Source organism: Bradyrhizobium sp. B025 (assembly GCF_042257955.1).
Taxonomy (GTDB): Bacteria; Pseudomonadota; Alphaproteobacteria; order Rhizobiales; family Xanthobacteraceae; genus Bradyrhizobium; species Bradyrhizobium diazoefficiens.
In genome coordinates, this window is sequence record NZ_CP170150.1 from 2,862,512 (window position 1) to 2,920,182 (window position 57,671).

45 protein-coding genes and 3 riboswitches (2 of these 48 running past the window's edge) are annotated in these 57,671 nt (G+C 66.9%); of the genes, 28 read left to right on the forward strand and 17 right to left on the reverse strand.

Translation table 11 applies throughout. The annotated features are described in order from the left end of the window. Together ACE10W_RS13150 and ACE10W_RS13155 are read left to right on the forward strand one after the other, a co-directional pair. A protein-coding gene (locus ACE10W_RS13150) for a leukotoxin LktA family filamentous adhesin (protein WP_304552005.1) crosses the window boundary here: on the forward strand, positions 1 to 12,684 show its 3' portion. It extends 4,374 nt beyond the left edge of the window; the window shows 12,684 of its 17,058 coding nt (coding positions 4,375-17,058); the start codon falls outside the window, past its left edge; its stop codon occupies positions 12,682 to 12,684. Between the two features lie 4 nt (positions 12,685 to 12,688). Then, a complete protein-coding gene (locus tag ACE10W_RS13155) occupies positions 12,689 to 14,374 on the forward strand; it encodes a ShlB/FhaC/HecB family hemolysin secretion/activation protein (protein WP_304552008.1) in 1,686 nt (561 codons plus the stop codon). Between the two features lie 125 nt (positions 14,375 to 14,499). On the opposite strand, the gene bluB is transcribed toward ACE10W_RS13155, so the two are convergent. The 3 genes from bluB to cobU are packed head-to-tail and all read right to left on the reverse strand — an operon-like array spanning position 14,500 to position 16,419. Further along, positions 14,500 to 15,132, reverse strand: a complete 633-nt coding sequence (gene bluB / locus ACE10W_RS13160; protein WP_161535667.1) for a 5,6-dimethylbenzimidazole synthase — start codon at positions 15,130 to 15,132, stop codon at positions 14,500 to 14,502. 4 nt (positions 15,133 to 15,136) lie between these two features. Continuing rightward, positions 15,137 to 15,919, reverse strand: a complete 783-nt coding sequence (gene cobS / locus ACE10W_RS13165) for an adenosylcobinamide-GDP ribazoletransferase (protein ID WP_304552012.1) — start codon at positions 15,917 to 15,919, stop codon at positions 15,137 to 15,139. After that, positions 15,916 to 16,419 carry a bifunctional adenosylcobinamide kinase/adenosylcobinamide-phosphate guanylyltransferase gene (gene cobU, locus ACE10W_RS13170; protein ID WP_038966032.1) on the reverse strand — a complete coding sequence of 168 codons (504 nt, stop codon included), beginning with the start codon at positions 16,417 to 16,419 and terminating at the stop codon, positions 15,916 to 15,918. Before cobU ends, cobS begins: the two co-directional genes overlap by 4 nt. A gap of 127 nt (positions 16,420 to 16,546) precedes the next feature. Between cobU and cbiB the strand changes: the two genes are divergently transcribed. Beyond that, a complete protein-coding gene (cbiB, locus tag ACE10W_RS13175; protein ID WP_304552016.1) occupies positions 16,547 to 17,488 on the forward strand; it encodes an adenosylcobinamide-phosphate synthase CbiB in 942 nt (313 codons plus the stop codon). A gap of 11 nt (positions 17,489 to 17,499) precedes the next feature. Continuing rightward, complete coding sequence (cobD, locus tag ACE10W_RS13180) at positions 17,500 to 18,465, forward strand: threonine-phosphate decarboxylase CobD (RefSeq protein WP_304552018.1); 966 nt, start codon at positions 17,500 to 17,502, stop codon at positions 18,463 to 18,465. Here cobD and ACE10W_RS13185 read toward each other — a convergent pair. Beyond that, positions 18,454 to 19,902 (reverse strand): cobyric acid synthase, encoded by a 1,449-nt coding sequence (locus ACE10W_RS13185; RefSeq protein ID WP_304552020.1) that lies wholly within the window; start codon positions 19,900 to 19,902, stop codon positions 18,454 to 18,456. The genes cobD and ACE10W_RS13185 overlap by 12 nt on opposite strands. Before the next feature lie 11 nt (positions 19,903 to 19,913). Further along, on the reverse strand, positions 19,914 to 20,549 hold the full coding sequence (cobO, locus tag ACE10W_RS13190) for a cob(I)yrinic acid a,c-diamide adenosyltransferase (protein WP_028172130.1): 636 nt from the start codon (positions 20,547 to 20,549) through the stop codon (positions 19,914 to 19,916). A 40-nt stretch (positions 20,550 to 20,589) separates the two neighbouring features. Continuing rightward, positions 20,590 to 20,810: riboswitch (cobalamin riboswitch) on the forward strand. Between the two features lie 95 nt (positions 20,811 to 20,905). Between cobO and ACE10W_RS13195 the strand changes: the two genes are divergently transcribed. Genes ACE10W_RS13195 through cobJ form a run of 7 tightly spaced genes read left to right on the forward strand, consistent with a single transcriptional unit; the run spans position 20,906 to position 28,828 of the window. Further along, entirely contained in the window at positions 20,906 to 21,280 is a 375-nt protein-coding gene (locus tag ACE10W_RS13195) for a DUF1636 domain-containing protein (protein ID WP_060911287.1), read from the forward strand. After that, the gene (cobW, locus tag ACE10W_RS13200; RefSeq protein WP_011086046.1) at positions 21,277 to 22,326 is read left to right on the forward strand and encodes a cobalamin biosynthesis protein CobW; all 1,050 of its coding nucleotides are present in this window, start codon (positions 21,277 to 21,279) and stop codon (positions 22,324 to 22,326) included. Before ACE10W_RS13195 ends, cobW begins: the two co-directional genes overlap by 4 nt. After that, positions 22,326 to 25,574, forward strand: a complete 3,249-nt coding sequence (gene cobN, locus ACE10W_RS13205; RefSeq protein WP_304552025.1) for a cobaltochelatase subunit CobN — start codon at positions 22,326 to 22,328, stop codon at positions 25,572 to 25,574. Before cobW ends, cobN begins: the two co-directional genes overlap by 1 nt. Then, a complete protein-coding gene (gene cobG, locus ACE10W_RS13210; protein ID WP_304552027.1) occupies positions 25,571 to 26,734 on the forward strand; it encodes a precorrin-3B synthase in 1,164 nt (387 codons plus the stop codon). Before cobN ends, cobG begins: the two co-directional genes overlap by 4 nt. Next, positions 26,734 to 27,363 carry a precorrin-8X methylmutase gene (locus ACE10W_RS13215; RefSeq protein ID WP_060911291.1) on the forward strand — a complete coding sequence of 210 codons (630 nt, stop codon included), beginning with the start codon at positions 26,734 to 26,736 and terminating at the stop codon, positions 27,361 to 27,363. Before cobG ends, ACE10W_RS13215 begins: the two co-directional genes overlap by 1 nt. 2 nt (positions 27,364 to 27,365) lie before the next feature. After that, positions 27,366 to 28,097: a precorrin-2 C(20)-methyltransferase gene (locus tag ACE10W_RS13220; RefSeq protein ID WP_304552029.1), complete on the forward strand. Its 732-nt coding sequence runs from the start codon at positions 27,366 to 27,368 to the stop codon at positions 28,095 to 28,097. After that, positions 28,094 to 28,828 carry a precorrin-3B C(17)-methyltransferase gene (gene cobJ, locus ACE10W_RS13225; protein WP_011086051.1) on the forward strand — a complete coding sequence of 245 codons (735 nt, stop codon included), beginning with the start codon at positions 28,094 to 28,096 and terminating at the stop codon, positions 28,826 to 28,828. Before ACE10W_RS13220 ends, cobJ begins: the two co-directional genes overlap by 4 nt. On the opposite strand, the gene ACE10W_RS13230 is transcribed toward cobJ, so the two are convergent. Then, entirely contained in the window at positions 28,804 to 29,550 is a 747-nt protein-coding gene (locus ACE10W_RS13230; protein WP_011086052.1) for a cobalt-precorrin-6A reductase, read from the reverse strand. The two genes, cobJ and ACE10W_RS13230, sit on opposite strands and share 25 nt — an antisense overlap. Here ACE10W_RS13230 and cbiE point away from each other — a divergent pair. From cbiE to cobT, 8 genes are all read left to right on the forward strand, one after another. After that, a complete protein-coding gene (gene cbiE / locus ACE10W_RS13235; RefSeq protein ID WP_304552032.1) occupies positions 29,549 to 30,730 on the forward strand; it encodes a precorrin-6y C5,15-methyltransferase (decarboxylating) subunit CbiE in 1,182 nt (393 codons plus the stop codon). The genes ACE10W_RS13230 and cbiE overlap by 2 nt on opposite strands. Beyond that, positions 30,727 to 31,095, forward strand: a complete 369-nt coding sequence (locus ACE10W_RS13240) for a cobalamin biosynthesis protein (RefSeq protein ID WP_304552034.1) — start codon at positions 30,727 to 30,729, stop codon at positions 31,093 to 31,095. Before cbiE ends, ACE10W_RS13240 begins: the two co-directional genes overlap by 4 nt. Continuing rightward, positions 31,092 to 31,874, forward strand: coding sequence for a precorrin-4 C(11)-methyltransferase (cobM, locus tag ACE10W_RS13245; protein ID WP_161535653.1), 783 nt, complete (start codon positions 31,092 to 31,094; stop codon positions 31,872 to 31,874). The genes ACE10W_RS13240 and cobM overlap by 4 nt, the downstream gene beginning before the upstream one ends. Next, positions 31,874 to 33,184: a cobyrinate a,c-diamide synthase gene (locus ACE10W_RS13250; RefSeq protein ID WP_304552038.1), complete on the forward strand. Its 1,311-nt coding sequence runs from the start codon at positions 31,874 to 31,876 to the stop codon at positions 33,182 to 33,184. Before cobM ends, ACE10W_RS13250 begins: the two co-directional genes overlap by 1 nt. Then, positions 33,181 to 33,912, forward strand: a complete 732-nt coding sequence (cobA, locus tag ACE10W_RS13255; protein WP_011086057.1) for a uroporphyrinogen-III C-methyltransferase — start codon at positions 33,181 to 33,183, stop codon at positions 33,910 to 33,912. The genes ACE10W_RS13250 and cobA overlap by 4 nt, the downstream gene beginning before the upstream one ends. Before the next feature lie 54 nt (positions 33,913 to 33,966). Then, positions 33,967 to 34,178: riboswitch (cobalamin riboswitch) on the forward strand. A gap of 36 nt (positions 34,179 to 34,214) precedes the next feature. Next, on the forward strand, positions 34,215 to 34,892 hold the full coding sequence (locus tag ACE10W_RS13260) for an energy-coupling factor ABC transporter permease (RefSeq protein ID WP_304552042.1): 678 nt from the start codon (positions 34,215 to 34,217) through the stop codon (positions 34,890 to 34,892). A 46-nt stretch (positions 34,893 to 34,938) separates the two neighbouring features. After that, positions 34,939 to 35,688, forward strand: coding sequence for a precorrin-6A synthase (deacetylating) (gene cobF / locus ACE10W_RS13265; RefSeq protein WP_304552044.1), 750 nt, complete (start codon positions 34,939 to 34,941; stop codon positions 35,686 to 35,688). A 10-nt stretch (positions 35,689 to 35,698) separates the two neighbouring features. Beyond that, complete coding sequence (gene cobT, locus ACE10W_RS13270) at positions 35,699 to 36,751, forward strand: nicotinate-nucleotide--dimethylbenzimidazole phosphoribosyltransferase (protein ID WP_304552046.1); 1,053 nt, start codon at positions 35,699 to 35,701, stop codon at positions 36,749 to 36,751. A 6-nt stretch (positions 36,752 to 36,757) separates the two neighbouring features. On the opposite strand, the gene ACE10W_RS13275 is transcribed toward cobT, so the two are convergent. Then, entirely contained in the window at positions 36,758 to 37,330 is a 573-nt protein-coding gene (locus ACE10W_RS13275) for a histidine phosphatase family protein (protein WP_060911296.1), read from the reverse strand. Between the two features lie 72 nt (positions 37,331 to 37,402). Further along, a riboswitch (cobalamin riboswitch) is annotated at positions 37,403 to 37,605 on the forward strand. 112 nt (positions 37,606 to 37,717) lie between these two features. On the opposite strand from ACE10W_RS13275, the gene ACE10W_RS13280 reads away from it, so the two are divergent. Continuing rightward, a complete protein-coding gene (locus ACE10W_RS13280) occupies positions 37,718 to 40,066 on the forward strand; it encodes a TonB-dependent siderophore receptor (RefSeq protein WP_304552051.1) in 2,349 nt (782 codons plus the stop codon). A 12-nt stretch (positions 40,067 to 40,078) separates the two neighbouring features. Beyond that, complete coding sequence (locus ACE10W_RS13285) at positions 40,079 to 41,500, forward strand: PepSY domain-containing protein (RefSeq protein WP_304552053.1); 1,422 nt, start codon at positions 40,079 to 40,081, stop codon at positions 41,498 to 41,500. A gap of 155 nt (positions 41,501 to 41,655) precedes the next feature. Here ACE10W_RS13285 and ACE10W_RS13290 read toward each other — a convergent pair whose 3' ends face one another. Next, a complete protein-coding gene (locus ACE10W_RS13290) occupies positions 41,656 to 43,023 on the reverse strand; it encodes an amidase (RefSeq protein ID WP_304552055.1) in 1,368 nt (455 codons plus the stop codon). Further along, positions 43,004 to 44,188 (reverse strand): MFS transporter, encoded by a 1,185-nt coding sequence (locus ACE10W_RS13295; RefSeq protein ID WP_304552057.1) that lies wholly within the window; start codon positions 44,186 to 44,188, stop codon positions 43,004 to 43,006. Before ACE10W_RS13295 ends, ACE10W_RS13290 begins: the two co-directional genes overlap by 20 nt. Before the next feature lie 26 nt (positions 44,189 to 44,214). On the opposite strand from ACE10W_RS13295, the gene ACE10W_RS13300 reads away from it, so the two are divergent. After that, a complete protein-coding gene (locus ACE10W_RS13300; protein WP_304553749.1) occupies positions 44,215 to 44,550 on the forward strand; it encodes a hydroxyisourate hydrolase in 336 nt (111 codons plus the stop codon). Here ACE10W_RS13300 and ACE10W_RS13305 read toward each other — a convergent pair whose 3' ends face one another. Genes ACE10W_RS13305 through ACE10W_RS13320 form a run of 4 tightly spaced genes read right to left on the reverse strand, consistent with a single transcriptional unit; the run spans position 44,551 to position 48,419 of the window. Next, positions 44,551 to 45,366 (reverse strand): ABC transporter permease, encoded by an 816-nt coding sequence (locus ACE10W_RS13305; RefSeq protein WP_304552059.1) that lies wholly within the window; start codon positions 45,364 to 45,366, stop codon positions 44,551 to 44,553. After that, positions 45,366 to 46,229 carry an ABC transporter permease gene (locus ACE10W_RS13310; RefSeq protein ID WP_011086069.1) on the reverse strand — a complete coding sequence of 288 codons (864 nt, stop codon included), beginning with the start codon at positions 46,227 to 46,229 and terminating at the stop codon, positions 45,366 to 45,368. The genes ACE10W_RS13305 and ACE10W_RS13310 overlap by 1 nt, the downstream gene beginning before the upstream one ends. A gap of 19 nt (positions 46,230 to 46,248) precedes the next feature. Beyond that, positions 46,249 to 47,295 (reverse strand): ABC transporter substrate-binding protein, encoded by a 1,047-nt coding sequence (locus tag ACE10W_RS13315; protein WP_011086070.1) that lies wholly within the window; start codon positions 47,293 to 47,295, stop codon positions 46,249 to 46,251. A 29-nt stretch (positions 47,296 to 47,324) separates the two neighbouring features. Continuing rightward, positions 47,325 to 48,419, reverse strand: coding sequence for an ABC transporter ATP-binding protein (locus ACE10W_RS13320; RefSeq protein WP_011086071.1), 1,095 nt, complete (start codon positions 48,417 to 48,419; stop codon positions 47,325 to 47,327). An 88-nt stretch (positions 48,420 to 48,507) separates the two neighbouring features. Here ACE10W_RS13320 and ACE10W_RS13325 point away from each other — a divergent pair, with 88 nt between their 5' ends. Continuing rightward, positions 48,508 to 49,887: an amidase gene (locus ACE10W_RS13325; protein WP_011086072.1), complete on the forward strand. Its 1,380-nt coding sequence runs from the start codon at positions 48,508 to 48,510 to the stop codon at positions 49,885 to 49,887. Here ACE10W_RS13325 and ACE10W_RS13330 read toward each other — a convergent pair whose 3' ends face one another. Both ACE10W_RS13330 and ACE10W_RS13335 read right to left on the reverse strand, forming a co-directional pair. Further along, a complete protein-coding gene (locus ACE10W_RS13330; RefSeq protein ID WP_038966024.1) occupies positions 49,888 to 50,637 on the reverse strand; it encodes an aspartate/glutamate racemase family protein in 750 nt (249 codons plus the stop codon). A 2-nt stretch (positions 50,638 to 50,639) separates the two neighbouring features. Next, entirely contained in the window at positions 50,640 to 51,374 is a 735-nt protein-coding gene (locus ACE10W_RS13335; RefSeq protein ID WP_370163210.1) for a GntR family transcriptional regulator, read from the reverse strand. A 174-nt stretch (positions 51,375 to 51,548) separates the two neighbouring features. Between ACE10W_RS13335 and ACE10W_RS13340 the strand changes: the two genes are divergently transcribed. Genes ACE10W_RS13340 through hydA form a run of 5 tightly spaced genes read left to right on the forward strand, consistent with a single transcriptional unit; the run spans position 51,549 to position 56,326 of the window. Then, positions 51,549 to 52,553, forward strand: a complete 1,005-nt coding sequence (locus ACE10W_RS13340) for an ABC transporter substrate-binding protein (RefSeq protein ID WP_011086075.1) — start codon at positions 51,549 to 51,551, stop codon at positions 52,551 to 52,553. After that, a complete protein-coding gene (locus ACE10W_RS13345; RefSeq protein WP_011086076.1) occupies positions 52,537 to 53,388 on the forward strand; it encodes an ABC transporter permease in 852 nt (283 codons plus the stop codon). The genes ACE10W_RS13340 and ACE10W_RS13345 overlap by 17 nt, the downstream gene beginning before the upstream one ends. Next, on the forward strand, positions 53,388 to 54,164 hold the full coding sequence (locus ACE10W_RS13350; RefSeq protein WP_011086077.1) for an ABC transporter ATP-binding protein: 777 nt from the start codon (positions 53,388 to 53,390) through the stop codon (positions 54,162 to 54,164). Before ACE10W_RS13345 ends, ACE10W_RS13350 begins: the two co-directional genes overlap by 1 nt. A 3-nt stretch (positions 54,165 to 54,167) precedes the next feature. After that, complete coding sequence (locus ACE10W_RS13355) at positions 54,168 to 54,905, forward strand: aspartate/glutamate racemase family protein (protein WP_011086078.1); 738 nt, start codon at positions 54,168 to 54,170, stop codon at positions 54,903 to 54,905. Further along, positions 54,866 to 56,326 carry a dihydropyrimidinase gene (gene hydA, locus ACE10W_RS13360; RefSeq protein ID WP_011086079.1) on the forward strand — a complete coding sequence of 487 codons (1,461 nt, stop codon included), beginning with the start codon at positions 54,866 to 54,868 and terminating at the stop codon, positions 56,324 to 56,326. The genes ACE10W_RS13355 and hydA overlap by 40 nt, the downstream gene beginning before the upstream one ends. Before the next feature lie 45 nt (positions 56,327 to 56,371). Here hydA and ACE10W_RS13365 read toward each other — a convergent pair whose 3' ends face one another. Beyond that, the gene (locus tag ACE10W_RS13365) at positions 56,372 to 57,208 is read right to left on the reverse strand and encodes an ABC transporter substrate-binding protein (protein ID WP_028172104.1); all 837 of its coding nucleotides are present in this window, start codon (positions 57,206 to 57,208) and stop codon (positions 56,372 to 56,374) included. Between the two features lie 71 nt (positions 57,209 to 57,279). Further along, a protein-coding gene (locus ACE10W_RS13370; protein WP_110116035.1) for a MaoC/PaaZ C-terminal domain-containing protein crosses the window boundary here: on the reverse strand, positions 57,280 to 57,671 show its 3' portion. The gene runs 97 nt beyond the window's last position; 392 of the gene's 489 nt are visible here — the last part of the coding sequence; its start codon lies beyond the right edge, outside the window; it ends in the stop codon at positions 57,280 to 57,282.

Here is a 57,671-nt window from a genome sequence, read left to right on the forward strand (position 1 = left end):
ATCCGCAGCACCTCGATCTCGAACTACGACACGCTGCTGGTGCTGGCCGACAGCGCCAGCGTGATCGCCGCCGGTGCGGCCTCGGGCGGGGCAGGGTCCAACGGGCTTGCCGGCGCGATCGTCGTCAGCGAGATCTCGTCGACCACGACGGCCTATATCAGCAGCGGCGCCACGGTGAACATCGACGTTGGCCGCGTAACGGTGCTGGCGGACAGCGGCGCAGTGTCGGCGCTGGATACGGCGCTCGGAAACCTCGTCAAGAAATCGAACAACAATCATCTCGCCGAAGACACATGTACGGTCGCGGGCGGCACGGGCGGGCAGAACTGCATCGACTTCGGCGCGGCTGCGCTCAACGGCGGCACGGGTAACGGTCCGGGCGCCAGCATCGTCTCCGTTGCCGGCCTCGTCCAGGCCGGCAAGAACAATGTCGGCGCCTCGATCGTCTACGATACCATCGCAACGACGCATTCGGCCTATATCGCCAACGTCCTGTTGACGGCCGGCAGCAACGGCAATGTCAGCGTGAGCGCGGTCGATTCCTCGAAGATCCAGTCGGTCACGATTGGCTTCGGTCTTGCGACCGGACAATTTGCCGGCGTCGGTGGCACCACGATCAGCAGCATCTCCAACACCGTCTCCGCGGCCATCGGCAACAACCAGTCCAGCACGACGCAATCGTCCGTCACGGCCAAGAACATTTCCGTCAGCGCGACCGACAATTCCAGCATTACCGGAACCGCCGCCGTTGCGGGCGCCTCGACGCAAGGAAGCGCCGCGGGTCTGGCGCTTGTCTACAGCAGCATCGCCAACAATGTCAGCGCCGGCGTCACCGGCTCCAAGCTGACCGCCTCGGGCAATGTCGCGGTCGGTGCGAACTCGAACGCCAGCATCTCGACGGTCGCCGTCGGTATCGCGATGTCCTCGCAGGTCGGGCTGGCCGGCTCGGTCGCCACCAATCTGATGGGGACCAACGTCACCGCCAGTATCACGGCGGCAGGTACCAACGGTATCAATGGCGCCGACGTCATCGCCACCAACAACGTCGCCGTGATCGCCGGCAACAACGACAAGGTTGGCGTGTTCGGCGGCGCCGTGTCGATCAGCAAGGGGGCGGCGGGCGGCGCGGGCTCGCTGGTCACCAACCAGATCACGGGAACCACTGCGGCCTATATCAGCGGGGTGAACACCAAGGTCGACGCGCTGGGAACCAGCACCACCGATACGCTGTCGGTCAACAACGGCACCCCCGTCCATGCCTTCGATCTCGGCACGGCCCACGCGCCGACCGACACCACGCCCGACCTCACCGAGAACCAGGACGTCCTGCGCGGCCTCGCCGTGGTCGCGAGCTCGCACCAGGCTGTCGTGACCAACGTCGCGTCGGTCGCCGCGAGTGGCGGCATCTCGATCATGATCAACCCGATCACTAACGTGATGAGCGGGGCGACACGAGCCTATATCGACAGCGCGTCCATCGACACGCGCCTGACCTCGTCGACGCTCAAGCCGCAGATCGAGGTGGCCGCATCGAGCTTCTCCTATTCCGGCGCATTCGGCGCAGGCATCGCCTACGGCAGCAGCGGCGGCGGTGGCGCGACGATTGTCTCGACGACGATGTCGCGCGAGACCTTCGCCTATATCACCAATGCCACGGTCGGCGGCGTCCAGTCGTCGAGCGCGACGTTGGGCGCCGTGACCGTGAAGGCCAATGCGGAGCAGGATGCGTCCTCGATTGCGATCGGCTTCAACAGCGGCTCGGTCGGCCTGAACGTCTTCCAGGCGACCACGGAAGCCTATGTCGACGGCGGCGCGCTGACCGCTTCGTCGCTGACGGTCAACGCCAACAACAACACCGGCATCTTCTCCGCGAACGGCTCTGGTGCCTATGGCAGCCAGGCCGCGATCGGCGCGGCGTTCCTGGTCCAGGTCTCCTCGAACCGGACGCTGGCCTATGTCGGCGATGAGTTCCGCTATCAGGGCAATGGCGCCGCGCACACCACCGCGCTCAATTTGAGCGGTGCGCTCGACGTCGAAGCCAAGACCAAGAACCGCTTCGAGGCCTATGCAATCGGTGGCGCGCTCTCGACGGGCACCGCCGCGATCGCCGGCATGGCGAACATCGAGGTCGCCAACAACAACACCATCGCCGGCGTCTACGACACCACGCTGCAGGGGGTGACGGGCGGTGCGGCCGGCGCGGTCACGGTCAACGCCAACGAGGACGTCGCGATCAAGGAGATCGCGGGCGCGCTCGCGGTCGGCGCCAGCGGAGGAGGGGTCGGCGTCGGCGCTGCGGCCAACGTCATCGTGTTCAAGAGCCGGACCGTTGCCGAGAGCTGGAACAGCAATCTGAACTCGTCAGGCGCGATCAACGTCAACGCGCTCAGCACCAAGGAGGTGCTGTCCTACGCGGTGACCGCCGGCATCGGCGGCAGCGCCGGCATCGGCGCGACCGTCGGCGTCATCATCATCGGCACCAACACCGCGGACGCCGACACGCAGGGCCAGCAGACCGGCCAGCTCAACCAAGGTGGCAACGGCACCATCGCGTCCGTCAACAGCGGCACCAGCAACATGCATGGCAGTGGTGCCGTCGCGAGCGGCACGGCCGGCAATCCGAACAGTGCCAATGTCAGCTCGACCTACGACGTCAGCAATATCCTGAGCGGCGGCAATGACGCGGTCATCGCCCAGATCGCGGGCGGCAACGTCACGGGCACGCAAGTCAACGTCTCGGCCACCAGCGCCAACGCGGCCAAGATGTATCTGCTCGGCGCGGGCTTTGCCAAGAATCTCGGCATTGGCGCCGGCATCGGCTACACCAGCGTCAACAGCACCGTGGTCGCCAACCTCAGCGACTACGGACGCAACGGCGCCGGCGTGCTGGTGGCCGCGGATACGCCTTTGGCCGTCGCGGCGCCCGCCGTCAACGTCCTGGCGGTCGTCAAGGATGCGACCGACGGACCTTATGCCGGCAAGACCATCGATACCGAGGCGATCGCCGGCGGTGCGGCGCTTTACTTCGGCGCTCAGGCCTCGGTGGCGGTCGGCAATGTCAGCAACACCGTGGTGGCCTTGCTTGGCGGCCAGATCACCGGCACGGGGGGCAACGGCGTCGCCGTCCTGGCGCAGGATTCAACGAGCCAGGTCGTCTTCACCGGCGGCGCAAGTGCCGGCGCCGTGGCCGCCGGCGCTTCGGTCGCAACGGCAAGCCGAAACAGCTCCGTCACAGCGCGGGTCCTGGACGACGCTACCGTCAACACTTCGACATTGGGTGTCGGGGCCTCGGGCGCTGGCACCTTGACGACGACGGCAACGGCGCTCTCGGGCGGTATCGTCGCCGGCGCCGGCGCGGATGCAGAGGCCCACGAAAACTCGGGCGTGCTCGCCGAGATCGGATCCGGCGCAGTCATCACCACGTCTGCGACCGGCGACGGCACGCTGGTGGGAGCCGCGATCAAGCCGAATCTGTTGAGCGAGGCGATCGGCGTGTCGGTCGGCGGCGGCGCGGTCGGCGTCGCCATCGCCCAATCGACCGTCGGAGCCACGGTCACGGCCGATGTCGGTGACAACACCAGCTTCTCGGGTGGCAAGCTCGCCGTGACCGCCATGGCGCTCGTCCCCATCATCGGCACGCAAACGAACGGAACCACGACCACGCCGATCTATGGCACGACGACCTGGGCCAAGGCGCTCGCCGGCGGCGGCGGCTCGCTGATCGGCGCGCAGGGCAGTTTCGCAAGGGCCTCCGAAAACGCGACGGTCAAGGCCTATGGCGGGGCGGGAATCCGGCTCCCCAATGCCGACGTGTCCATCACGGCTGAAAACGACAGCTCGCAATATGCCGAGGGGACCGGTCTTTCGAGCGGCTTCCTGGCCCTCGGCGCCACCGTGGCCCAAACGTCGTCGGACGCGAAAACCTACGCCTATCTGGGCGCGCCCGCAGATATGGACGCCCTGAACCGCGCCGCCTACACCGGCAAGCTCACGATCCAGGCGGACGGCAGGGACACGAATTTCTCCAACGCGATAGTCGGCGCGGGCGGTACCTATGCCGGTGCGGCGGCGGTCGCCACCACCAGCTCGACCGCCGTAACCAATGCGCGGTTCGACGGCGGCTCGACGGACGACACGCTCTATCTCGGCGGCCTCACGATCAAGGCGACGCATACCACGAATTACGCCGCGAGCGGCGACGCCTATCAGGCGTCCACGGCGGGCGTGTCCGCCGGCAAGACCAGGAACGACGTCGACTCCACCACGACAGCCGAGATCGGGACGCATCTGATCATCAACTCGGCGGCCGGCGACATGGTCGTCATCGCCAACGACATCGTCAACCAAGCCGGCGGCGGCGCGCGATCGGGCTCGGGCGGCTCATTCTCGGGAGCGGCGGCGCTGAGCGAGTCCTTCGTGACCCAGCGCGTCAATACCAATATCGGCGCCGGCACGGTGCTGAGCCTCAACGACGATCCCAGGACCTCGACCGCGGTGATCAACATCGAGGCCTACAACACGCTGAGCACCAACGATACCGCGAGCCTCGCCACCGCCAGCTTCTTCGCCGGCGGCGGCGCCGAATCCAACATGACGGCGAATGCCACGCTCGCGGTCAACATCAACGCCCGCGAGCTGTTCAGCGCCGGCAAGATCTATGTCGGCACGGCCGCGAAGATGGCGGCGGCGAACAACGCCAATGCCAGCCTCTACGGCGCGATCGCGGGCGTCGGCGCCAGCACCAACAGTTGGGTCCATGCCAACCAGTCCGTCAATGTCGGCGACAACGCGAAGATCGTGGCCTGGCGTGACATCACCATGTATGCCGGCCTGTCCGGCGATGGCACCGTCTTCAGCAGCGTGCAGGCGACGGCGACGACGGTGGTCTACAACAACACCGCCATTCCGATCTCGGCGCTCTATCGCGGCACGGCCAATGCCGACGACACCACGAGCCTGACGCTCGCTCCGACCTCGAGCATTCTCGGCGCGCGCGACATCTATCTCGGCGCCACGCAGGGGCAGGTTACGGCCACCGGCAACGGCAGCAATTACAACCCGTATCTCGACATCTTCAGCGCCAAGAACAGCGACAACCACAGCCACACCAGTGGAACCGGCGACGTCGCGCTCAACGGCCGGGTGGTTGCTGGCGTCAACAACGATTTGACGATCACGATCAATCTGGGCGCATCCACGCCGACATTGAGCACGACCAGTCCGGACTCGACGCTGACCAACGGCTCCTCGTCGGTCCTCGAGTCCGTCTCCGACGTCAACCACTTCAGTCCGGTGATGAGCTGGAACCACCAGACGGTTCAGTACACTATCGTCGGCAACTTCAATCCTTACGATCTGGTCGTCAGCCAGCTGGCGACGCTGACCGGCCTGACCGCGACGCAGGTCCGCGCGCAGCTCGCGGCGGCGACTCCGACGGCGCCCGCCATCATGTCGCCGTCCGGCACCGATCCGACCGGCGACATCCAGCGGCAGATCGACACGCTGATCAAGCAGGCGCCGTTCACCTCCGACGCGCCCGGCAACGCCTTTGCGTTCGGCGACATCCTGGTGTCCGCCGGCAACGTCTCGATCCTGGCGCAGAAGCTCACCGGAAACAGCGGCACGAATCCTGCCGCGCCCGCGGTCATCGCGCGCAGCTCGCCATTGATCAAGATCGAGAACAAGGGCCTCGACTTCATGAGCCTGGGCAACCTCACGGTCACCGATGTGACCGGAGGTAACATCACCTATCGCCAGATCGACCATGTCGACCCGGATTCGCATTCCAATGTGACCTTCACCGCGATGCCGAGCGCGACGCCGGTCATCGACGTCTCCGCCACCTACAACCGCCTGGATCCCGACTCCGGTCAGGGCATTGACCAGAACGGCAACGTGCTGACCCGCACGCCCGACATCTATTTCAATGGCGCCGTCAACAACGCGAACGGCCTGCTCAAGATCATCAACAATCTCGGCAGCGTCGTCGCATCGCAGTCGCTCAGCGCCGCGACCGTCCAGATCGTGGTGCCCAAAGGCACCTTCACCTTCCTCGGCGGTATCGGGAGCTTCTACGACAGCGGCAGCGCGGTCACCTCGCAATGGGCCACCACTGAAAACAGGCCGGAAGACACGCTGACCGCGGTGATGACGGCGGCGACCTATCTCGGCGCCTACGGCGACTACTATACCGCTCCGCATATCGCTTCGGGAACCGATCACCCCTATTTCTATTACTGCTGCACCGACGGCAGCCACGGAGTGTATCAACCCGTCGGCAACGCCGACGCCAGCACGATCTTCACCGCGCGCATGCTGATGACGTATTACGACGGCACCTCGCTCTATTCATCGATCTTCCTGCCGGTGGGCAGGGGTACGCCTGGGAACACCAGCACTCCCGATGCCGGCAGCGTGCCTGACATCGCGACCCTCAAGATCATCGAGGGGCAGTCGCAGGACTCGGCCAATGTCGTGCTCGCGCAGTGGAAGAAAACGACTTATGACGGCCGCAACGTCTACACCGATAGCGGTCCGTACAAGACGCCGTTCAACTGTGCGTCAGCCTGCGACAGCTCGGGCTTCTTCCAGGTGATCAACATCCAGCCGGATGCGATCACGCCGAAGACCGCGGATTCGCCGGCCACCGCGACAGCCACCCGGACCATCAGCGGCCAGGCGGTCATCATCTCGGCGTCGGTGATCAACATCAACGGCATCATCCAGGCCGGCTCGAGCAGCAACTACTCGGTCAACATCGGCGCCGCTGCGTACGATGCCATCTATGGCAGCAACGGCCTCAAGAATCGCAACGGCGGCGCGGATTTTGCCGCGGCCCAGGCCAATGCGCGGAACGGCGTCTATTACGACATCTCGGGCTCCGTGACGGCGTCGGCCAGCGGCGACGCCAAGATCGGGGTCAGGTACAACGCTCTCACCGACCAGCTCATCCTGAATGGCGTGGCGCAGGGCGCCGGCGGCTACGTCTACCTCAACGGCAAGATCATCTCGACCTCGACCGACAACACCCAGACCCAGGGTAACATCGAGATCAAAGGCGGCGCCGGCACGGTCACCGTCAACAACACCAGCGGGCTCCAGCTCGTCACCAACACCATCAATACCAGCGTCACTGCCCAGAGCGTGGTCGAGATCGTCGACCAGCTCAAGGGGAAGACGACGTGGTGGGTTTACGATCCCAAGGCTGCAAGCAGCCAGCAGGTGTCGCGGTACGAGACCAACAGTGTCACTGCGGCCGCGATCGATCCGTCGATGCTTACGGCCAGGACCGGTACGGCGGGCGTCCAGTACGCGACGCAGGAGAACATGCTCTATCAATGGGTCGACACCGCGACGCTGGATCGTCTACCCACCAGCACGCAGTTCGACTATGGCTGGAGCTTCACGCCCAATCAGGTCACCGGCGAGAACTGGACCCGCTCGACCAACCTGGTTTCAGGCACGCAGAGCAGCAACTATCAGAAAGTCACCACCGCCACAGGCAGCTATCACTGGGCGGGAGGCGTGAATCCGGATGGGAGCCCCGTTGGACTCAACACCCATTCCAACGCGTGCTGCGGCGCGGACGCCCAGTACAACTGGTACCAGGCGATCTATGATCACCTGACGCTCACGCTGACCAACACGGTCAAGGCGTCGAACCCGATCAACATCAAGTTCATCGGCGGCAGTAGCAGCGACGTCGTGGTCAATTCGACCTCCGGCATCGTCATCAACGGGTCGATCAACAACCAGCAGGGCACGACGACGCTTGCCGCCACCGGCACCAACTCGTCGATCACCGTCGGCGCCAATGCCAACAACCCGGTGATCTCGGGGACGAGCGTGACGCTTCGGGGTGACGGCGGTATCGGCACGCTCGGCACCACCAAGGCGCCCGTCCAGGTGCAGCTCTATGGCGGCAGCCTGACCGCGAGCTCGATCGACCGCGACATCGCGATCTCGGCCATCGGGGCGCTGTCGATCAACCAGGTGAAGGTGAATGCCGCGGGCGCCACGCCGCAGGGCAACGTCTTCCTGTCGGCGACCGGCGACATCAACTCGGCTTCCGCCTACAACGTCGCCAACCCGGTCGTGATCGGCAAGAATATCGAGATCAACTCCACGTCCGGTGCGATCGGCGCGACGAGCGCCGTCGTCAACAACGCCTCCACCCTGACCAATATCAATCCGCTGGTGATCCAGGCGACGGGGACGGTTCAGGCGAGCGGCGCCGTCGATGGCGGCGTGCTCGACAGCTCTTCGGCCACGGGCACCTACATCATCCAGTCCAAGGGCGACCTTCGCCTCGGCACGATCCAGTCGACCGGCGGTCCGGTGTTCCTTGAGGCTGCCGGCTCCGACGGCAACCAGGCCAGCATCCTGAACGGCCGGGCGGCGGTCGGCCTCACCCAGGCGCAGAGCCAGCATCTGCAGGATGTCTGGGCCAGCCTCGACCTGCTCAGCGGCAACGCCGCCACCAACGCCGTCAACAGCTACCAGTCGATGGTGACGTCGGCCTATAACGACTACTTCCAGCTCAGGAACATCGCCTTCCCGAACGGCAGCACCTACAATCCGACCTCAGTGGGGCAGACGGTGCTGCGGGCGCAGGTGGCGGCCAAACTCGGCATCGACCCGGCCGACGTCACCACGACGCAGATGAAGACCGAGGCCACGACGCGGTTCCTGCGGGATCAGTTCCTGCTCGGCAAGATCACCACCGACGAGCTCAAGACCTCGCTGACCAGCCTGCTCGGCAGCGCTCCTTCGGATCCGCTCGGAACGCTGTTCGGCAGCTCGCTGTCGACGACCCTGTTCACCAAGTTGTTCGACGGCGTCTCGACGGCCAATCAGCGCATGCCGACCAATACGGCGCTGCAGACGGCGCTGAACGCCTATAATGCGACCTACAGCTACACGCTGGCCTCGACCGAGCGGGTCTACAGCATCATCACCGCGGGCTCGCAGTGGACGCAGAGCCAGCTCGCCTACACGGTGTCGTCGTCGGCCGTCGGCGCGGCACCGCCGCCGATCGACGAGAACGTTTTGGCCAATGTCAGCGCCAACCAGATCATGCTCTATGCGCCGCGCGGCTCGGTCGGCAATTCGGCCGCGCCCCAGACGTTCACCTTCACCAGCGTCGATTCCTCGTCGCTGACGCCGGAGCAGAGGGGATTGCTCGCCACCGCCGGTCCCGGCCAGCTCACCGTCGGCGCGGTCACGGACCCGACGACCCATGTGACGACCTATACGGTCAGCCTGTCGCAGCAGAACCTCGTCGTCGTCGACAACCCGATCGCGATCTCGGCCAAGGCGCTGACGAACATCTATCTCGGCAGCAAGAACAGCCTCGCGCTCGGCGGCGTCACCGCGAATTACGGCCCGATCGCGGCCGCGCAGGCTGGCGGCATCCAGGTGACCGGCCGCGGCGACGTCAAGCTCGACGCCGTGACCAGCATCTTCGCCAATGTGAGCGGGCCGGTCATATCAGGTGATATCGGCAACCTGACCCTGATCGCGGAGCGCGGCAATGTCGGTGCAGCCGGGGCCGCCGGAAGCAATCCCGCGACCAACACGAACGCGCTTCAGATCGCGTTCGCCGATCCGAGCAACGACCAGCTCGACCAGGTTTCGTCGGCGCAGGGCATCTACGTGAAGCAGACCACCGGCGATCTCGTCCTCGGCAATATCGCCGCCGGCAATGCGATCCAGCTCGCCGCGACGGGCAGCATCTACGCCGAATCCGACTTCACGGATCGCACGGCGATCCACATCCTGGGCGTCGACCTCGATCTGCGCGCCGGCGGCAATATTGGCTTCAACGGTTCGACCTTCCAGCCGCTGCAGGTGAACATCTCGGGCGCGGTGACCGGCTCGGCGGTCGGCGACCTCAGCATCCTCGCGGTCGCCGGCGATCTGATCGTCGGCACGAGCGGCGCCTATGGGGCGCTGACGGCCGGCGGCGCACTGACGCTGAACGTGCCGCGCGGCGCGCTCACCATCAATACCAGCATCACCAGCGACGGCCTGATGCAGCTGCTCGCCAACCGCGGCATGACCTTCGCGGCCGGCACCAGCGCGGCGCCGGTGGTTGCGACCAGCAGCTCGGGCGGCGTGACGCTGGTCGCCGCGACGCTGTCGATGGGCGCCTATTCGGCCATCAACGCGGCTGGTGTGATCTCGGTGACCACCACGGGCGATGCGACGATCGGCCAGCTGAATTCGTTGCTGTCTTACGCGGCGGCCTCGAACGCGCCCTCGATCATCGTTACCGCAGGCGGCGTCGCCTCGCTCGGAGCGATCATCGACAATGGCGACGGCCAGACCAAGTTTGTGGCATCCGGCGCGGGCGCCGGGGTGTCGCTGAACGCGTCGAACGGCATCGGCAACGCGACGAGTCGGTTCACGCTCAACGCGGTACGGCTGTCGGCGAGCGCGAGCGCCGGGGGCATCTACCTGAAGGCGCTGACCGACACCGAGGCGAGCCTGCTCTCCGCGGTGAAGGGCAACGTGGACATCATCGGCACCGGTGGGCTAACGCTCGACCAGGTGCTGGCGGGCACCGCGACCGGTGCGAGCGGCAGCTTCAGTGTCGTCGCCAACAACGGCAGCATCGTCATCGGCACCGCCGACAGCAGCGGCTCGCAGACGGTTCATGCCGGCCAGAACGTGACATTCAAGTCGCTCGCGACCACCGGCAACAGCGGTGACGTCGGCAACATCAATGTCACTGCCGACAACGGCTTCATCCTGGCCCAGACCGTGACATCAGGCGGCGTGACCACGCTGGGCTCGGTCTCGGCCAACGGCTCGGCGACGCTGCTTGCCGCCACGACCATCACCGGCAACACGCTCGCTACGACGGGCTCGGCGCTGCTGACGGCCGGCAGCGGCCCGATCAACTGGAATACGCTCAACGTCGGCACGACGCTGGGCGCGATGGCAAGCCAGGGCAGCATCACCTTCCGGACCGCGCAGAGCGGCGGCACGCAGACCATCCGCGCCCGCGACAACGTGACCTTCAACGCCCTGACCGCCACGGGCATCACCGGCGATGCCGGCAGCATCAATGTCACCGCTGACAACGGCTTCATCCTGGCGCAGACGGTGACGTCGGGCGGCGTGACGAGCCAGGGCTCGGTCTCGGCCCATGACTCGGCGAGCTTGGTTGCCGCCACGACCATCACCGGCAACACGTTCGCCGCCACGACCGGCTCGGGGCTGCTGACGGCCGGCGGCGGCCCGATCAACTGGAACGTCCTCAATGTCGGCACAACGCTGGGCATGACCGCAGGCCAGGGCAGCATTGCGCTCCAGACCGCGCAGAGCGGCGGCACGCAAACTATCCGCGCCCACGACAGCGTGACGTTTAACGCGCTGACGGCGACGGGCATCAACGGCGATGCCGGCAGCATCAACGTTACCGCCGACAACGGCTTCATCCTGGCGCAGACGGTGATGGCCGGTGGCATGCCGACGCTGGGCTCGGTCACGGCCAACGGCTCGGCGCGGCTGATCGCGGCGGGCACCAACACCGGTCATAACCTCACAGGCTCGACCGGCAACGCGGTCCTGGGCGGAACGGTCGTTCATTGGGATAATCTCAACGTGGGCGGCACGCTCGGCATCACCGCGACCGCCGGAGGGATCACTGTTGGTACCGCCACCAGCGGCGGCACGCAGACCGTGCACGCCGTGAACGACATTGTCTTCAGCCAGCTTACCACGACGGGTATCCCGGGCGATGCCGGTGACCTCGACGTCAAGTCCGACACGGGCTCGCTCCGCGGCGGATCAATCTCAGCGCACGGCGATACACATTTCGAGGTGGCCGGATCGGTCTCGTTCGACCGGATCAGCGGCGACACCGTCAAGATGACCTCGTCGGGTGACCTGACGATCGGCTGGGTCAGCGTCGTCAGGGAGCTCGATCTTGCGGCAGACACGATCAACGTCAGGGGCGAGCAGATCCGCTCGAACCCAGCGGTCCCGCTGATCATGAACATCACCGGCTACAACGGCGGCGTTGCGAAGTCCGCCAACATCTCGATCGACCCGGACAGCATCATCGTCAACCAGTTCAAGGTGGTGGACGCGAACTTCTTCACCGATGCGCACGCCGTGACGATCCTGAACGGCTATGTCCCGGGCCAGCTCCTGCTCACCACCGCCACGCAGCAGGTGTTGCTCAACAACCGCACGCTGGCGCCGTCCAACGGGCCGACGATCCAGCTGTACCAGCCGGACGGCGTGTTCACGATGAGCCAGGTCGGCAACGCCAATGTCAGCAATGCCTATGTGGTGTTCTACACCGGCGACATCTCGGCAACCGTCACCAATTACGGTCCTAACCACATCTGCTGCAGCAACTTCACCGGCGCCAGCATGGTGCGCAATATTTCCGTCGACGGCGAGGGTAGCGAGAGCATCGAAACCTGGATTGCGAAGAAGGACGGCGGGACGTTCTACCTGCTCGGCCTCTCCGGCCAGGCGCGTCTCGATGCGCTGCTGACGCCGCGACCGGTCGAAACCATCGGTTCCGGTCCCGCCGTCAATATCGAGGGGCTGAGCGACATGCGCAAGCTGCGCCGCCAGGGGCAGCGTACGGGACGTCAGGGCTGGAAGGACGCCGCGATTGAAACAGCGAAGCCGGCCATTGGTCGGCTCGCGGAAGCATGGTAGCGGGATGCGGATTCTGGGGGCAGCATTGGGGGTCGGGCTGGCAGCTTGCTGCATTGTCTCCGCGCGCTCCCAGTCGATCAATCCCGGCGTGATCCAGAACGACGTCGACCGGCAGCGCCGGCAGCTCGAACAGCAGAGCGCGCCGCCCAAGCTCAACGGGCCGGCGGTGATCGGCGGCGAGCGGGAGAAGTCCCAGCTGTTGAAACCGGGCGGGCCGAAATTCCGCCTGCGCAAGGTGGAGTTTGACGCGTCGAAGTTCATCACGCCCGCGGAGCTCGACGAGATCGCGAAGAAGTATGTCGGCAAGGATGTCGACATCGCCTCGCTGTTGCAACTCGTCGCCGACATCAATGCTGTCTACACCGCGCGCGGCATCGTCACCGGCATCGCGACGCTGCCCGATCAGGATGCCAAGGGCGGGGTGGTCAAGATCAAGCTGACCGAAGGCCGGCTGCAAAAGACGACCATCGAAGGCAACAAGCAGACTCGCACCGACTACATCCTTCAGCGCGTCAAGGAGCCGGAAGGCGAGGTCCTCGACGTTCCAAAGCTCAATCGCGACGTGATCTGGTTCAACCGCACCAACGATGTGCAGATCAAGGCGCTGCTCCAGCCCGGCACGAGTTTTGGTCTGACCGACCTCCAGTTCGCGGTGATCGAGCCGCCGATCGACACCTTGCAGCTCTTCGTCGACAACCAGGGCGTCGAGAACACCGGGCGCTGGGAGGGCGGGGCGTTCTACAAGCGCCACGGCCTGTTCGGCGTCGACGACCGCCTGACCTTCTACGGCGTCCGCTCCGACGGCAATCTCAACGGCAACGCCGCCTACAGCATTCCGGTCAATCCCTGGGGCGGCCGCGTCGGCGTCAGCTACACCGAAGGCAAGATCAAGATCATCCAGGGACCGTTCGTCGCGCTCGACGTCACCGGACGCTCCAGCCAGGCCGCGATCAATTTCAGCCAGCCGATCTGGGTGACACAGAACTGGCTGGTGCTGTTCAACGCCGCCGAGACCGAGGGCAAGACGGTCAGCCGCTTCGCCACAGTCGCCGTCACCGACGATCATTACGACAAGGCTACGGCCGGATTTTCGGTGACCAATTCCGGCAACAGCTATTCGATCACGGTCTCGCCGGCGGTGAACTACATCGCGTGGCAGGACCACGTGCTCGGCAACAACCGCGCGTTCAACACCTATACCGGCTCGTTGATCGCGACCAGCGCGGCGGGTCCGGCGAATTTCAGCGCCAACGTGCTTGCGAGCTGGCAGTACACGCAGGAGAAGCTGCTGCCGGGCGACCAGATCTTCTCGATCGGCGGTCCGACCACCGTGCGTGGTTATCCCTCCAACTCGGCGTCCGGCGACAGCGGCTATTATTTCAACGCCGAGCTGCACTACAATTGGTCGTCATGGCTCAAGGGCTTTGACACCTACATCTTCACCGACTGGGGTGCAGTATATTCGACATTCCCCGGCGTCACCGAACTGGGCTCGGTCGGCGTCGGCTTCTCCTGGACCTACGCGCCGTTCATGACCTTTGAGGCAAACTACGCGACGCCGCTGAAGATGGCGGTCTCGACCCAGAACCACTACGAAGCCTATGGCCGCATCATCTTCCGGCCGCTGTTGATGTTCCAGAAACAGGAAAGCGCCGCGCCCGTGGCGGCGGTTGCCGGCAGCAAGTCGTAGCGGCAGGTTGCCTCTCTCTCAGTCGTCATTGCGAGGAGCTCTTGCGACGAAGCAATCCAGACTACCTCGGCGGCAAGATTCTGGATTGCTTCGCTACGCTCGCAATGACGGAGGAGGGCGCGGCCCTAGCGCCGCAGCGTGAATTCGTCCGTGCTGCGCCGGTGCTCCCATTTCGCCTGCTCCAGCTCGGGCTGGTCGCATTCGACTTCCGGATAGCCGATGCAGAGATAGGCGATGAATTTCCAGGTATCAGGCACGTCGAGAATGGTGTGGATGCGATCGGGATGCAGGATCGACACCCAGCCGAGGCCAATGCCTTCCGCACGTGCGGCGAGCCACATTGCGGTGATCGCCGCGACGACTGAATACTCGGTCGTCTCCGGCATGGTCGCGCGGCCGAGGCCGTGCCCGGTGTCGCTGGCCTTGTCCGCGAACACGGCGAGGTGGCCGGGGGCCTGTTCGAGGCCCGACAGCTTTAGGGTGGCATAGCGCGCGGCGCGTTCACCGGCATACGCATTCAGCGCGTCGCCGTTGCAAGTCCTGAAATCGTCGATCACGGCAGTGCGCCGTGCGGCATCGTCGACGATGACGAAGCGCCAGGGTTGGCTGAGGCCGACCGACGGGGAAAGACAGGCCGTCTCAATCAGGCGTTCCACCGCGCCGTCCGGCAAGGGATCGGTGCGAAAGCGGCGCACGTCACGGCGCCATACGAACAGCTCGCGCAAGTGTTGGCGGAAGGTGTCGTCGAACTCGACCATGAGGTCATCGTCCCATCTGGAAGGCCGCGGCAACGAGCAGGATCACGATTTCGCCGGTCTGCTCGAAGGCGCCGAGAATGTCGCCGGTCTGCCCGCCGATCTGGCGGATGGCAAGCCGTGCCAGGATCAGGCCTGCGAGCGACAGCAGGATCAGGCCGACCAGTGCCTTGCCCGGTCCAAGTGCGAGGGTGAGAGCGAGAGTTCCAACGGCAAAGGCGATGGCGACGCTGCGGCCCGGCGGCGCTCCGGCGCTTGCCGACAGGCCGTCAGGCCGCGCCGGCGGGACCAGCGACATGAACGCCGGCACGCCCGCGCGGGCTGCGCAATGCGCAGCGCACAGCGCCAGCGTCACCAGCCACGGATTGGCGATCGCCGCGAGCGCGCTCCAGCGCAGGCCGAACGACAGGATCAGTGCGCAGACGCCATAGGTCCCGATGCGGCTGTCGCGCATGATCTCGAGCTTGCGCTCGCGCGTCCGGCCGCCGCCGAGCCCGTCGGCGGTATCGGCAAGCCCGTCCTCGTGCAGCGCGCCGGTGATGAGGGCGGTCGTGGCCAGTGCGAGCAGGGCGGCGAGGTTCGGCGTCAGTCCGAGCCGGCTGGCGATCTTGTGGACCAAGGCGCCGGCAAGTCCGACCAGCAGTCCCGCGACCGGCAGCGCCCAGGTCGCGCGCGCGATGACGCCGTCGGCCGCAGGCTTTGACGATCCGACCGGCAGGAGCGTGACGAACGACGCCGCGATCCTGAGATCGGCGATGACATTCCGGATCGTCTCGGTGCCCGGTATCATTTCAGCTTCATCGGCAGTCCGGCGACCACGAATTCGACCTCGTCGGCAACGCCGGCGAACGTCTGGTTCATGATTCCGGCGGCATCGCGATAGGTGCGCGCCAGCGCATTGTCGGGCACGATCCCGAGGCCGACCTCGTTGGTGACCATGATGACGGGACTGCGCAAGCGAGGGAGAACCTCAGCGAGATGCGTCACCTCGCGCGACCAGTCGCGCTCGGAATGCAGCAGGTTGGACAGCCAGAGCGTCAGGCAATCGACCAGTCTCGCGCCGCCGCCCTCGGTCTCGACCAGGGCCTGCACCAGGTCGAGCGGCACCTCGCGCTCGATCCAGTCGGCTCCGCGTCGCGCGCGGTGCTTTGCGATGCGGTCCTCCATTTCGGCGTCGAGCGCCTCGGCTGTGGCAATGTATACGGGCCGCCCGGGAAAGGCCTGCGTGCGCGTCTCCGCACGTCGGCTCTTGCCCGATCGCGCTCCGCCCGTGATCAAGATGACGGCCATAAAAGTCTCCTGTCGGCCAGCACTAATCACCAAACGGGGCCAAAGACAAAGCCGAAATCAGGCGGGCGGGGGCTTGCACTCGGCCGCCGTCTTGCGCAACAGGGGCGGAGCGAGACGGGAGATTTGTGTGGGCTTTGCGGGTGCGATGGCGGTGGCGATGGCGGTGGATGCCCTGTTGGGCTGGCCGGCCCCGCTGTTCGCACGGATCGGCCATCCCGTGACCTGGCTCGGCCGCCTGATCGCGGCCATCGACACCGCCTGGAATCGCGCCTCTGATCCGCCGGCACTGCGCCGCGCCGCGGGCCTTGCCGGAGCGTTCCTTGTGATCGCGGTCTCGGCCGCACTCGGCTGGGCGCTTCAGTCGTTGCTCCCCTCGGGCTGGATCCAGATCGTGCTGGCGGGGGTCCTGGCCTGGCCGCTGGTCGCGTTGCGCTCGCTGCATGATCATGTTGCCGCCGTTGCCGTGCCTTTGCAGGCCGGCGACATCGCCGGCGCGCGCGAAGCGGTCTCGCGCATCGTCGGCCGCGATCCCGCCGCGCTCGATGAAGCCGGCATCGCGCGCGCGGCGATCGAGAGTCTTGCGGAAAACGCCTCCGACGGCATCGTGGCGCCCGTGTTCTGGGGCGCGCTGTTCGGCCTGCCCGGCATTTTGGGTTACAAGGCCATCAACACGCTGGACTCCATGATCGGCCATCGCAGCGAGCGACACGAAGCCTTTGGCTGGGCGGCGGCGCGGATCGACGACGTCGCCAATTTCATTCCGGCGCGGCTGACCGGGTTTCTGTTCGTGCTGCTGGCGCCGCACAGGGCGGAAGCATTGTCGTGCACGACGCGCGATGCGCGCCGGCATCGCTCGCCCAATGCCGGCTGGCCGGAAGCGGCGATGGCGGGCGCGCTTCGTGTGCGGCTCAGCGGTCCCCGGATCTACCACGGCAGCGTCACGAACGAGCCCTGGCTGAACGAAGGTGCGCGCGATCCGCTCGCCGCCGATATCACGCGGGGGTTGACGATCTACCGCCGCGCCATGCTGCTGCTGGCCGGCGTCCTTGCGATCCTGGCTTTCGCGTGAAAGAACGGGACATGCGTGAGCACGGCGGAAATCTCGATCTGGCCCAGCAGCGTTTTGGCGGACGCGCGGAGGACTGGATCGATCTCTCGACGGGGATCAACCGGCTGCCTTATCCGGCGGGCGAGGTGAGCATGCGCGCGTGGAGCGCGCTGCCGTCGCGTGCCGAGATCGATGCCTTGCATCAGGCGGCGCAGCACGCCTACCGCACGAGCGCGGCGCTCGTCGCGACGGGCGGCGCGCAAGCCGCAATTCAATTGCTGCCGCAGCTTGGGCCGCGCGGCCGCGCCCGCATCCTCGCGCCGACCTATAACGAATATGCCGGAGTCCTGTCGGCTGCGGGCTGGGATGTCCTGGAGGTCGGCGATCTCGACGCACTGGTGGGCGCGGATCTCGCCATCGTCGTCAACCCCAACAACCCCGATGGCCGGTGCCATACGCCGCAGGATTTGCTGGCACTGCTGCCGCGCGTCGGCCGTCTCGTCATCGACGAGAGCTTTGTCGACGCCGTTCCGCAGCTGTCGCTTGCGCCGGAAGCGGATCATCCGGGGCTGCTGATCCTGCGCTCCTTCGGGAAGTTTTATGGTCTGGCCGGCCTGCGGCTTGGGTTTGCACTCGGTAGCGCGGCCGACATCGCCAGGATTGCGGCGATGTCGGGGCCATGGCCGGTCTCGGGGGCTGCGATCGCAATCGGCTGCCGCGCATTGCGTGATGATGCCTGGGCGGAGTCCACGTCAGCGCGGCTTGTGCGCGACTGTGCCCGTCTCGACGACATGGCGCGAGCGCAGGGCTGGCGGTTCGTTGGCGGCACGCCGCTGTTTCGTCTCTACGAGACGCCGGATGCGCTGGCCGCGCAGGAGAAGCTCGCGCGCGGCCAGATCTGGTCGCGCGTCTTCGCGCAGAAGCCGACATGGCTGCGGCTCGGACTTCCGGGCAGCGAGCCCGAATGGACGCGCCTCGCCGAGGTCCTAGCGCGCTAGCGAAAGCAGGCCTTCGACGTCGAGATGCTTTTCGATGTGATCGGCGAGCGCATCGAGCGCGCTCTCGACCCTGCTGTGATAGGGCTCGTCGCCTGCCGGGATGTCGAGCTTGGCCAAAAACGCTTTCCGGAAATCATCCGACGTGAACAGGCCGTGCAAATAGCTACCCTGTACGCGACCATCGCTGGAGATTGCGCCTTCAGGCTCGCCATTCAGTTTGGCGAACGGACGGGCGCGATCGGGCCCGTCGGTGCGGCCGATGTGGATTTCGTAGGCCTCGATCGGCTGGTCGGTCGCCGCATGCACGGCCGCAACCCGCGTCAGCGTCTTCTGCGGACTCATCACCGTTTCGACATCCAGGAGTCCGAGGCCCGGCGTGTCGCCGGCAGGGCCTTCGATCCCGTCGGGATCGGCAACGCTGCGTCCGAGCATCTGATAGCCGCCGCAGAGGCCGAGCACGTGGCCGCCGCGGCGATAATGCGCCAGGAGATCAATGTCCCAGCCCTGCGCGCGCAGGAAGGCGAGGTCGCCGCGGGTGGATTTGGAGCCGGGGATGATGACGAGACGCACATCGCCAGGGATCGCTTCACCCGGCCGCACCATGACGAGATCGACGCCCGCCTCGAGCTTGAGCGGATCGAGATCGTCGAAATTGGCGATCCGCGACAGCGCAAGGCAAGCGATCTTGCATTGGCCCGGCTTTCGCGCATCACTCAGGCCCAGCGCGTCCTCGGCGGGCAGCTCGCCGGCGCGCGCAAACCAGGGCAGCACGCCAAAACCGCGCCAGGCGGTCTTTGCTTCGATCAGCTTGTAGCCGTCATCGAACAGCGTGGGATCGCCGCGAAATTTGTTGATGACAAAACCCTGGATCATCGCGGCATCGTCGGGGTCGATCACCGTCTTGATGCCGACGAGCTGGGCGATGACGCCGCCGCGGTCGATATCGCCGATCAGTACCACGGGCACGTCGGCCTTGCGCGCAAAACCCATGTTGGCGATGTCGGCCTTGCGCAAATTGACCTCGGCGGGGCTGCCGGCGCCTTCGACCAGCACGAGATCGGCGCGCGCCTTCAGCCGCTCAAAGCTCTCCAGCACCGCGCCCATCAATGACGGTTTCATCGCCGCGTATTCGCGCGCCCGCGCGGTCGCGATGCGTTTGCCGTGGACAACGACCTGCGCGCCGACATCGGTCTCGGGCTTCAGGAGCACCGGGTTCATGTCGGTGTGCGGCTCGACGCCGGCGGCGAGGGCTTGCAGTGCTTGGGCGCGGCCGATCTCGCCGCCGTCGACGGTCACGGCGGCATTGTTCGACATGTTCTGCGGCTTGAAGGGAAGCACGCGCAGCCCACGCCGCGTGAAGGCGCGCGCAAGGCCGGCGACGATGAGCGACTTGCCCACGTCCGAGCCGGCCCCCTGGATCATCAATGCGCGCGCCATCGCGTGTGTCTTCAGAACTCGACGCCGGCTTGCGCCTTGATGCCGGAGCGGAACGGATGTTTCACCAGCGTCATCTCGGTGACGAGGTCGGCGATCTCGATCAGCTCGTCCTTGGCATTGCGCCCGGTGAGCACGACATGTGTCATCGCAGGCTTTTGCGTCGTCAGGAACTCGACGACCTCAGCGATATCGAGGTAGTCGTAGCGCAGCGCGATGTTGATCTCGTCGAGCACGACCATGCGCAAGCTGGGATCGAGAATCAGCTCCTTGGCCTTCTCCCAGCCGGCGCGCGCAGCGGCGATGTCGCGGGCGCGGTCCTGCGTCTCCCAGGTGAAACCTTCGCCCATCGCGTGGAACTGGCAGAGATCGCCGAAATGGCCGGTGAGGAGGCGCCGCTCGCCTGTATCCCAGGCGCCCTTGATGAACTGCACGACCGCGCAGGGGAAGCCATGGGCGACGCAGCGCACGATCATGCCGAAGGCGGAGGAGGACTTGCCCTTGCCGGCGCCGGTATGGACGATGATGAGGCCCTTCTCGCCGCTCTTGGTCGCCATGATCTTGTCGCGGGCGGCCTTCTTCTTCGCCATTTTCGCGGCGTGGCGGGCGTCGGTTTCCTCGGCCGTTTGGGTATCCGGTTCAGGCGTCATCGGACGGGGTCCTTCGGCTTGACAAGAGGCGGCCAGGGGCAAATGGTGGCCCGGCGTTGGTTCCTGTCCTATGACAGGCGAAGAGGGAATGCGATAGGGTCCGAATCGGCAAGATTTGGGTCCAAAATGCAGCCGCCCCCGCGACCGTGACCGGAGAGATGCCCGAGGCCACTGATCCCTGACGGGATCGGGAAGGCGGGGATCGAAGGGCAAAACCCTGCTCCGCAAGCCGGGAGACCTGCCAGCGCGGACGATTTTTGGACCGGCGGACGGGGTGTTCCGCGACGGGGAAACGGACCCTCGCAAGACCGGTTCGTGGGCCTCTTCGCCTCCCGCTGTTTATTCTGGAAGAGGCGATGACCGTCACACTTCACGTCTGCATTACCTGCCGTGCCGGCGAGACGCTTGGCGAGGGCGAAGTCACGCCGGGCAAGCGCCTTCACGGTGCGATCGTCGACGCCGGCGTGCCCGATGGCGTCAATGTGGTTCCCGTTGAATGCCTGTCCGCATGCAGCCAGGGCTGCTCGGTCGCGCTCAGTGCGCCCGGCCGCTGGTCCTATGTCTATGGCCGCCTGTCGGATGCCAACGCGCGCGACGTGATCGCAGGCGCCGCCGCCTATGCGGCCGCGCCCGACGGCCTCGTGCCCTGGCGCAGCCGTCCCGAGATCTTCCGCAAGCAGTCACTTGCGCGCATTCCCCCCATTGCCGTCGTGCCGGAGGCCGCCGAATGAACTCGCTCGCAAAAGTCCCGGTCACGGTGGTCACCGGCTTTCTCGGCTCCGGCAAGACGACGCTGATCCAGCATTTGCTCGCCAACCCCAACGGCAAGAAGCTCGCGGTGCTCGTCAACGAGTTCGGCAGCGAGGGCGTCGACGGCCAGATTCTGAAGTCCTGCGCCGATGCCAATTGCCCGGAGGAAAACATCGTCGAGCTCGCCAATGGCTGCATCTGCTGCACCGTTGCCGACGATTTCATCCCGACCATGGAGCTGTTGCTGGCGCGGCCGGTGAGGCCCGATCACATCCTGATCGAGACCTCGGGCCTGGCGCTGCCCAAGCCCTTGCTTAGGGCGTTCGACTGGCCGGAGATCCGTTCGCGCATCACCGTTGACGGTGTGATCGCGCTGGCCGATGCCGAGGCCGTCGCCGCCGGCCGTTTCGCGCCGGACCCGGCCGCAGTGGAAGCGCAGCGGGCGGCGGACGAAAATCTCGATCACGAGACGCCGCTGTCGGAAGTGTTCGAGGACCAGATCGCCTGCGCCGACATCGTGCTGCTGACCAAGGCCGATCTTGCCGGCCCGGCGGGACTCGAAGCGGCCAAGGCTGCCATCACCGCCGAGATGCCGCGCCGCGTGCCGATGCTTGCCGTTACCGACGGCGCGATCGATGCGCGCGTCATCCTCGGTCTCGGTGCCGCCGCCGAGAATGATCTTGCCGCGCGCCCGTCGCATCACGACGGCGAGGAGGAGCATGAGCACGACGATTTTGCGTCCGTCGTGATCGATCTTCCGGAAGTCGGCGACGTCGATGCGCTGGTCGCCTCGGTTCAGCGCCTGGCGCGCGAGCAGAACGTGCTGCGTGCCAAGGGTTACATCGCGGTCGCGGGCAAGCCGATGCGCCTGCTGCTCCAGGCCGTCGGCGAGCGCGTGCGTCACCAGTTCGACAAGCCCTGGGGCGCGCTCGCGCGGCAGTCAAAGCTCGTCGTGATCGGCGAGCACGGCGATATCGACGAGGCCGCGATAAGAGCGGGACTTGGTCTTTCAGGATCTGGCATCTGATGCACGTCGTCTTCCGCGAGAGCCGCGGTCTCGAGGAGACCGCGACGCCAAGGGACATCGGCCAGGACCCGGCCGATCTCGTGGTGCTCTCGTATTCGGATTCCGATCTTGCCGCGTTCGCGGCCGGCTGGCGGCGTGGCCGCGACAGCCTGCCGTCGCTGCGGCTCGCCAATCTCGCCGAACTGCGTCATCCGCTTTCGATCGACACCTACATCGAGCGCACGCTGGCCCAGGCACGCGGCATTCTGGTCCGCCTGATCGGCGGCGAGTCCTATTGGCCCTACGGTCTCGCGGCTCTCCAGCAACTCGCGCAGGCGCGCGGTATCGTGCTCGCCGTGCTGCCGGCCGACGGCCGCGACGACACGCGGCTCGATGCATACTCAACGCTGCCTGTCTCGACGCTGCGCCGGCTCAAGGTGCTCTGCGACACCGGCGGTCCGGTCGCAGCGCAGGCCGCGATTGCGCAACTTGCGCTGGCCTCGGGACTCTATGCCGGTCCGGTCGTCGGCGAGACGACCGTGCCCGAGATGGGCTTTTACGAGCCCGCGCGCGGTGTCATCGCCGTGCCGACCGCCGGCGAGGGCAAGCCTCGCGCGCTGGTGACGTTTTATCGGTCGTACCTGACCGCCGCGGACACCGGCCCGGTCGATGCGCTGATTGCCACGCTGCGCGAGAAGGGATTTGACGCCTATGGCGTGTTCGTCACCTCGCTGAAGGCCGCGGGCGTCGCGGACTGGCTGCGGCTCCAGCTCATGGAAAATCCTCCGGCCGCGATCGTCAATGCGACCGCGTTCTCCGCGATCGGCGACGACGGCACGACACCGTTCGATGCGGCATCGTGTCCCGTGTTCCAGGTCGCGCTCTCCACCGCGCGGCGCGAGGACTGGGCGGAATCGCTGCGCGGCCTGTCGCCCGGCGACCTCGCGATGCATGTGGTGCTGCCCGAAGTCGACGGCCGCCTGTTTGCGGGGGTGGTGAGTTTCAAGTCGGCTGCGGAACGTGATCCCGACCTGCAATTCGCGCATCTGGCCCATCGCCCGGATCCAGGGCGCGTGAAGGCTATCGCCGCGCGCGTCGCGGCCTGGCAGAAGCTCGTGGTGAAGCCGGCCGGCGAGAAGCGGCTGGCGATCGTGCTGTCCAACTATCCGGGCCGCCCGCACCAGATCGCGCACGCAGTGGGTCTTGACGCGTTGGCCTCGGTCGAAGCCTTGATGTCCGATCTTGCGGGGACCGGCCTCGATGCCGTGCCGGTCCAGGCTCTCGGTGAGACGCTGCTGAGGCGGCAACTCACCTGGAGCGTCACCGAATACAGCGCGGCGCTCTCGCGTCTTCCGCAATCCTTGCAGGATGATCTCGCGCAAGCCTGGGGCGCGCCGGAGAGCGACCCGAGCTGCCGCGACGGCGCGTTCCACTTCGCCGCGATCCAATGCGGCAAGTCGATCATCGCGGTTCAGCCGGAACGCGGCGATGCAACCACGCGCGACGCCGACTATCACGATCTCGCCCGCACGCCGCGGCATGCCTATGTCGCGTTCTATCTCTGGCTCCGCGAGCAGGGCTGCGATGCTGTCGTGCACATGGGCGCGCATGGCACGCTGGAATGGCTGCCGGGAAAATCCGTGGCGCTGTCATCGAGCTGCTGGCCGGAAGCCCTGATCGGTGATCTGCCTGTCATCTATCCCTTCATCGTCAACGATCCCGGCGAGGCCGCGCAGGCCAAGCGGCGCATCGGTGCCGTCACCATCGGCCACCTGCCGCCGCCGCTCGAAAAGTCCGCCGTGCCGGATGGCCTGCGCAGGCTCGAACAGCTCCTCGACGAATATTCGACGGCCGATGGTCTCGATCCCGCCCGCCGCCAGCGGCTGATCGCCGCGATCCGGGACGAAGCCCGCGTGGCCGGACTGGAGGACGATCTCGGCCTCGATGCATCGGCAGCGCCAGCCGAAGCGATCCCGCGGATCGACCGCTTCGTCTGCGATCTCAAGGAAAGCCAGTTCGGCGACGGCCTGCACGTGTTCGGCCGCGGCGCCTGCGGCGAAGCGGAGCGGGACGCGCTGCGTGCCGCACTTGCGGGCCGGCGCATTGCGCCGGGGCCGTCGGGCTCGCCCTATCGCGGGCGCCAGGACGTTCTGCCGACGGGACGCAATCTCTTTGCCGTCGATCCGCGCGCCGTGCCGACGCCGTCGGCGCATGCGCAAGGCATCAAGCTCGCGGAAGAGCTGCTTCGCCGCCATTTGCAGGATCACGGCGACTGGCCGAAAGGCCTCGTGGTTGATCTCTGGGGCTCGGCGACGATGCGCACCGCCGGCGAGGAATTCGCGATGGCGCTGCATCTGGCGGGACTTGCGCCGCGCTGGGATCGCGCCTCCGGCCGCGTCACCGGCTATGACATCATCGCGCCGGCCGAGCTCGGCCGTCCCCGCATCGACGTCACGCTGCGGCTGTCGGGCCTGTTCCGCGATGTCTTCTCCGGCCTCGCCCAGTTGTTCGAGGCGGCGGCCGAGGCGCTCGCCGCGCGCGAGGAGGAGGGCGACGAGAATCCGTACCGACACCGTGCGTCCCGCGTGTTCGCGCCGCGTCCCGGGCAATACGGCGTCGGCCTCTCGGCGATCCCTGATGCCTTCACGGCGGAGACGCGCGATGCGGCCGGCGAAGCCTGGCTGTCGGCGTCGTCCTGGGCGTTCTCCGCCGACGGCGAGATCAAGCCCGATCGCGCCGGCATCGAAAAGCGGCTCGCGTCGGCCGATGCTTTCGTCCACGTCCAGGACTTGCCGGAAACCGATCTTCTGCTCGCCGCCGACTATGCCGCGCATGAGGCCGGCGTTGCCGCGGCCGCAGCACATCTCGGCGCGGCGGGACCATCGCTCTATCATCTCGACGCGACGCGTCCCGACCAGCCGCATGCGCGCACGCTGACGGAGGAAATCTCACGCGTTGTCCGCGCGCGCGCGGCCAATCCGGCCTGGATCGCCGGCATGATGCGCCATGGTTTTCGCGGCGCCGCCGAGATCACCGCGACACTCGAGCACATGGCCGCCTTCGCCCATCTGGCCGGCGCCGTGCCGCCGCATCTGTTCGATCTCTACTACGATGCGACGCTCGGCAACGACGACGTCCGCGCCTTCATGGCCCGCGAGAATCCCGCGGCGCTCGCCGCGATGGAGACGTGCTTCACCCGTCTGCATGAGGCCTCACTCTGGCGAACGCGTCGCAATTCGATCGCGGCAGCGTTGCGGGAGGCGTCATGAGCGCGGCCATGGTCAAGGGCTGGTGCCCCGGCGCGCTGCGGCCGATGCAATCGGGCGACGGGCTCGTGGTTCGCGTGCGCCCGTTCGGCGGCCGGCTCGATGCGGCGCAGATCTCCGGACTGGCGCATCTGGCCGAACGCCATGGCAACGGCCTGATCGATGTCACCAGCCGCGCCAATCTCCAGATCAGAGGCGTCAGCGAAGGCAGCCACCGGCTGCTGCTCGACGGTCTTTCGCAACTGGCGCTGCTCGATCCCGACGCCGACACCGAGTCCCGGCGCAACATCCTGGTGACGCCGTTCTGGCGCGCGGGCGACGAGACCGAGGCGCTTGCCGCCGAGCTCGAGGAGGCGCTCGAGAATAGCGTGCTCGCGCTTCCGACGAAATTCGGCTTTGCCATCGATGACGGCACTTCGCGCGTGCTCGCCGGCGATTCCGCGGATGTGCGGATCGAGCGTGATGGCGCTGGCGGACTGCTGGTGAGGGCCAATGGCGCCAGCCTCGGCCGTTCCGTCGGACGCGGCGAGGCTGTGACCGCCGCCCTAGCGCTCGCAACCTGGTTCGTGACATCAGGCGGTGCCCGGGACGGGCGAGGGCGGATGGCGGCGCATCTTGCCGCTGGCGCAGCCCTGCCTGGCGCGTTGCGCGGCGAGGCCGAGCCGGCGCCGATCATGGCTGCGGCGCGCCCCGGCCTTTATCCGCAGGGCGCGATGGTCGGCGTCGCCTTCGGGCAAATGCCGCATGCGACGCTCAGCCAGTTCGCCGGCTGCGGACATGCCCTGCGCATGACGCCGTGGCGGATGGTTCTGAGCGAAGGCAAGCGGACGATGCCGTCCACGGCCGGTCTCATCACCGAGGCCTACGATCCGGCGCTGCGTGTCATCGCCTGCAGCGGCGCGCCGCGTTGCCGCGAGGCGCATGCCGATACCCGCGCGCTGGCGGCAGCGCTCGCGCCGAACATCGGCGCGGCCGCGCGACTTCACGTCTCCGGCTGCGCCAAGGGCTGCGCTCATTCTGGTGCGGCCGCGATCACGCTGGTCGCGACCGGCGCAGGCTTCGATCTCGTGCGCGGCGGTTCGACGCGCGACGAGCCCATCCTGCGCGGCTTGAACCGCGACGACATCGTCGGCAATCCCTCCATCCTGATGGGAGGGCACTGATGCCGCATGCCTACGAGACCGACGGCGCGGCGATCTACCGGCAATCCTTTGCGACCATCCGCGCCGAGGCCGATCTTGCCCGCTTCACGCCCGATGAGGAACCGGTCGTCGTGCGGATGATCCATGCCGCCGGCATGGTGGGCCTGGAAGCGCATATCCGCTTCACATCAGGCATGGCGACCGCCGCGCGCGTAGCGTTGCAGAAGGGGGCGCCGATCCTGTGCGATGCGCGCATGGTCTCCGAGGGCATTACGCGCGCTAGACTTCCGGCGGCCAATGCCGTCATCTGCACCCTCGGCGACGCCGCCGTTCCCGCGCTAGCGCAATCCATGCGCAACACCCGCTCGGCCGCGGCGCTGGAGCTGTGGCGGCCGCATCTCGCCGGCGCGATCGTCGCGATCGGCAACGCGCCGACCGCGCTGTTTCATCTCCTCAACATGCTGGAGGACCGCGACTGCCCGCGGCCGGCGGCGATCATCGGTTGTCCGGTCGGCTTCGTCGGCGCGGCCGAATCCAAGGCCGCGCTGATGGCCGATCCGCCGGTGCCGGCGTTGACGGTCGAGGGCCGCCTTGGCGGTTCCGCGATCACCGTTGCGGCCGTGAATGCGCTGGCGAGCCGGAGCGAATAGTCATGGGACGCATCATCTGCTGCGGTCTCGGCCCGGGCGATCCTGACATGATGAGCGTGCGCGCCGATCGTACCGTGCGCGGCGCACAGCACGTGGCCTATTTCCGCAAGAAGGGCAGGCCGGGCCAGGCGCGTCGTATCGTCGAGGGCATGCTCGCCGGCGACGTTACCGAATATCCCATGGAATACCCTGTTACGACCGAGATCGCTTTCGACAGCGCGGAATACGTCCAGTTGCTCGCCGGCTTCTACGACGAATGGGTCGAGCGCCTGGCGCGGCTGGCGCGCGCGGTCGACGTGGTCGTGCTCTGCGAGGGCGACCCCTATTTCTACGGCTCTTTCATGCATCTGCACACGCGCTTGCAGGGACGCGTCGAGATCGAGGTGATCGCGGGCATTCCCGGCATGGTCGGCTGCTGGAATGCCGTCGGCCAGCCGATCGCGCTCGGCGACGACGTGACGACGGTGCTGATGGGCACGCTCGCGGAGGACGAGCTCGAGCGCCGCATGCGGGACTCCGATGCGCTGGTCGTCATGAAGACCGGCCGCAATCTTGCGAAAGTGCGCCGCGCGCTTGCCGCCGCCGGAAGGCTGGACGATGCCTGGCTGGTCGAGCGCGGCACCATGCCGGGCGAGCGCGTCGCGCGGCTCGCCGAGATCGATGCCGCCGACTGTCCCTATTTTGCGATCGTGCTCGTGCACGGCAAGGGCCGGCATCTGGACGCCGCCGAATGACGGGCACGCTGACCATCGCGGGCCTCGGCCCGGGCAGTGACGCGCTGGTGACGCCCGAGGTCTCCGCCGCGCTGGGCTCCGCCACCGATATTCTGGGCTATGCGCCCTATGTCGCGCGCGTGCCGCCGCGACCGGGGCTCACGCTGCATCCATCCGACAACCGCGAGGAGCTCGCGCGAGCGAGCGAGGCGCTGCGCCTGGCCGCCGAAGGCGGGCAGGTCGTCGTCGTCTCCTCCGGCGATCCTGGCGTCTTCGCGATGGCATCGGCCGTGTTCGAGGCGCTCGAGCAGGCGCCGCAATATCGCGAGCTCCCGATCCGCGTGCTGCCCGGCATCACTGCGATGCTGGCGGCGGCCGCGCGTGCCGGCGCGCCGCTCGGCCATGATTTCTGCGCGATCAATCTCTCCGACAATCTCAAGCCATGGGCGCTGATCGAGAAGCGCCTGCGGCTGGCCGCGGAAGCGGATTTCGCGATCGCTCTGTACAATCCGCGTTCGGCGAGCCGGCCGGAAGGATTTGGCCGCGCGCTGGCCGTGCTGAAGGACGCCGGCTGCGGCGAGCGGCTCGTGATCTTCGCGCGCGCGATCAGCGCATCCGACGAGACGATCGAGACCGTCACGCTCAACGCGGCGCGGCCCGAGATGGCCGACATGCGAACGCTGGTGATCGTCGGCAACTCGCAGACGCGCCGTGTCGGCCGCTGGATCTATGCGCCGAGGCAGGTGCGATGACCAAGCCACTGCATGATCTCGGCCACGCTCTCGACCCGCTGGCGCTCGGGCAACTCCGGCCGCGCGATCATGATCACGGGCAGGCCGAGCGTGCGGGCCGCGTCGATCTTGGCGCGCGCGCCATCGCCGCCGGAATTGCGGGCGACGATCCATATGACGCCGCGCGTACGCAGCATCTCCAGCTCGCCATCAAGCGTGAACGGTCCGCGCGACACGATCACGTCAGCCGGGAAGGGCAGCGGCGCTTCGGGCGGATCGACGAAGCGCAGTGTGTAGGCGTGCTGCGGTTTATTCCCGAACGGCGCGATGTGCTGGCGGCCGATGGCGAGGAACACGTTTGCCGGCGACTCGGGCAGAGCGGCGACCGCTGCATCGACGTCGCCGACCTCGATCCAGTTGTCACCGGGTGTTTTAGCCCAGGGGGTGCGTTCGAGCGCGATCAACGGCGTGCCGGTTTCCGCGCATGCCGCGACGGCGTTGCGGCTCATCTCGGCAGCGAAAGGATGCGTCGCGTCGATCACATGCGTGATGCCTTCACGGCGAATGTAATCGGCGAGCCCGCACACGCCGCCGAAGCCGCCGACGCGGGTCGGCAGCGGCTGGTCGGCAGGCGCACGGGTGCGGCCGCCATAGGAATAGACGGCATCCATGCTGGCGTGCGCGATCTCCGCGGCAAGCTGACTCGCATCGCTCGTTCCGCCCAGAATGAGGGCGCGTGTCATGGCTGATCCCTGGCTGACCATCATCGGTATCGGCGAAGATGGCCTTGCCGGGCTGTCGGACGCAAGCCGAAAGGCGCTGCGTGAGGCCGAAACCATCTTCGGTGGTGAGCGTCATCTCGCGCTTGCCGGTGTGACCGGGCGCGGCCATCCGTGGCCGGTGCCGTTCGATGCGGAGGCCGTGCTCAGCCGCCGCGGCCGGCCGACCGCGGTGCTGGCCTCCGGCGATCCGTTCTGGCACGGCGCCGGCGCAAGCCTTGCCGAGAAGCTTGAGGCGGGTGAGTGGGTCGCACATTCTGCGCCGTCGACATTCTCGCTCGCCGCTGCGCGGCTCGGCTGGCGTCTTGAATCCGTCGTCTGCCTCGGTCTCCACGCCGCGCCCTTCGAGCGCCTCGTGCCACACCTTGCGCCTGGCGCGCGCATCATTTGCCTCGTGCGTGACGGCAAGGCCGCAGGCGACCTTGCAAAGTGGCTGAGCGAGCGCGGATGGGGCGCCTCGGCATTCTGGACTCTCGCCGCGCTCGGCGGGCCACGCGAAAGCATTGCGGAACATCGTGCCGATGGTTTTACTGGCGATCTCGCCGGAAACCTGGTCGCGGTGGCCGTGGAGGCGAAGGGAGCTCAGGGCATTCCTCGCAGCTCGGGACTTCCCGACGATCTCTTCGCTCATGACGGCCAGATCACCAAGCGGCCGGTGCGTGCGCTTGCGATTTCTGCGCTGGCACCACGCCCGGGCGAACGGTTGTGGGATATCGGCGCCGGATCGGGTTCGATCTCGGTCGAGTGGGCGCTTTGCGGCGGGACGGCGACGGCAATCGAGATGCGCGAGGCTCGCGCCGCGAATATCCGCAGCAATGCGGCGGCGTTCGGATTGGCGCATCGGATCGCTGTTGTCACGGGCCGTGCGCCCGAAGCTCTCGCCGGGCTGGACGCGCCGGATGCGGTCTTCTTCGGCGGCGGTCTCGATAGCGCGATGTTCGATGCCATCTGGTCGCGCATCGGGGCAGGCACATGGCTCGTTGCGCATGCGGTGACGCTGGAGACGGAAGCGCTGCTTGGCGAACTGCACCAGCGCCACGGCGGCGAGTTGATGCGGGTCGAGATCGCCCATGCCGGCCCGCTCGGCCGCTACCGATCCTGGGAAGCGGCGCGTCCCGTGGTGCAGTGGAGTGCGGTCCGATGAAGGTCGCCGGGCTCGGATTCAGGCAGGATGTCACGCTGGCCTCGTTGCGTGAGGCGCTGCTGGCGGCGGGCGGCGCTGAAGACCTTGCGGCGGTGGCGACCGTCAGCGACAAGGCCGATGCAGAAGCGCTGCAGCAGCTCGCGCGCGAATGCGGTGTGCCGATCAGGGCGGTGTCGCCCGAGGTGCTGGCCGGCATCGACACGCCGACGCAGTCCAGGCTCATCGCGGAAAAGTTCGGGACCGGATCGGTCGCCGAAGCCGCGGCGCTCGCCGCGGCCGGCCCTCGCGCGCGATTGATTGCGACGCGGGTGGTCTCGCAGGACCGTACCGCGACGGCCGCGATCGCGGAAGGAGACTGTGCATGACGGTGCATTTCATCGGCGCCGGGCCGGGTGCTCCCGATCTGCTGACGTTGCGCGGACGCGACCTGATCGCCGCCTGTCCGGTCTGCCTCTATGCCGGCTCGCTGGTGCCTGAGGGCGTGCTGGCGCATTGCCCGCCGGATGCGCGGATCGTCAACACCGCGCCGTTGTCGCTTGACGAGATCATCGCCGAGATCGCCGCCGCGCATGCGGACGGCAAGGACGTCGCGCGCCTGCATTCCGGAGATCTCTCGATCTGGTCGGCGATGGGCGAGCAGCTCCGCCGTCTCCGTGCGCTCGACATTCCCTTCACCGTGACGCCCGGCGTTCCGTCTTTCTCGGCCGCCGCCGCGGCACTCGAGGTGGAGCTGACTTTGCCGGGGCTCGCTCAGACCGTGGTGCTGACGCGCACGCCGGGCCGCGCCAGTGCGATGCCCGAAGGGGAGAAGCTCGCCGCCTTCGCTGCGACCGGTGCGACACTCGCCATCCATCTGTCGATCCATCTGCTCGACCAGGTGATTGCGGAGCTGCTGCCTCACTACGGCGCGGATTGCCCGGTCGCCATCGTCTGGCGCGCGAGCTGGCCGGACCAGTGCATCGTCCGCGCCACGCTTGCGACGCTCGATGCCGCCGTCGGCACCGAGATGGAACGCACCGCGCTCATTCTGGTCGGCAAGACGCTTGGCGCCGCGGATTTCGACGAGAGCCGCCTCTATGCCGCCGACTACGACCGCCGCTATCGGCCGGTCGGCGCCGAGCCGCGCTTTCCGGAGGCCTCCTGATGCCGGCGGGGCTCGTCATCTCCGCGCCCGCCTCCGGTGTCGGCAAGACGACGCTGACGCTGGCGCTCGCGCGCGCCTGGCGCAATCGCGGACTGAACGTGCAGTGCTTCAAGAGCGGGCCCGACTATATTGATCCCGCCTTCCATGCCGCTGCGACGGGCCGCGCTTCCGTCAACGTCGATAGCTGGGCGATGGATCGCGGGGGAATCGCGCATCTCGTCGGCCGCGGCGCCGACGCCGATGTCGTGCTTGCCGAGGGCTCGATGGGTCTGTTCGACGGCGTCGCCGCGCGTGGCGTCTCCGGCACAGGCGCCACCGCCGACATTGCGGAGATGCTGGGTTGGCCGGTGCTGCTGGTGATAGATCCCTCGGGACAGGCGCAGACGGCGGCGGCGATCGCTGCGGGCCTTCGCGACTACCGCCCGGGCGTGCGCCTTGCCGGCGTCGTGCTCAATCGCGTCGCCAGCCCGCGCCATGAAGACCTCGTACGGCGCGCGCTTGACGACGCCGGTATCGCCGTGTTCGGCGCGCTGCCGCGCCATGCCGAGATCAGCCTGCCGAAGCGGCATCTCGGCCTGGTGCAGGCCGAGGAGCAGGCGGAGATCGGAAAGCTGATCGACGAGGCCGCGCGTTTCGTCGCCGAGCATGTCGATCTCGATGCGGTGCTGCAATCGGCGGCCGCCTGGGCGCCGCAACCGGCTGCGAATGGGTTGAACGTGACGCCGCCCGGGCAGCGCATTGCGCTTGCCCGCGATGCGGCATTCTCCTTCGTCTATCCGCATATGCTGGAAGCCTGGCGCGCGGCGGGTGCCGACATCTCGAACTTCTCGCCGCTTGCCGATGAGGCGCCCGACGCAAGCGCCGATGTCTGCTGGCTGCCCGGCGGCTATCCCGAGCTTCATGCCGGGAAGATCGCGGCCAACGCGCGCTTTCGCAGCGGCTTGCGCGCCTTCGCCGAGACACGACCGGTGCATGGTGAATGCGGAGGCTATATGGTGCTCGGAACCGCTTTGACCGACGCCGACGGTGTCCGCCATGAGATGGCGGGCCTGCTCGGCCTGGAGACGAGCTTTGCCAAACGCCGCATGCATCTGGGCTATCGTCTCGCCGAACTCGCCGCACCGATGCCGGGACATAGCCCCGGCGCGCGCCTGCGCGGCCACGAATTCCACTATTCGACGATTGCCGCCCAGCCCGACATGCCGCTCGCGGTGGTGCACGACGCGACCGGTGCGGTCATCGCCGAGACCGGTTCGCGCCGAGGCAATGCCACCGGCACGTTCTTCCATCTGATCGCGGAGGACCGGTGAGCGGTTTTGTCTCCTTCATCTCCGCCGGTCCCGGCGACCCCGAGCTTCTCACGCTCAAGGGTGCCGCGCGGCTGCGCGAGGCCGATGTCGTGCTTTATGACGACCTCGCGTCCGGCGCGATTCTCGATCTCGCCCGTCCCGGCGCCAATCTCGTTGCGGTCGGGAAGCGCGCCGGGCGGCCCTCGACCAAGCAGCATCACGTCAACCGCCTGCTGGTCGACTATGCCGCGACCGGCGCGCGCGTGGTGCGATTGAAGTCCGGTGATGCCGGCATCTTCGGCCGGCTCGAGGAGGAGCTCGAAACGCTGCGCGAGGCCGGCATCGGCTACGAGATCGTTCCCGGCGTCACTTCGGCCTGCGTGGCCGCTGCGCAAGCCGGCATCCCCCTGACGCGGCGCCACACCTCGCGCCGGGTGCAGTTCGTGACCGGAGCCGACGTCACCGGCGAGCTGCCGCAGAACCTGAACTGGGCGGCACTGGCCGATCCGGAGGCGACTACCGTAGTCTATATGGGCCGCCGCACCTTTCCGGCGCTGGCCGCAAAATTGATCGCGCACGGCCTCGCGCCGACCACCCCGGCGCTGTTCGCCGAATCCCTCGGCCGCCCCGACGAGCGGCTGGTCCGCACCACGATTGCCGAGCTTGCCGAGCAGCTTGCGCGGGGCGGGGCTGCCTCGACGGCCGCCGTGATCCTGTTCGGCGCACTGGCGGGAGAATACCCGTCATGACGGCGACCGCCGCCGTTCGGCCCTTGACGCAGGCTGCGCGAAAGGGGCACACAGGACAAGCATGGTGCTCGAGGTGGCGCAAAGCGCCGGAGCATAATCGGGAATGGGGATGGGCGGACCCAGTTGCGGCGCCCAAAACCCCAGCCGCCCCCGCGACTGTAAGCGGTGAGGGGCTCCGAACCGCCACTGGATCGCAAGGTCCGGGAAGGCCGGAGATCCCCAGTGAACCGCGAGCCAGGAGACCGGCCGTGCATGTTTTGAGGCCAAGGCCGTCGGGTGTGACGGCAGGAAAGGACTGAGCCATGCATATCGAACCCGGGATCGTGACGGGCGCCAAGCTCGTGTTGAGTTACGCAACCGGCATCGCCGCAGGCGGCGTTGCGCTGAAGCTCGCGGTCGAGACCGTGCGCGAACAGGGCATCACGTCGTTCGCGGCGCGGACCCTCGCCACCACCGGCCTCGTCTTCACCTTCTTCGAGATCCTGCCGCACTTCCCGGTCGGCGTGTCCGAGGTGCACTTCATCCTCGGCTCGACCTTGTTCCTGCTGTTCGGTGCTGCGCCCGCGGCCTTCGGCCTCGCGCTCGGCCTGCTGTTCCAGGGCGTCTTCTTCGAGCCGGCCGACCTGCCGCAATACGGCATGAACGTCACCACGCTGCTGGTGCCGCTGTTCGCGATCCAGGCGATCGCCACGCGGATCATTGCCCGCAACACCGCCTATGTCGATCTCAGGTATCGCCAGGCGCTGGCGCTTTCGACGACCTATCAGGCCGGCGTCATCGGCTGGGTGGCGTTCTGGGCGCTCTATGGCTCCGGTTTTGCTATGACCAACCTCGTCAACATCGCGACCTTCGCGGCCTCCTATGCGCTCGTCATCGTGATCGAGCCGCTGGCCGATCTCGCCGTGCTGGCGCTGGCGAAGTCGCTGCGCGGCGTCACCGCGCCCGGCCTCGTCACCCCGCGCCTGCACAACGCGGCCTGAGAGACAAGCGAAAGGGCGGCCGTGATGGCCGCCCTTCGCGAACGCGATGCTCACGCTCTCCCTGATAGGCATCGGTTGCGGCGATCCCGAGCAGCTCACGCACGCCGCGACCCGCGCCATCAACGCGGCCGATCTCGTCCTGATCCCGCGCAAGGGGAGCGCAAAGTCCGATCTCGCCGATCTCAGGCGGACGATCTGCGCGGATGTGCTGACCAGCGACAAGACGCGCATCGCCGAGTTCGATCTTCCCGTGCGCGACGCAGGCGAGGCGGACTACCGCAAGGGCGTCGACGATTGGCACGATGCGGTCGCCGCGAAATGGTCGCAGACCATCACGAGCCATCTCGAAGGGGATGGCAGGGTCGCGCTGCTAATCTGGGGCGATCCGTCGCTCTACGATTCCTCGCTGCGCATTGCGGGCCGGCTCGATCCCTTGCCGGAGATCGAGGTCATCCCCGGCATCACTTCGATCCAGGCGTTGTGCGCGGCGCATGCGCTGCCGCTGAACGACATCGGCGAGCCCTTTCTGGTCACGACAGGCCGCCGCTTGCGTGAAGGCGGCTGGCCGGTAAACGTCGACACCGTGGTCGTGATGCTCGATGGCGGCACGGCGTTTCAGTCGCTCGATCCGGTCGGGCTCCAGATCTGGTGGGGCGCCTATCTCGGCATGCCCGATCAGATCATCATGTCCGGCGCGCTGGCCGAGGTGGGCCCGCGCATCGCCGCGCTGCGGCAGGAGGCGCGCGAGCGGCACGGCTGGATCATGGACTGCTACATTCTCAAGCGCAGGCCGTAAGCGAGGCAGCATGCTCCCCGAATGGGTCTACCATAAGTGCCCCGAAATCTCCGCGGTCCATCGCGAGGCGGCGATCGTGCGGCAGGCGCAACTGACGAAGCCGACCGGCGCGCTCGGCCGGCTCGAGCAGCTCGCGATCGAGCTCGCGGGCCTGCAAGCGACCGAGCAGCCACGCGCGGCACGCGTGCCGATCATCATCTTCGCGGGCGACCACGGCATCGTTGCGCAAGGCGTGTCGGCCTATCCGCAAGCCGTGACCATCGCGATGATGGCGAACTTCGCCTCGGGCGGCGCCGCGATCTCGGTGCTGGCGCGTGAGTTGGGTTCGCACCTGGAAGTCGTTGACGCCGGCACGCTGGCGCAAGACGAGATGATAGGCATCGTCACCGACAAGCCGCGCAGCGGCACGCGCGATTTCAGCGTCGAGGCTGCGCTCACGCTCGCAGAGCTGGCCTTCGCCTTCGAGGCCGGCGAGCGTGCGGTTGCGCGCGCGGCAGCCAGCCAGCCCGATCTTCTGATCTTCGGCGAGATGGGCATCGGCAACACCACGACCTCGGCGGCGATCGCGGCGAGTCTGCTCGGCGTGAGCGCCGAGGAAATCGCGGGCAGCGGCACCGGCGTCGATGCCGCCGGCCGTGCGCACAAGGCGCGCGTGATCGATGCCGCGGTTGCGCGCCATGGCGTTGCGGCTGCGTCGCCCGAAAAAATCCTGTGCGCCGTCGGCGGCCTCGAGATCTCGGCCATTTGCGGTGCGATCATCGCGGCCGCGCAACGCCGCATTCCCGTATTGATCGACGGCTTCATCGTGTCGGTCGCGGCGCTGGCGGCCGTGCGCCTCAATCCGTCGTGCCAGCCGTTCCTCTTGCCGTCGCACCAGTCGGCGGAGCAGGGGCATCGTCTGGTGCTGCGCGCCCTGAACGTGCAGCCGCTGATCAGCCTCGATCTCAGGCTCGGCGAGGGATCGGGCGCCGCCATCGCGCTGCCGCTGGTGCGATCGGCCTGTGCGCTTCACAACGGCATGGCGACCTTCGCGCAGGCCAATGTGCCGGATCGCCCGGCCTGATCCGGCTCACACCACGCGCTGATTGACCGACACGACGCGCCAGCCGGTCGCGAGCCGGTCGATCCTGGTGAGCGACAGCGGATCGATCACGAAGCGCAGGGCAGCTTGCGGCGCAAGATCCAGCGCGATGCACAGTGCGGCGCGGATCGTGCCGGAATGCACGACGAGCGTTGCTGGCCCGGCGCCGATCCGTGACAGGCCCAGGCGGACGCGCGCGACCTGATCTTCGAAGCTTTCGCCGCCCGGTGGTCTCAGGTGCGCAGGGTCGCTCCAGAATTGCGCGTAGACTTCGCCGCCCATTGCGGCGAGTTCGTCATGCCGCCGGCCGGTCCAGTCGCCGAAATCCTGTTCGCTGAAGTTGCCCATCAGCTCCGGTTCGAGCCCCAATGCGCGCGCCGTCTCGACCGTGCGCCGCGACGGGCTGGCATAGCTCGCAGAGTCCCACGGCAGGCGCTGGCGCAACGCTTCCAGTTGCGCGCGATCGCCGAGATCGGCAGGCGCGTCCTGCGCGTGAATCGTCCCCGCGACGCCGTCGACGGGTGCATGGCGTATCAGCCAGAGGAAGGTCTCGCCTTCCATGCCTATCTCCAAGGAAGTTGGTCGCTGTGGCAATAACGCCGCAACTGCCACATTGACTCTGTCTCGATCGTAATCCTAGATGCTCGCGACGGTTTCCCCCGAGAGGGGATGAAAAGGGAATGCGGTGCGGGGATGTTTCCCCAATGCCGCGGCTGCCCCCGCAACTGTAAGCGGATAATCCTTCGTCAGAAGCCACTGGGTCCTCGGTCCCGGGAAGGCGACGAAGTGGTGACGACCCGCGAGCCAGGAGACCTGCCGTCAGCCGTGGTCACACGCGAAGATGTCGGTCGGGGAGTACAGACATTCGGCTTCATCGGACGGCTGAAAGGCCAAAGGTGAGACCTCGTTCGCTGTGACGTGCCACTGACGTCATACCGAGGTCCCGCTGTGTCTTCTATCCGTATTGTACGGTCGCGCCGTTTCCTGCTCGCCTCTGCTGCTCTCACGTCGTTTACAGTCGCCGATCTGCCCGCCGCGCTGGCGCAGCAGGTCCGCGAACCGCTGCCGCCTGTCGAGGTGTCGCCCGCCCAGTCCCGCAAGCAGGCCAAGCCGGCTGGCCGGGACGCGCAGAGCGCGCGCCGCGCGACGCCGCGGAGGCCAGCGGCCGCATCGGCGGCGCCCAAGCCCGCCGTGCCAGGCGAAGCGGCGCCAACGCCGCTCAACAGCAATGCGGTGGCCGAGAGCGCCTCGCGTCTCGGCCTCACCGTGCGCGAGACGCCCGCGACCGTCGAGGTGATCTCGGCCGAGACCATGCGCGAGCAGGGCTATCGCACCGTGTCCGAGGTGGCGCAGGGCGCAGTCGGCGTCACCTCCGGCGACGCGCCGGGGGAGCCGGCGGGCTTCTCGATGCGCGGCTTCACCAACAGCCAGATCAACACGCTCTACAACGGCATCAAGATCGGCCCGCAGAACATGACCTCGCGGATCATGGACACCGCCAATCTGGAGGCCGTCGAATTCCTGAAGGGCCCGGCCTCGCTGATCTCGGGCGAGGGCGCCGCCGGCGGCTCGATCAACCTCGTCACCAAGCAGCCGCACACCGGAGCGATCCGCAACGAGGCAGACTTCTCGTACGACTCCCTGAACTCGTTCCGCGCGCATTACGGCTCGGGCGGCAGCACCAACGTTCAGGGCCTCGACTACCGCTTCGACATCAGCCGCTCCTCGCTCAACGGCTTTGTCGACGACACCAACACCAAGACGCTCGACGTGTCCGGCCAGCTCAACTACCGCATCTCCGACAGCCTCAAGGTCTGGGGTGCGATCGAGTACCGCGAGGATCGCGGGAAGGCCTATTGGGGCGCGCCGCTGGTGCCGATCGCTTTCAGCGGCTCGCATGCGACGACGGGGATTGTTTCCGGCACCTACTTCAACAGGACCGACCTCGGGGCCGTCACGATCGACGACCGCACCTTCAACACCAACTACAACGTTCTCGACAACCGAAACGTAGCGCAAGAGGTCTGGTTGCGCGGCGGCTTCGAGCTGAAACTGGCGCCGGACCTGACGCTGAAGAGTCAGGCCTATGGTTACGGCGCGGAGCGGTCGTGGTTCAACAACGAGATCGAGGCGTTCGATTCCACGAAAAACCAAGTGTATCGCGAGCGCTTCTATGTCGCGCACAGCCAGCGCCTTGTCGGCAATATCACCGACCTGATCTGGGACACGAACATCGCAGGCTTCGACAACCGGCTGGTCACGACGCTGTCGTCGAGCTATCTCGACTTCGTCAGGCCAGGCGCGGCGAAATTCCCGAACGACTATGTTCCGCTGGTCGATTTCGATCGTGGCTATTACGGACTGCTCGCGACCAAGCAGCAGACCGCGCGCATCGACAACGAGGCGCTGTCGTTCGAGGACCGGCTGAAGCTGACGCGGACCTTCGCGCTGATCGGCGGGCTGCGCGTCGAGCATATCGGGCTCGACCGCAACTCGACCGACGAGAACGGTCTGGTGAACGCGGGCTTTCCGTTCACCAAGGACTGGGCGCCGGTGACGGGACGCATCGGCTACACCTGGGAGGCCGTTCCGGGCCTCACCTTCTTCAGCCAGTACGCGACCGGCGCTGATATCTCCGCCAACAACATCTTCCTGCTGCTGCCGACCCAGCCGCTGGACCTCACGACCGCGCGGACCTACGAGACCGGCGTCAAGCACCTGTTCTGGGACAACCGGGCGGAGTGGTCGTTCTCGGCCTACGACATCCTGCGCAAGAACGTCTATGCGGCGGCCGGCGGGCAGGCGCTCAATATTGCGGGACGGCAGGAGTCGAAGGGCGTCGAGCTCGCCGCCTCGGTGCGGCCGATCGAGCCCCTTCGGCTGTGGGGCAACATCGCTTATGTCGATGCGCGCTATGCCGACTACAATTTCGTCGGCGGATCGTTCTCGGGCAACACGCCGCCGAACGTGCCGCGCATCGTTGCCAATGCTGGCGCCTCGTACCGCATCTTCACGCCGTGGCCGGTTGAAGTCGGCATCACCGGCCGTCATGTCGGCGACCGCTACAATACCGATGCCAACACGGTGACGATGAAGGCGTATACCGTCGCCGACGTCTACGCCTTCGTCGACATCCCCAAGGCGGTCTTCAATGCGGTCGACCAGGCCCGCCTGACCTTCCGGGTGCGCAACATCGCGGACAAGCGCTACGCGATCTGGGGCGATCCGTTCTATCCCGACCAGATCCTGCTGGGCGCGCCGCGAACCTATGAACTCTCGGCCGCATTCAAATGGTAGGGCGCTGACCACATGATGGGCGCGATCGTCCTGCTGCATCGCTGGCTCGGGATCGCGTTCTGCCTGCTGTTCGCGATGTGGTTCGCGACGGGAATCGTGATGCACTTCGTTCCGTTTCCATCGCTGACGGAAGCGGAGCGGATTGCCGGTCTCGCGCCGGTGGATCGTACGGAGGTGAGGATCGGTGTTGCCGATGCCGTGGCCGTGAGCGGCATCGCCGATGCTACGCGCCTGCGCCTGATTCAGCGGAGCGATGGGCCGGTCTATGTCGTGTCGGGGTCCTCGCACCTTCGCGCGGTTCGCGCGACCGACGGGCGGGATGCATCGGTGCGGTCGCCCGAGGCCGCGCTCGCCATCGCGCAGGTGCATGCGCGCCAACGCGGGCTCGATGCCGCGCATGCGGCTGTCGTTGCGCAGGCGGACTACGACCAGTGGAGCGTGCCGAACGGCTTTGATCGTCACCGGCCCTTGTTTCGCGTGGCCCTCGGCGATGCCGCCGGAACGGAGGTCTACGTCTCGTCGCGCACGAGCGAGGTCGTGCTGGATACGACGCGAAGCGAGCGCGGCTGGAATCTCGTCGGAAGCGTCCTGCACTGGATCTACCCGACGGTCCTGAGAAGCAACTGGGCGCTGTGGGACAGCGTGGTCTGGACGCTGTCACTGTTGGCGCTGATTGCAGCCATGCTGGGTGCAGTGCTCGGAATCGTGCGGTCCAGGATGCGAGGATACCGGATCTCCTCGCCTTATCGCGGCTGGCACGCCCTTCATCATATCATCGGCCTCGTGGTGACCGTCTTCGTGCTGACGTGGATCTTCAGTGGATGGCTCTCCATGGATCACGGCCGGCTGTTCTCGCGAGGGCAGCTGACCCCGGCCGAAGCCGGCGTGATCGATGCATCGCCGGACTGGACGACCGCCCCATCGGCGGAACGGAAGCGAATATCGCCCTCGGCCCGAGAGGTCGAATGGTTTGCCGTTGACGGCAGCCTCTATCGACGCGAGCGGATTGGTCTCGAGAAACAGGTTGTGGTTGGGCCCGACAGTGAGGAGGCGCCGGTCGTCAGTGCGCGGGTGATCGGGAGCATGGTGACGAGGCTTGCGACGGCCTGCAATGCGCCGTCTATTCTCGCGGATAGCGACGATTATCCCGCGCAGTCCGTCGTTCCCGGTGCACCCGTCTACCGTTCCCGCTGCGGCGGCCTGTGGTTCGACATCGACAGCGCCGATGGCCGCGTGCTGCAAAGGCTGGATGCGTCGCGGCGAGCCTATCGCTGGTTCTACGGCGCGCTGCACACGCTAGATTTTCCAGTCCTGCAGGCGCATCCGCGTTTGCGCGATGTCCTGATCGTGGGCCTCTGCGCGCTCGGACTGGTGTTCTCCATCACCGGCATCGTCATCGGCTGGCGGCGGCTGCGTCTGTCTTTCATCAGCTAGGACGTCCGATAGAACAAAAAGTGCGAAAACAACCCCATGCACAGTAGCCGGTGATAGTGGAATCAACGGCTTACGCAGGCATCGGCGCGATTTGACCCGTCGGGCAAAACAGGGGTATATTGCGAATATTCCGAAATCGTCGCGATCTCGCAAAGTTACGCCTGCAACTGCGCCTCGATATGCCGCGCGGCGCGCAGCAGCGTGCGGTCCTGGCCGCGCCGGGCGATGATCTGGAGACCGAACGGAAGCCCGCGGGCGTCGGTGCCGCAGGGAAGTGAAATCGCCGGCAGGCGGGCGTGATTGACGAACGGCGTGAACACCGCATGCGCGCGCGGGCTCGCCGCGCGGCCGCCGATCGTGTCGGGTCCGAGCTGGGTGAACGGCCAGGCGACACAGGGGACGGTCGGCGTCAGCAGCAGATCGACCTCGGCGAAGAAGGCCGCGAATGCATTGGCGATCGCGGCGCTCGCGACCAGCGCACCCGCGACGTCCGCGCCTGACCAGGACAGCCCTCGCTCGATCTGCCTGGCGATGTCAGGGTCGAAGACAGTCGGGTCCTTGCGAAAAGCGTCTCCATGGAGCGCGGCAAGGCCAGCGTGCTGAAGCGGCATGAGGGCCTCTTCCGTCGCACCCGCCGGCCAAGTGGGATCGCGCAGCGCGATGCTGAGGCCTGCGGCGGAGAGACGCGCGACTGCGGAAACGAGCCCGTTGGCGACAACGTCATCGACCGCAACGTCGAGCCCGAGCCGCGGTGAGAAGGCGATGCGAAGGCCGGCGATGTCCTCGGCTTCTTGCGCAATGCCGGCTGCATCCGGATCGCGCGCATCGACACCGGCCATGGCCTCGAAGGCCAGCGCGATGTCGGCGACGTCGGCGGCGATCGGCGCGATGACCGACAGACCGAAGAACGGCTCGGCGAAGCCGGGTCCATAAGGGATCGCGCCGTAGGACGGCTTGAAGCCGGCGACGCCCACATGGGCCGGCGGCCTGCGGCTGGAGCCGCCCGCATCGGTGCCGATCGCGAGGGGCACGAGGCCGGCTGCGACGGCGGTGGCGGGTCCACCAGAGGAGCCGCCCGGCGTCAACGCGGGATCGAGGGGATGCCGCGTCGGGCCGAACAGCGGCGATGTCGTGACGCCCTTGCTGGCGAATTCGGAGGTTGCGCCAATGCCGACGATGACCGCGCCGGCCTTGCGCAGGCGCTCGATCGCAATTGCATCCTGTGGCGCGATGAAATCGGCGAACAGGCGCGAGCCCTGCGTGATGCGCCAGCCGCTGGCCCAGATGTTGTCCTTGACGAGGATGGGGACGCCGGCCAGCGGCATTGTCTCGCCGGCACGCAGGCGATCGTCGACCGCCGCCGCGTCGGCCAGCGTGCGTGCGGGATCGGTCGTGACCACTGCGTTCAAGGCCTTGGCGGCGTCTATGCGGCCAAGGGCGGCCTTCGCCGTGTCGACGGCGGTCATCCGCCCGGCGGTGACGGCGGCTGCGATCTCGCGCGCACTATGCGTCGGTTTTGTCATGGCCTCCCCACATCAGCGCCAATGTGCCGCAGAGGGCAAGACAGGCCAAGGCGAAGAACGCCGCGCCAAGGCCGGCCACACCGTCCAGGATCGACACCACGGCCGGCGCCGCCAGTAGGCCCGCATAGGACGCGGTCAGCACCGCGCCGGTGGTCTCGCCGATCCGGTCCTGCGGGGCGAGGCGCGCGATCTCGGCGATGAAGACGCCGTTCCAGCCCGACGCCGTCAGGCCGAACAGCGCCGCAACTGCGAATTGCCAGGTGCGGCTGAGCGATCCGCCGTCGAGGCCGAGCAGCGCGGCGCAGAAGGCCATGCCGAGGCCGATGACGATGAGCACGGCGCGGGGGGCGTCGAGGCGCATGGCGACGTAGCCCCAGCCAAGCCGGCCGACGAGGCCGCCGGCTTGCGCGCAGGCGAGCGCCATGCCGGCCTCGATATGGCTGAGACCAAGCTCGCGGGTGCCGAGCGTGACGAAGACGGTGTTGAGCGACACCTGCATCGCGCTGAACGGCATCGATGCCAGCGCCAGCATCGCGATCCGCCGGTCCGCGGTCACCAGTGCCAGCCGCGCGCGCAGATCGAGCTTTGGGGGCGGGACGAGCTTGCCGGCGTAGGCCGGCCGCAGCCACTCGAACAGCGCGATCGCGAACAGCGCCAGGGCAGCAACGGCCGCATAGCACCAGGCCGGCCCGAACGCGATGGCGATCGCGGGCAGGGCCAGCGAGCCGCAGACCGCGCCGATCTGGTTGCCGGTCTGGCGCACCGAGAAGGCGCGGCGCTCGGCGGTCACCAGCCGCGCCAGCAGCGCTGCGCTTGCCGGCGTCTCGGGGCCCATGGCAAGGCCGAGGCAGAGGCCCGCGGCGAGCAGGGCGGCGCTCGATCCGAGCGAAGCCAGTGCCATGCTGACGACGATGGCCGCCGCGCAGAGGCTCGCGATCCGCAGCGAGCCAACCCGCGCGATGAAGCCGCCGCCCCAGAACGAGGCGGGGATACCGACGGCGAACACCGCGCAGGAGAACATCGAGAGCTGCCAGACCTCGATATGGGCGCGCGGCGCGACCACGCCGGGCGCGAACAAGGCGAGCGCGACCAGCGCCTGGAGCCAGGTCATCGCGCCCAGGGCTGGCAGCAGTGCTGGCCGAGCGGCGGCGTTTCCGTCTACCATGGCGGCACGCTCAGGGGAGGGACATGATGGCAGGCGGTATTTCCATTCACGCGGTCGATGTGGCGAGCGGGCGTCCCGCGCAGGGGCTGCGCGTCGAGATCTGGCGGATCGATCCCGACTCCTCCCGCATCGCCGACGGGCGGCTCGGCGCCAATGGCGTGCTGGATCACCCCATAGCGCAAGGCGCCGGTGTGACGGCCGGCGAGTACGAGGTCCTGTTTCATCTCGGCGAGTTCTTTGGCGACAGCGACGGTTTTCTCACGGTGACGCCGTTCCGCTTCCGCATCAAGAACGTTGACGAGCATTTTCACCTGCCGCTGAAATTTACGCGCTGGGGTTATTCGCTGTTCCGCGGCGCCTGATCAGTTCGTCAGCCGCCGCGACAGGCCCGTGACGCGCTCCATGACGGCAACCAGCGCGACGGTCGCAATGATCAGCACGCCCGACAGGGCAGCGATGGTCACATCCAGCTTGCCCTCGAGGTCTTGCCACATCCGGATCGGCAGCATGTCGGTGGCGGCGTCGCGCAGGAACAGCGACACCGGCACATTGTCGAACGACGACATGAAGGCGATGAAGGCACCCGCGATGATGCCCGGCCGGATCAGCGGCAGCACGATCCGGCGGAACGTGTAGAGCCGGCTCGCCCCCAGCACCGCCGAGCTCTCCAGCAAGGTCGGCTCGAGCTGGGCGAGCGCTGCGACCGTATTGCGCACGACGTAGGGCACGCACACCACGGTGTGGCCGATCACCAGCGCCAGCGGCGAGACCGGCAGGCCGACCAGTGAGAACAGCATCAGGGCGGCAAGCCCGAAGGCAAGCGCCGGCAGCACCAGCGGCGACATGAACAGGGAATCGAGCAGTCGTGCCGACAGCGTCCGCGAGCGCGAGATCGCAAGCGCGGCGGCAACGCCGAGGACGACGGACAGGCCCGTCGCCCATAGCGCGACGATGAGGCTGTTCTTCGCCGCGAAGTGAAGCTGCCAGGCCTCCCACAGTTCGGCGTACCAGCGCAGCGAGTAACCCGGCGGCGGGAAGCGCAGCGAGAAGCCGCTGGTGAAGGAGACGATCAGCACCACCAGCGACGGCGCGATGATGATGATCAGCGCGATGACAGCGATCACGGTCATGGCCAGCTCGAAGCTGATCGCCTCCAGGGTGCGCTTGCGACCGCTCATCACGCGCCTCCATAGCCGCGCGACAGGCGGCCGAGCGTGGTGAAGACGGAGACGACCGCGAGCACGGCAAGCAGGAAGATGATCGAGATCGCGGATGCAAAGGGCCAGTTCTGCAGCGTGGAAGCCTGCTGATAAAGATACATCGGCATGAACAGCATCTGTCCGCCGCCGATCAGCGACTGGGTGATGAACGCCGTGATCGCGGCGGCATAGGTCAGCGTGCAGCCGGCGATGACGCCCGGCAAGGACAGCGGCAGCACGATCCTGAAGAAGGTGCGCCAGCTCCCGGCGCCGAGCGAGCAGGAGGCATCGTCGAGATTGGGATCGATGCGGCCGAGCGCGGTGATCAGCGGCAATGTCATCAGCGGCATCTGCACCTGCGCCAGCGCGATCACGACGCCGAACTGGGTGTAGAGCAGCTTCAAGGGCGTATTGATGATGCCGAGCGATTGCAGCGTCGCGTTGATGATGCCCTGGCGGCCGAGGATGACGATCCAGGCGAAGGTGCGGACCACGACGCTGGTCAGCAGCGGCAGCAGCACGATCAGGATGATGATGGTCTGGAGCTTTGGCCCGACCCGCTGATAGAGCCAGGCGATGGGAAAGCCGAGCACGAGGCAGACGGCCGTCACCTCCGCGCCTAGCAGCAGCGTCGAGCCGAGCACCCCGAGGCTGAAGGGATCGGTGAGGAAGTGCAGGTACTGGCCGAGCCCCCAATGGAGCCCGGCCGTGTCGTTGTGCAGCGAGAGCCAGAGCAGTTGCAGCAGCGGCGCCACGAAGAAGACCAGGAAGAACAGCGCCAGCGGCACTGCCAATCCCATCCCGTAGGAGGTCACGTCCCGTGATGCCGGTGCTGCGCCCATCGTCAGGTCCTTGGAGCTCTTAGATCTTGATCTCGCGGTTGAAGCGCTCGATCCAGGCCGAGCGCTGCTCGTTGATCTTCTTCCAGTCCTGGAACACGAACTTCTGCTTCAGCTCGGCGGTGTCCTTGGCGAGCACGCGCGCGATCTCGCCGCCCATCGTCACCTTGGAGTTGGTGGGCACGATCAGGTAGGGCGGGTTCATCAGCGTGGTCTGCACCTCGGGCGTCAGCGCGGCCTCGATCAGCTTGAAGGCGAGCTCGCGGTTGGGCGAGTTCTTGACGATATGGATCGTGGTCTTGAAGGCGATGGCGCCTTCCTTCGGGGCCACGAACTCGACCGGCACGCCGCGCGCCTTCAGGATCTGGATGGCGTTGAAATTGCCGGGTGAGATGTCGATCTGGCCTTGCTGGAACAGGGTCGCGAGCGCGCCGGGATTGGCGGCGACCGCGGCGAGATTGGGCTTCAACTCCTCCAGCGCCTTGAAGCCGGGATCGACATTGGCTTCCGAGCCGCCGCGCATCTTGGCGATCTCGACCAGCCAGCCGGTGCCGAGCGTCGAGTTGAGATTGGTGATGCCGACGCGGCCCTTGAACTCCGGCTTCCAGAGATCGGCCCAGGAGGTCGGCGGCGTCTTGACGGCTTCCGGATTGTAGGTGAGGCCGACGACCTGGAAGAACGGGGCGGGGCCCATCGGCTCCTGTGCCTCGGCGATCAGGTCCTTGTAGTAGGCGCTCTTCTCGACCGGATAGGGCTCGACCAGGTCCTGGCCGATCGCGACGAGGGCGGGGCCGGGATCATGCAGCATGACGTCGATCGGCGGATTGGCCTTGGCGGCATTGACCTTCGCGATCTGGTCGACCGAGAGCATGGGATCGAGCACGATCGCGGCGTCCGCGTTGGCTTTCCGGAACGCCGGCACCAGCACGGCCTTGTGCGCCTCCTCCCAGCTTCCGGTGAAGGTCGCGAACACCAGCGGGCGGGCCTGGGCGAAGCTCAGGCCGGGAAACGCCTTCATGGCGCCGAGTGTGAGTGCGGTCGTCATCAGGCTTCGGCGGTTCATGATCATGTGGAACTCCCTCTGGACAAGAACTGGATCTAAAGCGTTGCGGGAAAGGCGTTGGCGAGCGATGGGGCGAGCGGTGCGAGGCGCACCGCCGCGCCGTTCTCCAGCGCGCGCGTCTCGCCGATGCGCGCCTGCGAGACCTTGACGCCGGAGCCGTCGGCGGTCGTGACTTCGTGCACGACGGTGGCGCCCAGCGGCAGCGACATGCCGACCACGCCGGCAAAGCCGGTTTCGTCGCCGACGAATTGCAGATGCTCGGGCCGGATGCAGACGGTGACGCGGCCACCTTCGGCGAGCGCGCCGCCCGCGGGACGTGCGATGATCTCCGCGCCGGCATCGAGGCGGACCTTTGCGGCGGTGCGGTCCGCCGAGATCACGACACCGGGCATGCGATTGGTCGAGCCGACAAAGGTATTGACGAACAGCGTCTGCGGACGGTCGTAGACGTCGGACGGCGAGCCGAACTGCTCGAGCTTGCCATGGCTCAGCACGGCGACGCGGTCGGCCATCGACAGCGCCTCTTCCTGGTCGTGCGTCACGATCAGCGTGGTGATGCCGGAGACGCGTTGCAGCCGCTTGACCTCGATCTGCATGTCGAGCCGCAAATTCTTGTCGAGCGCGGCAAAGGGCTCGTCGAGCAGCAGGATCGACGGCTTGATCGCGAGCGCGCGGGCGAGCGCAACGCGCTGCTGCTGGCCGCCGGAGAGCTGCCGCGGCAATCGTTCTGCCATGGTCGGTAGTTGCACCAGCTCCAGCAGGCGCTGCGCCTCGCGCTGGCGGCTCGCCTTGTCGATGCCGCGCGCGGCGAGCCCGTAGGCAACGTTCTCGCTGATCGACAGGTGCGGAAACAGCGCGTAGTTCTGGAACACGATGCCGACCGCGCGGCGGTTCGGCGGCAGCGAATCGACGATGTCGTCGCCGATGATGATGCGCCCCTGCGTCTGCGCGATGAAGCCGGCGATGATCCGCAGCAGGGTGGTCTTGCCGCAGCCTGACGGACCGAGCAGGGCGATGATCTCGCCGCCCTTGATGTCGAGATTGATGTTCTCGACCGCGAGTGCGCCGCTCGGATAGCGGTGCGTGACCGCATCGACGACGAGCGAACGTCCGCTTGGCGCATCAGCCATGGTGTTGCCTCCCGTTGCTCCAGAGGAGAAAGCAAGTCTCGTGCCCGAAGCGCTCGCCTTTCGATGCGCGTTTTGGCATGGTGGGCCGATGACATCGGTTTGCGACCTCACGGCCACGGAGCTTGCGCGCGCTATCGCGAGAGGCGAGCTGTCCTCGCGTGACGCCGTCGAGGCGCACCTCGCACGGATTGCGGACCTCGATACCCGATTGGCGGCGTTCGTCACGGTCGATGCGGAGGGCGCCCGCCGTTTGGCGGAAATCTGCGATGCGGCGCCCGCGCCGATCGGACCGCTGCATGGCGTGCCGATCGGGATCAAGGACCTCACCGATACCGGCGGGCTGACCACCACCTACGGCTCGGCTTTGTTCCGCGATCACGTCCCGGCCGAGGACGAGCTCGTGGTCGCGCGGCTGCGGCGCGCCGGCGCGATCATTCTGGGAAAGACCAACACGCCGGAATTCGGCTTCGGTGCGGTCTGCACCAACCGGTTGCGCGGGCCGACGCGCAATCCCTTCGATCCCGCGCTGACCTCCGGCGGATCGTCCGGCGGCTCTGCCGTTGCGGTCGCGGCCGGCATGGTGCCGCTGGCGCACGGCACCGATTTCGGCGGCTCGGTGCGCACGCCCGCAAGCTTCTGCGACGTCGCCTCGATCCGGCCGACGCCCGGCCGCATCCCGTCGCCGCGCCGCCCGCTCGGCTGGGATATGCTGGCCAGCCACGGCTTCCTCGCCCGCGGCGTCGACGATCTCGCGCTTGCGCTGTCGGTATGCGCGGGAAGCGACGCGCACGATCCGCTCTCGGCCCGCGTAGTCAGTGACGATCGAGCGATCGCAGGACGTCCCCGGATCGCCGTCACGCCTGACTTCGGCGTCGCGCCGGTTGCACGCGAGGTTCGTGCGCGTTTCGCAGCGGCTTGCGAGGCGCTCGCGCGCGTGGCCAATGTTGTGCCGTCCTCGCCCGATTGCGGCGGCGCGATCGAGACGTTTCGTACGTTGCGCGCCGCGCACATCGCCAATAGCTATGGCGATCTTTTGAAGACGCGTCGCGCCGAGCTCACGCCCACCGTGATCTGGAATATCGAGGCGGGCGCAAAACTCTCCGCCGAGGACTATCTCACCGCCGAGCGCCGCCGTACGGCGATCTACCGCAGCTTTCGCGAGCTGTTCACGCGCGCCGATTTCCTGGTCGCGCCGGCGGCATCGGTCTTGCCCTGGCCGAACGAGATCAGCGACGTCACCGCGATCGACGGCGCCGCGCTGGAGACGCCGATCGACTATCTCGCTGTCACCTTCATCGTGTCGCTGGTCGGGTTTCCGGTCCTGACCTTGCCGGCACCCAGGGATGTGAACGAGCTGCCGTTCGGCATCCAGATCATCGCGCCGCCCGGCGGCGAATCCCGCTTGTTTGCCTTCGGCCGTGCCATCGAGAACGAATTGGGGTTTTCGCATCGCCGGCCGCCTCTCTGATCAGCTGTCGCGATGCTCGAGCCGGGCGGCGAGCGCCTCGGCAAGACCGATGGTCGGCTTGGCGGCGGGCCGGCGGAACGTGCCCGCCGTTGCCTTGCGCAGGCGCAGCGCATGAAGCGCTTCGGCCTGCTTCACTGAGGCGACGACTTGATCGACGACGGGGACGGGAATCCGGTCGGCCACGCGTTCGGCGAGGCCCGAGAGCGGCGCGCCCGCAAAAATCAGCACGTCGGCGTCATCCTCGACGATGGCGCGCTGGGCGAGATCGACCAGCACATCCTCCTTCTCGGTGCCGACCTCGGAGATCGCCTGGAACGGCGTGTCGAGCATGCGGATGCCGGCGCAGCGCTCCCATAGCCCGTGGGCGCGGACGCATTCCTCGTACCAGGGGCCCAACGCCTGCGCGAAGGTGACGATGGCGAAGCGGCGGCCGGCCATGCAAGCCGTCAGCATCGCGGCTTCCGCCATGCCGACCACGGGAATGTCGAAGGTTTCGCGCGCCGCGAACAGGCCGGGATCGCCGAAGGCGGCGATGATCGCGGCATCGACGTTCCGGTGCTGCTCGGCCAGCATCTCCAGCGCAATGGCGCCGCCGATCTGCGCCTCGGTCCGCGTCGCGATATAGGGCACGCCGCGGGTCGCGGTGCAGGGGATCAGCTCGGTGCCTGATGAGGCCGCGCGCTGCCCGACCCCCATCATCAGGTGCGTGACTTCGGTGCTGGTGTTCGGATTGAGCAGCAGCAGCTTCATGGTCACGCCGCCGTCTGCTTGGCTTGAGAGGCGGCGATCACTTCGAGCAGGGCAGTGCCGGTGCGCCGGACATGGGCGCCGAGCAGGCGGCCGGCCGCTTCGCTGTCGCGCGCCTCGAGCGCTGCCAGGATATCGGCGTGCTCGTCGACCGAATTGCTCCAGCGGCTGTTAGCGCCGAGCGCGAGGTAACGCGCGCGTTCGGCGCGGGAGATCAGCGTCTCGTGCGCCTCGCGCAGCGGCGTGTTGCGCGCCATGCGGACGATGGTGTTGTGGATCTCGCCGTTGATGGCGAAGTAATCGTCGAGCTTGCCGTTGCGGTGATGACCCTCCATGCGGGTCTGAAGCGTGCGCAGGCGGGCGAGATCGCGCTCGGTGGCGCGCTCCGCGGCAAGCTCGGCGGCCAGCCGTTCGATTCCGGACAGCGCCTCGAACAGCTCCGAGATGCCGTCGACCGCGATGTCGGCGATGCGCGGGCTTCGATTGGGGCGTAGCTCGATCAACCCTTCGGCCGCCAGCACCTTCATCGCCTCGCGCAACGGCGTGCGCGACACGCCCAGCTCCTTCGACAGCCTGGTCTCCTGGGTCTGCGATCCCGGCGGCAGCTCGCCGCGGATGATCATCGTCCGCATCCGCGCGGCGGCGCGCTCATGCAGGCCCATCCGCTTGAGTTTGGGCGACTTTCGTCCCTTCGGCGCTTCCGATTTCTGCTGCACGCGTGCCTCACTGCTTCCGCTCATCTTAGCCGTTTCCAGCCCTTTGACTTGCCCAAAATACCGACGCATCTCGCTGAAAACAATGGCACAACGCGCAAATTGTATGCAGCATGCAGAATCCCCGTTGCGCTGCCGCAAAGGCCGGCCGATGATCTCTGGTGACGCGCGAGACCTCGCGCCTTCGAAACGGAGTGAGCGATGCGGACGAGTTTGCGATGGGGCCTCGTGGTGATGGCGGCGATGTTCGGTGGCAGCGATCTCGCCTCCGCGCAGACCGCCAAGATCAAGCTCGGTTACGCCAAATGCGCGCACTGCCTGCCGATGTCGCTGATTGCAGGCATGGCGAAGGGTGTCGAGGTCGAGGCCACCGGCTTCAACTCGGGCAATGACGTGCTCACCGCGCTGGTGTCGAAGAGCATCGACGTCGCGCAGGTCACTTACCTCCACTACATCACCGCGCTCGACAAAGGCTTCGACGTCGTCGCCGTGTCCGGCCAGATCAATGGCGGCTCGGAATGCCTCTCCTCCGCGAAGCTGAACCTGCCGCCTGAGGATTGGACCACTTTCAAGACGACCGCTCTGAAGGCGAAGAGCGACGGTCAGCCGCTCAAGGTCGCGGCGTCCCGCGGCAATGCGCAGGACATCCACATGCGCGGCGCGTTCCTGAAGCAGGGCGTCGATCCCAACAAGGACATCCAGTTCATCAACATTCCCAACCCGTCGGACCATCTCGCGGCGCTCCAGCGCGGCGAGGTCGACATGATCTGCTCGGTCGAGCCGTTTGCCTCGCAGATCCGGCTCGCCGGCGCCGGCAAGCACTTCGTGCTGCCCTACGACCAGGCCGCGGGGAATCTCACCAACCTGATCGTCACCCGTTCCGACGTGATCGCGAGCCAGCGCGCCGGCGTCCAGGGCGTCGTCAGCGCCGTGGTCGAGCTCGACAACAAGCTGATCGCCGACAAGGGGCCGTGGATCGAGGTCATCAACAAGCTCACCGGCCTCGACAAGACGGTCGCGACCGAGGCGCTGAAGAACGCTTCGCCAGATCCCGCGATCCATCGTTCGCAGACGCTCGCGATCGCCGCGATGATGCGCGACCTCAAATACATTGCGAAGGACGTCTCCGCGGAAGCGGAGAAGAACATGGACTATTCGTTCCTGGAGCAGGCCACGGGAAAAGCCAAGAATGACCTCGGTTATTGATGCCGCGCCGGTCAAGCCGGCGTTCCGGCTGACACGGGCGTTCCAGGGGCTCGAACGCGTCGTCGTCCCCGCGCTGCTGATCGCGGGCTGGGAAGCCTTTGCCCGCAGCGGCATGCTGCCGCCGGCGCTGCTACCGGCGCCGAGCGCGGTGCTGCATGCGCTCGGCGACTGGGTGTTCGGCTTCGACGAGACCACACAGACCTATTCGGGGCACTGGCTGCGCGATGCGCTCGCCAGCGCTCTTCGCGTCTTCGGCGGCTTTGCGCTGGCAAGCGCGCTCGGCATTCTCGCTGGCGTCGCGATCGGCTGGTCGCGCCTGTTCGAGAAGACGCTGGAGCCGACGCTGCAGATGCTGCGGCCGATCCCGCCGGTGTCCTGGATTCCGCTGGCGATCATCTGGTTCGGCATCGCCGACAAGCCCGCGATCTTTCTCGTCTTCCTCGGCGCCTTCTTTCCCGTGCTGATGAACAGCATTCACGGGGTGAAGACCGTGGACCACAATCTCGTGCGTGCCGGCGCGATGATGGGCGCAAGCCAGCGGCAGATGTTGACCGATATCGTGCTGCCGGCGGCGCTGCCCTCGATCTTCGCAGGCCTGCGCATCGCGGTCGGCTCGGCCTGGATGCTGACGGTCACCGCCGAGATGGTGGCGGTGAAGAGCGGCCTCGGCTACGTCCTGTGGGATTCCTACTACTTCCTGCGCTACGACATCGTGCTTGCCGCGATGATCTCGATCGGGCTGCTAGGCTATCTCTCCGACCTCGGCCTCAAGGCGATCATGGCGCGCACGCTGCGCTGGCAGCAGACGACCACCGTGCAGGGCAGGGCAGGCTGATGGCGGCAATCGAGCTTCGCAACATCGTCAAGGTATTCTCCGACAAGCGGCGCGGCCGCGATCTCCTGACGCTGGACAACATCAATCTCGACATCGAGGCCAATGACTTCGTCTGCCTGCTCGGCCCGTCCGGCTGCGGCAAGTCAACCTTGCTCAACATCATCGCCGGCTTCGAGCAGGCGACGAGCGGCCGCACGCTGGTCGGCGGCAAGCAGGTGGAGCGGCCCGGCTCGGACCGCGGCGTGGTGTTCCAGCAGCCGACCCTGATGCCGTGGCTGACGGCGATCGACAACATTGCGTTCCATCTCAAGCTCAAGGGCGTCGGCAAGGCCGAACGGCACCACCGCGCCATGGAGTTCATCGATCTCGTCGGCCTGCGCGGCTTCGAGCACCATCATCCCTCCGAGATGTCCGGCGGCATGAACCAGCGGGTCGGGATCGCCCGCGCGCTGCTGATGAACCCGAGCGTCATCCTGATGGACGAGCCGTTCGCGGCGCTCGACGCCCAGACCAAGCTCGAAATGCAGGAGGAACTGGTCGCGATCTGGCAGAAGCGCCGCTGCACCATCGTGTTCGTCACCCACAGCGTCGACGAGGCGCTGGTGCTCGGCAACAAGATCGTGGTGATGACCAAGCGGCCGGGGCGGATCCGCGAGGCCGTCAATTTCGACCTGCCGCGTCCGCGCGACATCACCAGCCCCGAATTCAACGACGCCAAGCGCCACATCCTGGCTCTGATCCGGGAGGAGTCGACGCGCCTCGCGCAGGCGTCGTAGAGTATGGTCATGCGCAAGCGTCTCGGCATGATCACGCCATCGTCCAACTCGGTGCTCGAGCCCGTCACCAGCGCCATGCTGCATGGCGTGGCCGATGTCACCGCGCATTTCTCACGCTTCCGCGTCACCGAGATTGCGCTGGACGCCGCCGCGCTGAGCCAGTTCGACGCCTCGGTGATGCTGCCGGCGGCGGACCTGCTGGCGGATGCGAAAGTCGACGCCATCGCCTGGAACGGCACGTCCGCAAGCTGGCTCGGCATCGGCCGCGACAGGAACCTTTGTGAGGCGATCACGGCGCGCACAGGCGTGCCCGCGACGACGTCGACGCTCGCCTGCATCGATGCCGCCCGGGCGCTCGGTGCCAAACGCGTCGGCCTGGTCTCGCCCTATACGGACGACGTGCAGCGGCGGATCGCAGAGGTGTGGGCCGAGGAGGGGATCGCCCCGCGCGCCGAGCGGCATCTTGGACTGCGCGACAATTTTTCCTTCGGCGAGGTCGCGCCGGCGACGATTGCGGGTATGATCCGCGCGGTGGCGGCGGAAGGATCGGATGCGATCGTCATCCTCTGCACCAATCTCGACGGGGCCGCGCTGGCCGCCTCGCTGGAGCGGGAACTGGATATCGCCGTGCTCGATTCGGTCGCGGTCACGCTGTGGCGGACCCTGAGCCTTGCCGGCGGCGACATTGCGGCTCTTGCGGAATGGGGCCGGATATTCCAGACAATGTCAGCCATCAAGTGACGGAGACATCAGTGACGCAGCTCGATCTCGCCATTCGCGGCGGCACCATCGTGACGGCCAGCGACGAGTTCCGCGCCGATATCGGCATCCGTGACGGCCGCATCGTCAGCATCGCCGATCATCTCGAGGGCGCGGCGCGCGAGATCGACGCGACGGGCCTGCTGGCACTGCCGGGCGGCATCGACAGCCACGTCCACATCTCGCAAGCCTCCGGCCCTGACGTGGTGATGGCTGACGACTTCGCCTCGGCGACGCGCGCGGCGGCCGCCGGCGGCAACACCATGGTGCTGCCCTTTGCGCTTCAGGAGAAGGGCACCTCGCTGCGGACCTGCGTCGAGAACTACCGCAAGCTCGCCGAAGGCGAGTGCTACATCGACACCGCCTTCCATCTCATTATCTCCGATCCGACCGCGGTCGTGCTCGGGCAGGAACTGCCGGCCCTCGTCAAGGACGGCTACACCTCGTTCAAGGTGTTCATGACCTATGACGACCTCGTGCTCAGCGACAAGCAGTTGCTCGAGGTCTTCGACGTCGCGCGCCGCGAGGAGGCGCTGGTCATGGTCCATTGCGAGGGCTACGACGCCATCCGCTTCCTGACCACCAAGCTGGAGCGCGAGGGCCATATCGCGCCCTATTATCACGGGGTCTCGCGGCCGCAGGCGGTCGAGCGCGAGGCGACCCATCGCGCCATCAGCCATGCCGAAATCGTCGGCGTCCCCATCATGATCGTCCATGTCTCCGGCCGTGAGGCGATGGAGCAGGTGCGTTGGGCTCAGCAGCGCGGATTGCCTGTTCATGCGGAGACCTGTCCGCAATACATCACGCTGACGGCCGACGACATGAAGGGCCTGAACATGGACATTACGGGCGCGAAATACGTCTGTTCGCCGCCGCCGCGCGATGCCGAAAGCCAGCAGGCGATCTGGGAGGGCATTACATCAGGCGTGTTCCAGACCTTCTCGTCCGACCACTGCCCGTTCCGCTACGACGACCCGAAGGGCAAGCTGACACCGAATTCGCGCACCTCGTTCCGCTGGGTGCCGAACGGCATCCCCGGTGTCGAGACGCGGCTGCCGATCCTGTTCTCCGAGGGCGTGTCGAAGGGAAGGATCAGCCTACAAAAATTCGTCGAGCTGACCGCGACCAACCATGCGCGCATCTACGGCCTCTATCCGCGCAAGGGCTCGATCGGTGTCGGCTTCGATGCCGATATCGTGCTGTGGGACCCCAAATTGAAGAAGCCGATCCAGCAGGCCGATCTGCATCACGGCGCGGACTACACGCCGTGGGAGGGCTTTGACGTCACAGGCTGGCCCGTCACCACGGTTGCCCGCGGCCGCGTGGTGTACGAGCACGGCAGGATCGTCGGCGACAAGGGCGCGGGCGAGGTGCTGAGCCGCGGCAAGTCCAGCCTGGTGTGATCCTCACACGATGTGAGGATCACATCGGGTCGGCGATCTCCGCCGTCAGTTCGTCGGTCCGTCGCCGCGGATGGCGAATGTCGTGGTTTTCAGCTTGGTCATGCCGAACTTGTCGAACAGCTTGTCATAGGTGCCGTCAGCGCGGATCGCGGTGAGCGCATCGGCAACGGCCTGGGCCAGCAGCTTGTCGCGGAAGGCGAGGGTGATGTCGGTGCCGGCGATGTCGCGGACCCAGATCTTTGCGATGCCCTTCTGTTCGAGCGAGTTGGCGGTCTCGTTGATGTTGAGCGCGGCCTCGAGCTGACCGGCACGCAGCGCCGCTGAGGTGGCGGTGACAGTGGTGAAGGTGCGCAGCTCGATCGGCTTCAGGCCCTTGGCCTCCATCGCGGTGCTGAACTCGCGCGCCTTGCGCTCGGTGTAGGTCGCCGATTCCACGCCCACGACGCGGCCGGCGAGATCCTCGAACTTCTCCAGCTTCAGGCTGGAGGAGGGATCGGTGTAGATGCTGATCGCCTGCTGCGCGTAGGGCACGAGGTAGAGCATCTTGGACCGCTCCTCGGTCCAGAACAGGCCGGTGTTGATGGCATCGAAGCGGCCCGAGCGCAGCGCCGGGATCATCGGCGGGAAGTCCATGCGCAGAAACACCGGCTCGACGCAGATGCGCTTGGCGATCTCGCGGGCGAGCTCGACATTGAGGCCCTGCAACTCGCCCTTGTCGTCGACGAATTGCTGCGGCGGCAGCGTCGGGTTGATCGACATCTGCCACTTCGGCGCTTCGATCAGGCTCGAGGCCGGCACCTTCGGCGTGCAGGTCTGGGCGCCGGCGGCCTGGGACAGGCCGACCAGCAGGGCGAAGGCGGAGAAGATCTTGAGAAATCGCATCTGAATACTCCGATCAAATCGTGGGTGGCAGAGGAGCCGTTCTCCGGTCCGACGTTTTCTTCATTGTCTCGTCAAATGGCCGCCGTCACGTCGCGATCGGCCTGCCGGGTCAGGATCAGCGAGGTGTGGCGGGCGGTGGTCACCACCTCATCGCGCTGGTTGAGAAGGTCGAGCGTCTCGATGACGATGCCGCGCGCGGGATTTTTGGTCGGCCGCTTCTCGACGAAACGGAAACGCACGCGCAAGCTATCGCCGGCGACGATAGGACCTTTGAATTTGACTTCGTCCCAGCCGAGCGAGGCGACCGAGGTCTCTTCGTACAGCTTCAACTCCGACTTCAGCCCTTCCATCAGCGACAGGCCGAACAGTCCGTGGCCGATCACCGCGGGAAAACCGCGCGACTTCGCATAGCCGGCATCGAGGTGGAGCGGATGATGGTCGCGCGTGACGTCGGCGAAGACTG

What these genes read in the sequence shown, in the direction of transcription:
- ACE10W_RS13155 (WP_304552008.1), top strand. Translation starts at nt 12,689, where the DNA reads ATGCGGATTCTGGGGGCAGCATTGGGGGTCGGGCTGGCAGCTTGCTGC.
- bluB (WP_161535667.1), bottom strand. Translation starts at nt 15,132, where the DNA reads ATGGTCGAGTTCGACGACACCTTCCGCCAACACTTGCGCGAGCTGTTC.
- cobS (WP_304552012.1), bottom strand. Translation starts at nt 15,919, where the DNA reads ATGATACCGGGCACCGAGACGATCCGGAATGTCATCGCCGATCTCAGG.
- cobU (WP_038966032.1), bottom strand. Translation starts at nt 16,419, where the DNA reads ATGGCCGTCATCTTGATCACGGGCGGAGCGCGATCGGGCAAGAGCCGA.
- cobD (WP_304552018.1), top strand. Translation starts at nt 17,500, where the DNA reads ATGCGTGAGCACGGCGGAAATCTCGATCTGGCCCAGCAGCGTTTTGGC.
- ACE10W_RS13185 (WP_304552020.1), bottom strand. Translation starts at nt 19,902, where the DNA reads ATGGCGCGCGCATTGATGATCCAGGGGGCCGGCTCGGACGTGGGCAAG.
- cobO (WP_028172130.1), bottom strand. Translation starts at nt 20,549, where the DNA reads ATGACGCCTGAACCGGATACCCAAACGGCCGAGGAAACCGACGCCCGC.
- ACE10W_RS13195 (WP_060911287.1), top strand. Translation starts at nt 20,906, where the DNA reads ATGACCGTCACACTTCACGTCTGCATTACCTGCCGTGCCGGCGAGACG.
- cobW (WP_011086046.1), top strand. Translation starts at nt 21,277, where the DNA reads ATGAACTCGCTCGCAAAAGTCCCGGTCACGGTGGTCACCGGCTTTCTC.
- cobN (WP_304552025.1), top strand. Translation starts at nt 22,326, where the DNA reads ATGCACGTCGTCTTCCGCGAGAGCCGCGGTCTCGAGGAGACCGCGACG.
- cobG (WP_304552027.1), top strand. Translation starts at nt 25,571, where the DNA reads ATGAGCGCGGCCATGGTCAAGGGCTGGTGCCCCGGCGCGCTGCGGCCG.
- ACE10W_RS13215 (WP_060911291.1), top strand. Translation starts at nt 26,734, where the DNA reads ATGCCGCATGCCTACGAGACCGACGGCGCGGCGATCTACCGGCAATCC.
- ACE10W_RS13220 (WP_304552029.1), top strand. Translation starts at nt 27,366, where the DNA reads ATGGGACGCATCATCTGCTGCGGTCTCGGCCCGGGCGATCCTGACATG.
- cobJ (WP_011086051.1), top strand. Translation starts at nt 28,094, where the DNA reads ATGACGGGCACGCTGACCATCGCGGGCCTCGGCCCGGGCAGTGACGCG.
- cbiE (WP_304552032.1), top strand. Translation starts at nt 29,549, where the DNA reads ATGGCTGATCCCTGGCTGACCATCATCGGTATCGGCGAAGATGGCCTT.
- ACE10W_RS13230 (WP_011086052.1), bottom strand. Translation starts at nt 29,550, where the DNA reads ATGACACGCGCCCTCATTCTGGGCGGAACGAGCGATGCGAGTCAGCTT.
- ACE10W_RS13240 (WP_304552034.1), top strand. Translation starts at nt 30,727, where the DNA reads ATGAAGGTCGCCGGGCTCGGATTCAGGCAGGATGTCACGCTGGCCTCG.
- cobM (WP_161535653.1), top strand. Translation starts at nt 31,092, where the DNA reads ATGACGGTGCATTTCATCGGCGCCGGGCCGGGTGCTCCCGATCTGCTG.
- ACE10W_RS13250 (WP_304552038.1), top strand. Translation starts at nt 31,874, where the DNA reads ATGCCGGCGGGGCTCGTCATCTCCGCGCCCGCCTCCGGTGTCGGCAAG.
- ACE10W_RS13260 (WP_304552042.1), top strand. Translation starts at nt 34,215, where the DNA reads ATGCATATCGAACCCGGGATCGTGACGGGCGCCAAGCTCGTGTTGAGT.
- cobF (WP_304552044.1), top strand. Translation starts at nt 34,939, where the DNA reads ATGCTCACGCTCTCCCTGATAGGCATCGGTTGCGGCGATCCCGAGCAG.
- cobT (WP_304552046.1), top strand. Translation starts at nt 35,699, where the DNA reads ATGCTCCCCGAATGGGTCTACCATAAGTGCCCCGAAATCTCCGCGGTC.
- ACE10W_RS13275 (WP_060911296.1), bottom strand. Translation starts at nt 37,330, where the DNA reads ATGGAAGGCGAGACCTTCCTCTGGCTGATACGCCATGCACCCGTCGAC.
- ACE10W_RS13285 (WP_304552053.1), top strand. Translation starts at nt 40,079, where the DNA reads ATGATGGGCGCGATCGTCCTGCTGCATCGCTGGCTCGGGATCGCGTTC.
- ACE10W_RS13290 (WP_304552055.1), bottom strand. Translation starts at nt 43,023, where the DNA reads ATGACAAAACCGACGCATAGTGCGCGCGAGATCGCAGCCGCCGTCACC.
- ACE10W_RS13295 (WP_304552057.1), bottom strand. Translation starts at nt 44,188, where the DNA reads ATGGTAGACGGAAACGCCGCCGCTCGGCCAGCACTGCTGCCAGCCCTG.
- ACE10W_RS13300 (WP_304553749.1), top strand. Translation starts at nt 44,215, where the DNA reads ATGGCAGGCGGTATTTCCATTCACGCGGTCGATGTGGCGAGCGGGCGT.
- ACE10W_RS13305 (WP_304552059.1), bottom strand. Translation starts at nt 45,366, where the DNA reads ATGAGCGGTCGCAAGCGCACCCTGGAGGCGATCAGCTTCGAGCTGGCC.
- ACE10W_RS13310 (WP_011086069.1), bottom strand. Translation starts at nt 46,229, where the DNA reads ATGGGCGCAGCACCGGCATCACGGGACGTGACCTCCTACGGGATGGGA.
- ACE10W_RS13315 (WP_011086070.1), bottom strand. Translation starts at nt 47,295, where the DNA reads ATGATCATGAACCGCCGAAGCCTGATGACGACCGCACTCACACTCGGC.
- ACE10W_RS13320 (WP_011086071.1), bottom strand. Translation starts at nt 48,419, where the DNA reads ATGGCTGATGCGCCAAGCGGACGTTCGCTCGTCGTCGATGCGGTCACG.
- ACE10W_RS13325 (WP_011086072.1), top strand. Translation starts at nt 48,508, where the DNA reads ATGACATCGGTTTGCGACCTCACGGCCACGGAGCTTGCGCGCGCTATC.
- ACE10W_RS13330 (WP_038966024.1), bottom strand. Translation starts at nt 50,637, where the DNA reads ATGAAGCTGCTGCTGCTCAATCCGAACACCAGCACCGAAGTCACGCAC.
- ACE10W_RS13335 (WP_370163210.1), bottom strand. Translation starts at nt 51,374, where the DNA reads ATGAGCGGAAGCAGTGAGGCACGCGTGCAGCAGAAATCGGAAGCGCCG.
- ACE10W_RS13340 (WP_011086075.1), top strand. Translation starts at nt 51,549, where the DNA reads ATGCGGACGAGTTTGCGATGGGGCCTCGTGGTGATGGCGGCGATGTTC.
- ACE10W_RS13345 (WP_011086076.1), top strand. Translation starts at nt 52,537, where the DNA reads ATGACCTCGGTTATTGATGCCGCGCCGGTCAAGCCGGCGTTCCGGCTG.
- ACE10W_RS13350 (WP_011086077.1), top strand. Translation starts at nt 53,388, where the DNA reads ATGGCGGCAATCGAGCTTCGCAACATCGTCAAGGTATTCTCCGACAAG.
- ACE10W_RS13355 (WP_011086078.1), top strand. Translation starts at nt 54,168, where the DNA reads ATGGTCATGCGCAAGCGTCTCGGCATGATCACGCCATCGTCCAACTCG.
- hydA (WP_011086079.1), top strand. Translation starts at nt 54,866, where the DNA reads ATGGGGCCGGATATTCCAGACAATGTCAGCCATCAAGTGACGGAGACA.
- ACE10W_RS13365 (WP_028172104.1), bottom strand. Translation starts at nt 57,208, where the DNA reads ATGCGATTTCTCAAGATCTTCTCCGCCTTCGCCCTGCTGGTCGGCCTG.